Genomic DNA, 54,876 nt, shown 5'->3' on the forward strand with positions numbered 1-54,876 from the left:
GAGGTCGCGACCGAAATCCCCGCTGCGCCCTGCGACATACCAGCAGTTTCGGATAAAGCCCTCGGCTCCGGCCAGATCAGGACGCATGGGGGTTACTCCGAAAACACATCAAAGGCTTTCAGGGCCTTGGCGCTGTATCCGAAGGATGGGCCTCCACCCATATAGGTTGCCATGGCGAGCGCCTCGCACAACTCCTCGCGCGTGGCACCAAGGCGGACGAGCGATTTCACGTGAAACCCGATGCAGCTGTCGCATTTTGTGGCAACGGCAATGCCCAGCGCGACAAATTCCTTGGTCTTCTCGCTTAGCGCCCCATCGGCCTTGGCGGCCTTTCCCATGATGCCAAAACCGCGCACGGTTTCGGGCACTTCTTTCGAGAAGGTTCCGATATTGGCCTCGGTCTCGGCCATGAAGTCTTTCCAGTCCATTTTATTCTCCGTCTTAACCGCGTTCATCCGCACCCATGCGGCGTTCCAGCCAGCGCACACCGGCGCTGATGATCAGAACCAGGATCAGGTATTCGAAAATCAGCAAAGTGTAGATTTCCAGCGGGCGGTATTCCGTCACCACCAGCTCGTTCGCGCGGCGGGTCAGTTCCTGCATGCCGATGACGCTGGCAAAGGCGCTCATCTTGACGATGTAGATGAACTGATTTGCCAAGGGGGGCAGAATGCGTCGGATCGCTTGCGGCATGATCACGTAGCGCATGGTTTGCACGTAATTCAGCCCGATGGTCTGCGCCGCTTCGCGCTGACCGCGTGCGATGGATTGAATGCCCGCGCGGTAAATTTCAGCCGTGAAGGCGCTGTCGGAAATCGCCAGCGTGATGATTGCACCCCAGAACGGATCAATGGGGATGTTCATGCCCATCGACTGGAACACAATCGGCAGGCCGTAGAACACCCAAAACAGCATGGGCAGCAGCGGAATCGCGCGGATGAACTCGACATAGACCCTGTTCAGCAACCGCCAGCCGCGTTTTTCGGACAGACCGGGCAAGGCGACCAGCAAGCCGATCACAATCGACAGAACGGCGGCGATCAGAGAGATCTGGATTGTCGCCCCCATGCCCGAAATCAGGAATTTCACATTGGTCCAGCCCGTATCCGTCGTGGGGTCGATCACATACCAACCCCAGGTCTGGGACGAGGAACAGCCGGTCAGAGCCAAAAGCGGGATCAGAAGAAGAAGGTTTTTTTTCATCATGCCCACTCAGTGCTGTAAAATCTGGCTCAGGAACTTCCGACACCGATCCGAGGTGGGATTGGTGAAGAAATGTTCCGGCTTGCCCTGTTCCACGATCTCGCCCGCATCCATGAAAATCATGTTGTCGGCGACCTTGCGGGCAAAGCCCATCTCATGGGTGACAACAACCATGGTCATGCCTTCATTCGCCAGTTCGACCATCACATCGAGCACCTCGGCAATCATTTCCGGATCGAGGGCCGAGGTCGGCTCGTCAAACAGCAGAACCCTGGGCTCCATGCACAGGGATCGGGCAATCGCCACGCGCTGTTGCTGGCCGCCAGACAGTTGGATCGGGCGTTTATCGGCCTGATCTGGGATATGCACCCGCTCAAGGTAATGGCGCGCGCGGTCTTCGGCGTCTTTCCGGCTGAGGCCGCGCGCCTTGATCGGGCCCAGCGTCAGGTTTTCCAGAACGGTCAGATGCGGGAACAGGTTGAACTGCTGAAACACCATGCCGACCTCGGACCGGATCGTGGCCACGGATTTGGCATCGTCCTTCAGTTCGACCCCATCGATGCGGATGGTGCCTTTCTGGTGCTTCTCCAACTGATTGATACAGCGCACAACAGTGGATTTGCCCGACCCCGAAGGTCCGCAGATCACCACCTTTTCGCCGCTGTTGACCGTCAGATTGATGTCCTTGAGAACGTGAAACGTATCGAACCACTTGTTCACATCAACAAGCTCGATGGCGGCGTCTGGCATTGGCTGACCTGCCCTTATTTTATTCACAGTGGAATATTTTCTTGAGGTTATCTTCCCCTTCGCGCTTAAATCAAGGAACAATATGGCAGCAAGACCCAACCGCCACCAACGGGAGAAATAAATGAACACGATTTGGAAAGCTGCGGCAGCCGCAGCGCTTGGACTGGTATTGTCGGGCGCGGCACATGCACAATCGGCCCTGAACGAAGTGCTGGATTCGGGCGTTCTGAAAGTCGGCACAACCGGCGACTGGAACCCGATGTCCCTGCGCGATCCGGCGACGAACAGCTACAAGGGCTATGACATCGACATCATGAACGAACTGGCCACCGATCTGGGGGTCGAGGTCGAATATGTGCCGACCGACTGGAAAACCCTGGTCAATGGCGTGGTTGCGGGCAAGTACCACCTGACCGGCTCGGCTTCGATCTCGCCGCCGCGCATGAAGGTTGCCGGGTTTTCGGACAGCTATATCGCGGTCGAGTTGTTTCCCTACACCACCAAGGACAAGGCCGACAAATTCGACGGCTACGACTCGATCAACCAACCCGACGTGACGGTTGCCACCACTTTGGGCACCACCTTTGAAAAGCGCGTGCGTGAATGGTTCCCGAATGCGGAAATCAAGGTTGTCGAAGCGCCGGCCCGTGGCTTTCAGGAGGTTATCGCCGGACGTGCGGACGTGTTCATCACATCGAACATCGAAGGCTCGACCCTTGAAGACAAATTCCCGGTTGTCCGCGTGAAGAATGCGGGCCCCCGTTCGCCTTCGCCCATCGCCATGATCCTGCCGCAGGACGATCAGGTCTGGATCAACTACGTCAACAACTGGATCGAGGTGAAGAAGGCGCAGGGTTTCTTCGAAGCGAATCGAGAGAAATGGGGTCTCTGACCTGACCAGCGCCCGGCCTTACCGCCGGGCGTTTTCAATTTCCGCTGGGTACGGCCTTGGCCACAACGGTTATGAAACTGACCTTGTCCGTCTTCAGCTCAACCGGCCCATGCGCAGCGTTTGAATCAAAGCTTAAGGAGTCGCCGGGGCGCATATGATAGGCCTCATCCCCGCAGCCATAGACCATCTCACCATCGGTGACGTGGATGAACTCGATCCCCTGATGTTGATATGATGGTCGTGGCCCCAGAGGCGATTCCAGCGTTACGCTGAAGCTTTCGAAACTGACATGCTTGGCCTCGGCGCGGCCGATCAGCTTGTAGCTATGACCGTAACCGCTGCCCAGCCGCTGCACCGTCACACCCTCGCCCGCCGCAACAAAGGACACGTCGGACCGTTCGACCGTTGCGGCAAAGAAATTGATCAGGGGGACACCGATCCCGTTTGCCAGCGCATCCAGCGTTCCAAGCGAGGCCGAGACCTGTCCGCGCTCGATCTTCGAGATCATCGCGGTCGAGACCCCGGACTGACCCGACAACTCGGCCAGCGTCAGACCTGCGAGCATGCGATGGGTTTTGACGGCCAGCCCGATCACATGATCAAGCGGCGGCTTCTGGGTTTCAATGGTACGTGGCTGTTCCATGCGCTCAGCGTATCGGCGTGTTGCCAAAAGGAAAAGCGATAGTCAGGCTGTAATCATGAAACTGGATCATATGACATGGTATGAGGTCGAGGCCCGGATCAAGTCCGGGGCCGCAATCCTGCTGCCCGTGGGATCGACCGAGCAGCATGGGCCGATGGGCCGGATCGGAACCGACACGATCTGCGCCGAAGCGATAGCGCTGGCCGCAGCCAAGCGGTGCGACGCCATCGTGGCTCCGGCGCTGGCCTACACCCCGGCCCCGTTCAACACGGCCTTTCCCGGTACGGTCTCCCTGTCGGAGCCGATTTTTCAAACCATGGCGAGCGAGGTCATCTCGGGCCTGCTGGCGCAAGGGTTTACCGGTGTTTTTGTTGTGAATGGTCACGGCGCCAATCTGGCACCGTTGAACCGCATCGCTGACGCCCTGCCCGCAGGTCGGATTCAAATTGTCAGCTGGTGGGAGCCGCCCAGCGTCAACGCCCTGCGCCAGAACCTTTATGGCGCGTGGGAGGGGATGCACGCCACCCCGTCCGAGATCGCGATCACGCAAAGCCTGTTGGGGGCTTTGCCAACGGGATTGGCCGCCGATCCCCCCAAGAAACTCAGCTCTGATTATTTCCGCGCCCATAGCGGCGACCGTCACGGCCCACCCGAAGAACACCGGGCCGCGTTCCCGGATGGCCGCGTCGGATCCCATTCCGCGCTGGCCACGCCCGAGGACGGCGCGCGGCTGCTGGACACCGCCGCACAGGCGATCGCAGAACAGTTTGCAGCGTTTCAGGATCTGGCGCGACAGGTTCGTTAGACTGCGGATAAACTCGTCTCACCAGCGCGTGACAATCGATGTCAGGCGATTGCAACGGGTCGGTTCTCGGGCCACTTTCAGTCTCGGAAGGAGACCTGCCATGACCCGAACTGCCTACCTCGATTTTGTGAAGCCCGCCCTGTTGCTGACGTTCATAACTTTGGCCGCGATGCTGCGGGTCCTGCCCGCTCAGGCGGCAGGCACCGAGACACTGACCGTTGCGGGCGGGTGTTTCTGGTGCGTCGAATCCGATTTCGAATCCGTCCCCGGTGTCGTGGGCGCGGTGTCGGGATATACCGGTGGCAAATCGGCCAACCCAACCTATGATCAGGTCTCAAAAGGCGGTACAGGCCATTACGAAGCGGTTCAGATCACCTTCGATCCGGCCCGGGTTTCCCGTGAAACGCTATTGAACATGTTCTTCCGCTCGGTCGATCCCACCGATGCGGGCGGTCAGTTCTGCGACCGGGGTGACAGCTATCGCACAGCGATTTTCGTCTCTAACTCGGGCGAAAAGGCGCAAGCGGAAAAGGCCAAGGCACAGGCGCAGGCCGCATTGGGTCAGACGGTGGTGACGCCAATCTTGCAAGAATCTACCTTTTACCCGGCCGAGGCCTACCATCAGGATTATTACAAGGGCGAAAAACTGGTCTTCACCCGCTTTGGTCCGAAACGTCAGAAGAACGCCTATAAGGCCTATCGCAATGCCTGCGGTCGGGATGCGCGTGTGAAACAGCTTTGGGGCACAGACGCACCCTTTGCCGGGTCTTAATCGAAAGACGCGTCGCGCACTTCGCGCAGATCAGGAATGACATCCGCCGTACCGTGCCGCGTGACCATCAGGGCCGCGGCACGATTTGCTTGCAGGATCGCCTGTTCCATCGGCATCCCCCGGTCCATCCCGGCCAGAACATAACCGGTGAACGTATCCCCCGCACCGGTCGTATCGACCGCCTGAACCTTGTGGGCCGCAAAATCAACCGGTTCACAGCCCTGTTGCAGATACCGCGCGCCTTTTGCGCCAAGGGTGACGATGACATGGCGCACCGGCAGTTGCGCGGCATCCAGCCCGGTTTCCTGCCGCAATTGCTCGGCCTCAACCTCATTCAGGATCAGAAAATCCAGATAAGGCAGAACGTCCTGCACGGCTTGGGCCTGAAACGGGGCGGCCGCGTAGCAGACGGTCAGGCCCAGCTCGCGCCCCATCCGGGCGGCCTCGACCTGCGCATTGGTTTCGTTCTGCAGAACCAGAAGGTCCCCGGTATTGGCAGACGCCAGCGCCTGCCCGACCTGCGACACCTCCAGCGCGTGGTTGGATCCGGGGAAGAGGACAATCAGGTTCTCACCCTGCGCATCCACGGCCACGATGGCATGGCCGGTGGGCACATCGACTTCGGCAATAAACCTTGTATCGACGCCATATTCGGTCAGCCGATCCTTCGCCCAGCGCCCGTCGGCCCCGACCGCGCCAATATGGCTGACCCGTGACCCGGCCCGCGCTGCCGCGACCGACATATTGGCCCCCTTGCCGCCCAGAAAACGCTCCAGCCCGCTGGCCGCCAGCGTCTCCCCCGGCGCGGGCAGATGCGGCAGGGCATAGACCATATCCGCATTGATCGAGCCGAGGTTCCAGATCGTCATGGCTTATCCAATATCGCAAGAGGCCAGAATGGCCATGTTCAGAATGTCATTCGCCGTCGACACGGTCGAGCAGATCTGGATCGGCTTGTCGACACCGGACAGGATCGGGCCGATCACGGTGGCGCCGCCCATTTCCTGCATCAGCTTGGTCGAGATGCTGGCCGAATGGCGTGCAGGCACGATTAGGATATTTGCCGGGCCGGTCAGGCGCGAGAAGGGGTACGCCTCTTGCTGATCGAGGTTCAGCGCCACATCGACGGTCATCTCGCCTTCGTATTCGAAATCGACGCCGCGACGGTCCAGAACTTCGGGCGCGACATGCATTTTCTCGGCCCGTTCCGATACCGGATAGCCGAAGGTCGAGAAGCTGACGAAGGCCACACGCGGCTCCAGCCCCATATGACGCGCCACAGCGGCCGAGCGTTCTGCGATGTTGGCCAGATCGTTTTCGTCCGGCCATTCATGCACCAGCGTATCGCCGATCAGCACGATGCGGCCCTTATGCAGCAACGCAGTCACGCCCGCCGCGCCATGGGCGGCATCGGCGTCGAATACATGGTTGATCCGGTCCATCACATGGGCCGATTTGCGCGTGGCACCGGTGACCAACCCGTCCCCATGCCCATGTGCCAGCATCAGCGATGAGAACACGTGCCGGTCGCGGGCCGCAAGGCGGTGGATGTCTTTGCGATCGAACCCTTTGCGCTGCAAACGCTTGTAAAGGAAATCCTTATAGGTCTCGAGATGCGTGGTGTTCGCAGCGTTGACCACATCAAGCTCACGCACGGCGTCGCCCAGACCTGCCTCTTCCAGCTTGGTTTTCACCTCGTCGGGCCGACCGACAACCAACGCCTTGCCAAAGCCCGAGCGCTGATACATCACCGCCGCGCGCAGCACGCGGGGATCGTCGCCCTCGGCAAAGATCATTCGGCTTTGCGCCTGACGGGCGCGGGCGTTCAACCCGCGCAGAATGCTGGCCGTCGGGTCCATGCGGGATTTCAGGCTCAGCTCATAGGCGTCCATGTCGATGATCGGACGCCGCGCCGCGCCGGTATCCATCCCGGCCTTGGCGACCGCAGGCGGGATACGGTGGATCAGGCGCGGATCGAACGGCGTCGGGATGATGTAATCGCGGCCAAAGGTCAGCGATTTACCATAGGCCATGGCGACTTCATCCGGCACATCCTCGCGCGCCAGACGGGCCAGCGCATGGGCACAGGCGATCTTCATCTCGTCATTGATGGCGCGGGCATGGATGTCCAACGCGCCACGGAACAGGTAGGGGAAGCCCAGAACGTTGTTCACCTGGTTCGGGTAGTCGCTGCGCCCGGTGGCGACGATGGCATCGACGCGGACCTCGTGCGCTTCTTCCGGCGTAATCTCGGGATCCGGGTTGGCCATGGCGAAAATCACCGGGTTGTCGGCCATGCTGGCGACCATATCCTGCGTCACCGCACCTTTGACCGACACGCCCAGGAACACGTCCGCGCCCTTCATGGCCTCTTCCAGCGTGCGCAACTCGGTGGTGATCGCGTGGGCCGATTTCCACTGGTTCATGCCCTCGGTCCGGCCCTGATAAATCACGCCCTTGGTGTCACAGACGATGCAATTTTCATGCTTTGCACCCATCGCCTTGAGCAGTTCGATACAGGCAATCCCCGCAGCGCCTGCCCCGTTCAGAACGATCTTCACATCCTCGATCTTCTTGCCCGAGATATGCAGCGCGTTCAGCAGACCCGCCGCACAGATCACCGCCGTGCCATGCTGGTCGTCGTGGAAGACGGGGATGTCCATCTCTTCCTTCAGGCGCTGCTCGATGATGAAACATTCCGGCGCCTTGATGTCTTCCAGGTTGATACCACCAAAGGTCGGCCCCATCAGCTTGACCGCGCGGCAGAACTCATCCGGGTCCTCGGTGTCCAGTTCGATATCGATCGAGTTCACGTCAGCAAACCGTTTGAACAGGACGGATTTCCCCTCCATCACCGGTTTCGAGCCCAGCGCGCCAAGATTACCCAGGCCCAATACGGCGGTCCCGTTCGAGATCACGGCCACCAGATTGCCCTTGTTGGTATAGTCATACGCCGTCTCGGGCGCTTCGGCGATGGCTTCGCAGGGAACCGCCACGCCGGGGCTGTAGGCCAGCGACAGATCGCGCTGGGTGGTCATGGGGACGGTGGCTTGCACCTCCCACTTGCCGGGGGTGGGGTCCAGGTGAAAGGCCAGCGCCTCTTCTTTGGTGATCTTCGCTTTGGGCATTTTAAACGTCGGTTCCATGACTTCGGGGCTGATGCCTCATAGCGCAGGCGGGGCTGCGCCTCAACGGGAATACGTTTTCACCTTTCGTCGCGGGGGCCGCGTTTGTAAGGTCGCGCCCGGAATACGCCAGAAGGGGGCCGCTTTTGTCCACAGTCACGCCGATGATGGCGCAATATCTCGAGATCAAAGAGGCCCATGCCGATGCCCTGCTGTTTTATCGCATGGGCGATTTCTACGAGATGTTTTTCGAGGATGCGGTGAATGCCGCCGAGGCGTTGGATATCGCCCTGACCAAACGCGGCAAGCATAACGGCACCGACATTCCGATGTGCGGCGTGCCGGTTCATGCCGCCGAGGGCTATTTGCTGACCCTGATCCGCAAAGGGTTCCGCGTGGCCGTCTGCGAACAGATGGAAAGCCCGGCCGAGGCGAAGAAAAGAGGCTCTAAATCGGTGGTAAAGCGCGATGTCGTACGTCTGGTGACACCCGGCACTCTGACAGAGGACGCGCTGCTTGAGGCCCGCCGCCACAACTTTCTGGCCGCTTATGCCGAGGTCCGGGATGAGGCCGCTTTGGCCTGGGCCGACATTTCCACCGGTGCGTTTCACGTGATGCCTTTGACGTCCATACGCCTCAGCCCCGAACTGGCCCGGCTTGCCCCGTCCGAGTTGATCGTGGCAGACGGGTCGGAACAGCCTCTGCAGGAATCCGTCCGCGATCTGGGCATTTCACTCACTCCCATCGGGCGCGCCAGTTTCGACAGCACCGCGGCAGAAAAACGCATCTGCGGGTTGTTTCACGTGGGCGCTTTGGACGCCTTCGGCACCTTCGGGCGTGCCGAGATTTCGGCCATGGGCGCTTTGATCGACTATCTGGAGATCACGCAAAAGGGCAAACTGCCCCTGTTGCAAACGCCGCTCAAGGAATCCGAAGACCGCGTTGTGCAGATCGACGCGGCGACGCGGCGCAATCTGGAACTGACCCGATCTTTGTCCGGCGGACGCGCCGGATCGCTGCTGTCGGTGGTCGACCGCACAGTCACACCGGGCGGCGCGCGGCTGCTGGAACAGCGCCTCTCCAGCCCCTCGCGCAATCTCGACGTCATCCACGCCCGTCTGGACGCGGTGAGCTTCGCCACCGAAGACAGCCTGACCGCCTCGGACCTGCGCGAGGCGTTGCGCAAAACCCCCGATCTGGACCGCGCCCTGTCGCGGCTTTCGCTGGAACGCGGTGGCCCCCGCGATCTCGCCGCCATCCGCAACGGTCTGGCGCAGGCGGCGACCATCGCCGAACTCTGCGCCCCGCAAGATCTACCCGTCCTTCTGGCCACCGCCGTGCAGAACCTGACCGGTTTCGACGACCTGCTGACCCTGCTGGACGACGCCCTTGTCGCCGAACCGCCCCTGCTGGCCCGCGACGGTGGCTTCATCGCCCCCGGTTTCGACAGCGAGTTGGACGAGGCCCGCACCCTGCGCGACGAAGGCCGATCCGTCATTGCAGGGTTTCAGCAGAAATACGCGGAACATACCGGCATCACATCGCTGAAGATCAAACACAACAACGTGCTTGGCTATTTCATCGAAACCACGGCAACCCATGCCGAAAAGATGCTGAACCCGCCGTTCTCCGAGACCTATATCCACCGCCAGACCACCGCCAATCAGGTGCGGTTCACCACCGTTGAACTGTCCGAGATCGAAACCCGCATCCTGAATGCGGGTAATCTGGCGCTGGAGATTGAAAAAAGGCTCTATCAAAGGATTTCTGGTGAGATTCTGGCCAAAGCTGCGCATCTGAATCAAGCCGCCCGAGGGCTGGCCGAACTCGATCTGACCACCGCGCTGGCCGATCTGGCACGCGGCGAAAACTGGTGCTGCCCGCAGGTCGACACCTCGCGCGCCTTCGACGTTCAGGGCGGTCGCCACCCGGTTGTCGAACACGCCCTGCGCCAGCAAGGTGGCGATGCCTTCATCGCCAATGACTGCGACCTCAGCGCCGACAAGGGTGCCGCCATCTGGCTGCTGACCGGCCCCAACATGGCGGGTAAATCAACCTTCCTGCGCCAGAACGCCCTGATCGCCTTATTGGCGCAAATGGGCAGCTACGTCCCGGCAGAGAAGGCCCATATCGGCCTCGTCAGCCAGTTGTTCAGCCGTGTCGGCGCATCCGACGATCTGGCACGGGGCCGCTCGACCTTCATGGTGGAAATGGTAGAAACCGCCGCCATCCTGAACCAGGCCGACGACCGCGCGCTGGTGATCCTCGACGAGATTGGCCGCGGCACCGCCACTTATGACGGGTTGTCGATCGCCTGGGCCACATTGGAACATCTTCACGCGGCCAACCAATGCCGCGCGCTCTTTGCGACCCACTACCACGAACTCACCGCGCTGGCCGGTAAACTCGAAGGCGTCGACAACGCCACCGTGGCGGTCAAGGAGTGGGAAGGCGAGGTGATCTTCCTGCACGAGGTCCACAAAGGCGCCGCCGACCGGTCCTACGGCGTACAGGTCGCCCAGCTTGCAGGCCTGCCCGCATCGGTGGTGGACCGGGCGCGTATCGTACTGGACCAGCTGGAAAAAACCGAACGCGAAGGCGGCAAGCAAAAAGCCCTGATCGATGACCTGCCCCTGTTCTCCGCCGCGCCGCCCCCGCCGCCGCCAGCCCCCAAGGCTTCCCCTGTCACCGACATGCTGGCGGATATTCTGCCGGACGAGCTTACCCCTCGCGAGGCCCTCGACCTGATCTACAAACTGAAAGAGGCGGCCAAATCCTGACCGCCCCTTCTTCTGTTCAAAAATACCTCCGCCGGAGGCTTGGCCTCGCAGAGGCCAATCAGCTCGCAGGTGTCGACGACACCCCAACCTGCGCCGGACGCAGCAACCGGTCATGCAGCATGAACCCTTCAGCAGAAACCTGAATGATATCGCCCGCGCGGGTCCCCGGCACCGGAGCCTCAAACATCGCCTCATGCACATTCGGATCGAAACGGTCGCCAACTTCGGGCGTGATCACCTCGATCCCGTGCTTCTGGAACACATCCTTCAGCGCCCGCATGGTCAGCTCAACACCTTCCAGCAAACCGGCAGCCACTTCTTTCTGCTCATCTGTCGCCGCCTCAAGCGCGCGTTTCATGTTGTCGTAGACCGGCAGCATGTCACGCGCCAATTTCGATCCACCATATTGCTCGGCATCGCGGCGCGCCTTGTCGCCACGCTTGCGCGCATTCTCGGCATCCGCCAGCGCGCGCATGAACTTGTCCTTGTAATCGTCCCGCTCGGCACGCAGCGCGTCGATCTCCAGCGCCTCTTCGCTGATATCCATCAGCTCTTCGGCCAGCTCTTCCGCCTCGGCGGTTGCGATATCGTCCAGAAAATCTTCGTTCTTGGGCTCTGCCATCTCTTACCCTCTAGCTCCGGTCGGATATCAGCTTGCCGACCAGTTGCGCCGTATAATCCACGATCGGCACGATCCGTCCATAGTTCAGACGCGTGGGCCCGATGACCCCAACCGCACCGATAATCTTTCGATCAGCGTTCATATATGGAGACACCACCAAAGAGGAACCCGAAAGTGAGAAAAGTTTGTTCTCAGACCCGATAAAAATGCGCACACCGTCGCCTTCTTCGGTCAATTCCAGAAATTCCGCGATGTCCCGCTTGCGTTCCAGATCGTCAAACAGGGTGCGGATACGGTCCAGCTCCTCGGCCTCGCCCGAGTCACCCAGCAGATTCGCCCGCCCGCGCACGATCAGACGGGCCGAGTCGCCCCCGTCCCCATCCCAGGCGGCCATGCCGCTTTCGACCATCTCGCGCGCCAGCACGTCGATTTCCTGTTTGCGCGCGTCGATCTGGCTTTGCATCTGACGGCGCACTTCACTCAGCGTGCGCCCCTCGATCAGCGCGTTCAGGAAATTCGCCGCCTCGCGCATCGAACTGGGCGTCTGCCCCGGAGGCGGTGTGAACAGGCGGTTTTCCACATGCCCGTCCGAGAACACCAGGACCACCAGCGCGCGATCATGCGCCAGTGAGACAAACTCGATGTGTTTGATCTCGGTCTCATGTTTGGGGGTCAGAACCAGCGAGGCGCCATGTGTCACGTGTGACAAGACCGACCCCACTCGGTCCAGCATCCCGCCCACATCGCCCGCGTTAGAGCCTAATGTCTCATCCAGCTTCTGCCGGTCATCAGCCCCCAGATCGCCAACTTCAAGCAAGCCATCCACAAACATCCGCAGACCCTGCTGGGTCGGAATCCGCCCGGCGCTGACATGAGGACTGTCAAGCAGGCCGAGATATTCCAGATCCTGCATCACGTTGCGCACGGTTGCGGCGCTGACTTTTTCCGACAGGGTGCGGGTCAGCGTCCGACTGCCAACGGGCTCACCGCTGTCCAGATAGCTTTCGACGATCAGCCGAAACACCTCGCGCGACCGGTCGTTCATCTCGCTCAGAATTTTGCTTGCTTCGCTCATCCGCGTTCCTTTGCTGGATCGCCATTAAATCGCAGGCAAATGAAAGGTCAATCGGGGTTGCATCGTAACGCTGCGGGGCGTTATCCCCAACCCAGCAAACAAAGGATTTTCCATGCGACCCTCAGGACGTGATCTAAACGAAATGCGCGCGGTTTCAATCGAGACCGGCTTTACCAAACATGCCGAAGGTTCCTGCCTGATCAAGATGGGCGATACCCATGTACTGTGCACCGCCACCATCGAGGACCGCGTGCCGCCGTTCATCAAAGGCTCAGGCCTGGGTTGGGTCACTGCCGAATACGGTATGCTGCCCCGCGCGACCAACACAAGGATGCGACGTGAGGCGGCAAGCGGCAAGCAAGGCGGGCGCACCGTGGAAATCCAGCGCCTGATCGGCCGCGCCCTGCGTGCCGGTGTGGATCGGGTTGCCTTGGGTGAACGTCAGATCACAATAGACTGTGATGTGATCCAGGCCGATGGCGGCACCCGTTGCGCCTCGATCACCGGCGGTTGGGTGGCGCTGCGTCTGGCGGTGAACAAGCTGATGAAGGCGGGCGATGTGATTTCCGATCCGCTGGTGGACCCTGTTGCCGCCGTGTCCTGCGGGATTTACGCTGGTCAGCCGGTTCTGGATCTGGACTACCCCGAGGACAGCGAAGCGGGCGTCGATGGAAACTTCATCATGACCGGCTCGGGCAAACTGATCGAAGTGCAGATGAGCGCCGAAGGCTCGGTCTTCAGTCGCGCGCAGATGGATCAGCTGATGGATTTGGCCGAAAAAGGCGTCGGTGAACTGGCCGCCGCACAGAAAGCCGCCACCGCATGACCCGCAAGTTCGACGGCGACAGGCTTCTGGTCGCCACCCATAACACAGGCAAGCTTGAGGAGATGGCGCATCTGCTTGAGCCCTTTGGTGTGACCGTCGTGGGCGCAGGCGAGATGAACCTGCCGGAACCGGAAGAGACCGAGGATACCTTTGTCGGCAACGCCCGGATCAAAGCTCATGCCGCGGCAAAGGCCACCGGCCTGCCTGCCCTGTCGGACGATTCCGGGATCACCATCGACGCGCTGGACGGTGCGCCGGGCGTTTACACCGCCGATTGGGCCGAAACCGGCGAGGGCCGCGATTTCCTGATGGCGATGACCCGCGCCCATAACGAACTCGAGGCGAAAAACGCCCCTCATCCGCGCACCGCGCAATTCCGCTGCACGCTGGTTCTTGCCTGGCCCGACGGGCATGATGAGGTGTTCGAAGGCATCGCCCCCGGCCATCTGACCTGGCCAATCCGTGGCAAGGACGGGTTCGGCTATGATCCGATGTTTGTCCCCGAGGGCCATGACATTACCTTTGCCGAAATGGATCGCTGGGAAAAGAACAAGATCAGCCATCGCGGCCGCGCGGTGGAGATGTTCGTGAAAGGCTGCTTTGGCGGATGATTGGCGCAACGGGGGCTTTGGCCTGTATGTGCATTGGCCCTTTTGCGAGGCCAAATGCCCCTATTGCGACTTCAACAGTCACGTTTCCAGAAATATTGATCAAAAACAATGGCTTGTTGCGTATCTGGGCGAGTTGCACCGCAGCGCCGCCGAAACCCCGGATCGTGTCCTTGATACGATTTTCTTTGGCGGCGGCACGCCTTCCCTGATGGACCCCGAAACGGTCGCGGCGGTAATAGATACGGCCCGCGCCCTGTGGCGCCCGTCGAACGATATGGAAATCACGCTTGAGGCCAATCCCGGCTCGGTCGAGGCTGGCCGGTTCGCCGCTTATCGCGAAGCGGGTGTGAACCGCATCTCGATGGGCGTGCAGGCGCTGAATGACGACGACCTGCGCCGGTTGGGCCGCATCCATACCGTGGCCGAGGCCCGCGCCGCCTATGACATCGCGCGCAATTGCTTTGACCGGGTCAGTTTCGATCTAATCTATGCCCGCCAACACCAGACGCTGGACGCGTGGCGCGCGGAACTGTCTGATGCATTGTCGATGGCTGTCGACCACCTGTCGCTGTACCAACTGACCATCGAGGACGGCACCGCCTTTGGCGACCGTTACGCCGTCGGCAAACTGCGCGGCCTGCCCGAAGATGACAGCGCCGCCGATATGTACTTGGCCACGCAGGACATCTGCGACGCCCACGGCCTGCCTGCCTATGAGGTCTCCAACCATGCCCGCCCCGGTGCGGAATCCCGGCACAATCTGATCTATTGGCGCTATGGCGATTACGTGGGGATCGGTCCCGGTGCCCATGGGCGGGTCACGTTGAACGGCCAGAAACACGCAACCGAGACCTACCTGAACCCGGACCGCTGGCTGAAAGCGGCCACACAAGGCAACGGGGAAAAAGAGCGCACAACGTTATCCCCGACGGATCAAGCCAAAGAATACCTTATGATGGGTATGCGCGTAGCTGAAGGACTAGATATTGATCGATACAGTCGGTTATCTGGCCTACCCCTGCCCTCGGACGCACTGGATCACCTGACCGATATTGGCATGATCCGCCATCAGAACGGGCGGCTTAGTGCAACAGCAGATGGGCGCGCGGTTTTGAATGCCGTGATCCGAGAGCTTTTGGAGTAGCGAATGCAGTTTCTCTGGGCCGGGCTGGGACTTGTTTGCGTTGCGCTTGCAATGGTCGGCGTCGTTCTGCCGTTGCTGCCTACGGTGCCTTTTCTGCTGCTGGCTGCGTTTTTCTTCGCCCGATCCTCCTCCCGCCTACATAACTGGCTGATCACGCACAGGCTGTTCGGGCCAATGATCCTGGACTGGCAGCGATCCGGCGCTATCCGCCCCGCTGCAAAAAAGGCGGCCACCTTGTCGGTCGCCGCCGTATTCAGCCTCGCAGTCATGTTATCTGCGCCGCCCCATGTCTTGATCATTCAAGCCGTCGTTCTGGGCGGCGTCATGGTCTTTATCTGGACCCGCCCTAACGGCTGAGTTTCGCACACAGATCGTCCAGCTGATCCAGATTCTCATAGGTCAGAACAACCTGCCCGGTCTCGGTTCCCGGCTTGTGATTGATCGACACTTTCATCGCCAGAATAGCCGAAAGATCCTTCTCAAGCGCCCGCGTATCCGCATCCTTGCCTGCATTCAGGTTTCGCGACTTCGGCGCGGGGCGGTCAGTATCACCCTGCTGCTTCTTCACCAAAGCTTCGGTGGCGCGAACGGACAGACCTTCCTTAACAACCTGTTTGGCAAGTTCCGACGGATTTTCGGCCGTGATCAGCGCCCGCGCGTGCCCTGCGGACAGTTTGCCTTCGATCACCAATGTCTGCACATCCATCGGCAAGGACAAAAGACGCAGAAGGTTTGCAATATGGCTACGGCTTTTACCCAAAGCCTCGGCCAGTTTTTCCTGCGTGTGACCAAACCGGTCCATCAACTGCTTATATCCGGCGGCTTCTTCCACCGCGTTCAGATCGGCCCGCTGAATGTTTTCAATGATTGCAACTTCCAGAACCTCGGTATCGTCGAAATCCCGAACTATGACTGGAATATCATGCAGTTGCGCCATTTGCGCCGCGCGCCAACGACGCTCACCCGCGACGATTTCATAGGCGCCTTCACCAATGGACCGCACGATCAGGGGCTGGATGATGCCCTTTTCCTTGACCGAGGTCGCGAGCTCATCCAACTGCTCTGGCGAAAACGTCCGGCGCGGCTGATTTGGGTTGGCTTGCAGCTTTTCAATCGGAACCGTCAGGTCAGGTCGACGCGGCTGAGTCGGTGCCAGATCATCAGCTTCCTGAGTTACGTCCGCCATCAGGGCAGACAACCCGCGTCCCAGACCCCTTGGCTTTGCTTTCTTGGCGCTCACGTCGCCCTCCTCACTGCCGCCTAAGCGGCGACTTTATTGTTCTTGTGCATGACTTCGCGGGCCAGATGCCGATACGCCATCGCCCCAAGCGAACCTGAATCATATTGCAAAACAGGCAACGCATAAGACGGGGCCTCACTGACCCGGACATTCCGCGGTATCTTGGTTTTAAAAACCATCTCACCCAGATTGTCACGCGCATCTTTTTCGACCTGACGGGACAAGTTGTTGCGATTGTCATACATGGTCAACACAACACCTTCGATTCTCAGGTCCGGATTCGCGGTTTGCCGAACCTCTCTGATCGTCAGCATAAGCTGCGAAAGACCTTCCAGCGCGAAGAATTCGCTTTGCAATGGAACCAGCACCGAATGGGCGGCAACCATGGCGTTCACAGTCAACAAATTCAGGGATGGGGGACAGTCGATCAGAACAAAATCAAGCTCAAAACTGTCGATCGAGGTCTGACGCAGCGCATCATGCAACAGATAGCTGCGTTTTTCGTTGGAAATCAGTTCGATATCGGCAGAACTCAGGTCAACAGTGGCCGGAACGACAAACAGCCCATCAATCTCGGTCTCCTGCACAACCGCTTCCAAGGGCGCATCGTCAAGAATGAGGTCGTAGGTGGTCCAATCCCGATCTTCGACACCCAGCCCGGTTGAAGCATTACCCTGAGGATCCAAGTCAACCACCAAAACGCGGCATCCGGCCTCGGCCAACCCTGCTGCCAGATTGATCGCCGTGGTTGTCTTTCCAACTCCGCCCTTCTGATTGGCAACCGCAATTATCCGGGGCCCGGAAGGACGAGACAGATCAACCACGTGATACTCCTTTGATCTTAAGGATGACAGCCTGGGGTTCTGTTAAACTTGTAATCGGCTCGGCTTCGAATTTCCATTCTTCCTGTGCCTCGGCCAGTTCTTTTTTCCAGTTCGCGCCTTTCGGCAACAAGGCCGTGCCGGACTCGTTTAAATGCCTGTCACAAAATGACAAAAGCGTATTCAAGTCCGCCAGGGCCCGGGCTGATAAGATGTCAGCACCCAATGGATCAATCGCTTCGATCCTTTTGGAGATCACCTGGCAGGAAACCCCGCATTCCCGCGCAACATTCCGCAGAAAAGCAGATTTCCTTTGATCGCTTTCGGCAAACTGAAAATAAGCGTTCGGCGCCTCTTCCACAGCAATGATCGCACAGACCATCCCGGGAAAACCGCCACCGCTACCCAGATCAGCCCAGGTTTCAAAGCGTTCAGCGCACCGGAAAACCTGAACTGAATCCAAAATGTGCCGAATCCAGATGTCATTCAGGCTGTTTCGCGATACCAGGTTGATCCTTGGATTCCAGCGCTTCACCAGGTCAACATAGAGGCTCAGCCGCTCGAATGTTTCACGTGAAACATCGAGCGCATCGAGTTTTGAATGGTCCAGAGTCATGCTTTTCGCGCTTTTTCGTCCCGACGCAACTTGGCCAGCACCAGTGTCAAAGCCGCAGGCGTCACGCCTTCAACCCTGCTGGCTTGGGCGATGTTTGCTGGTTTGGCTTGCGAGAGCTTCTGTTTCATCTCTGATGACAACCCATCGAGCGAAAAGAAATCGAATTCGCGCGGAATAACATAGGATTCATCGCGCTTCATGGCTTCGACGTCGCGCTGCTGTCGTGCGATGTAATTCGCATACAGTGCATCCCGCGCAATCTGATGCCGAATGTCAGGTTCGACCGAGGTCAACTGAGGAATGAGCGGCAACATATCTTCAAAAGAGACGTCTGGAAACGCCAGAATCGCCATCCCATCCCGGCGATTTCCGTCCTGATTGACGTTGATTCCAGCCTCTCGGACCTGTTTTGGGGTGTATGTCTGCTGGGTCAGCAGTGACTTGGCGGCATCCAACTTGTCCATTTTGGCTTCAAAATGGGCACGGCGTTCCTGACCAACACATCCAGTCTGCACCCCAAGCGGGGTCAAGCGTTGGTCCGCATTGTCCGCCCGCAGAGACAGCCGAAACTCGGCGCGTGAGGTGAACATACGGTACGGCTCAGCCACTCCTCGGGTTGTCAGATCATCAATCATGACGCCGATATAGCTGTCAGCCCGCGTGAAATGCAGTGGATCTTTGCCCTGCACGTCCAATGCCGCGTTGAGGCCCGCGACCATCCCTTGGGCTGCCGCCTCCTCATATCCTGTGGTGCCATTGATTTGACCCGCAAGATATAGGCCGGGAACATCCGGCAAAGACAGTCTTGCCGTCAGCACACGCGGATCGACGTAATCATATTCAATCGCATATCCAGGCTGAAGGATCTTGGCCTGTTCCAACCCTTTGATCGACCGGACATAGTCCAGCTGCACATCTTGCGGCAGCGAGGTTGAGATCCCGTTCGGGTAGATTGTATGATCATTCACGCCTTCCGGTTCCAGGAAGATCTGATGCGAGTCCTTATCCGCGAACCGAACAATCTTATCTTCGATTGACGGGCAATACCGAGGCCCAACACCGTCGATATAACCGCCATACATCGCCGATTTACTTAGGTTTTTCTCAATAATCTCATGGGTCCGCACGTTTGTATGCGTGATCCCGCAAGAGATTTGGGGCGCGACAACCGAAGTTGACAAGAACGAAAACAGGGTCGGTTCATCATCCCCGTCCTGTCGCTCTAACCCGGTCCAGTCGATGGTTCGCCCGTCCAGCCGAGGTGGTGTACCTGTTTTCAGGCGTCCGGTCGGCAGCTTGTAGCTATCCAGCCGCTCTGCCAGTTTGACAGAGGGGCGATCGCCCATGCGGCCTCCGGGCTTGGACACGTCACCGATATGAATAACGCCGCGCAGGAAGGTGCCGGATGTAAGGATAACAGCGCGCGCTTTAACCTCTGAACCGTCGCCGAGTTTCACTCCGGCTACGCGCTCCCCATCCATCAGAAAATCGATCACTTCACCGACAATGATAGACAGATTGCTCTGGCGTTCCGTCTCTTTCTGCATCGCCGCGCGGTACAGAGCGCGGTCGGCTTGGGTTCTGGGCCCTTGCACTGCCGGGCCTTTGCGGCGGTTCAAAAGACGAAACTGGATACCCGCCTGATCCGCGACTCGACCCATAACGCCATCCAGCGCATCGATTTCGCGCACAAGATGGCCCTTTCCCAGCCCACCAATGGCCGGGTTGCAGGACATGACCCCGATGTCGGATGCGGACAACGTGACCAATGCTGTCGCCGCTCCCATACGGGCTGCGGCGTGAGCGGCTTCGGTTCCGGCATGGCCGGCGCCTATGACTACAACATCGAAGTCCGAATGTTTCACGTGAAACACTCCCTATTTTCCAAGACAGAAGCTTGAGAAGATTTCGTCCAACAAATCTTCGACCCCAATTCTGCCGACCAAAACCTCAAGCGCGCGGATCGCGGTACGCAGTTCTTCTGCTGCAATATCATACAGGTCCGGGCCTGATTCCAGAACCGACATGGTAACGGTCAACGCCTCTTTGGCGTTGATCAGCGCAATCCTGTGCCGTTCACGGGTAGCTTTACCATGGCTAGTGGTTCGTTCACTTAGAACATACGATATGTTGGAAATCAGCTTATCAATCCCTTGCCCGGTTTTACCCGAGACGCCGAGTGTCGCACCTTGCTGAAGATCCGCTTTCGGCCTGACCTGAATGTCATCGGACCGCATTTCGACGCCAAGCTCTGATGGATCGTCGGTGAGGAAAACACGCAAGTCAGCAGCTTCCGCGCGCTTTTTCGCCAGCGCAATACCCAGGTTTTCGACGTAATCTTCGGTGTCGCGCAACCCGGCCGTATCCAACAGAGTGACCGGCAGCCCGGCCAGATCCATGCGCACTTCGATCACATCCCGCGTTGTACCTGCATATTCCGACGTGATTGCAGCCTCGCGCCCGGCCAAAGCGTTCAACAGGGTGGACTTGCCTGCGTTGGGCAGGCCGACAATGGCAACTTCGAACCCGGTTCGTATGCGTTCTGCGATCCGAACGCCGTCTGCTTCGCGTTGCAACTCTGCGCTCACGCCTAAGATCAACTGCCGGACTTCCGGGGTCACATCGGTGGGAACCTCTTCATCGGCGAAATCAATCACGGCTTCCAACAGCGATGCAGCCCGGATCAGATCGCGCCGCCATTGTTCGGCCAGATTACCCAACTCTCCGGCCAGAATCGTCTGTGCCTGTTTGCGTTGCGCTTCGGTTTCGGCGTCGATCAGATCTGCCAGACCCTCGACCTGAGTCAGGTCCATCTTGCCGTTTTCAAGGGCGCGACGGGTGAATTCTCCGGGTTCGGCCAGACGCAACCCGTCAGTCTCAGACAGGCATCGCATCACAGCATTGACGGCGGCGGTACTGCCGTGGATTTGCAACTCGGCGACGTCTTCACCGGTAAAGCTGGCCGGGGCCCGAAAGGTCAGGATCAGCCCATCATCCAGACGCGCGCCATCTGCGTCCCGCAGGGTGCGCAGGTTCATACCCCGCGGCGGAAGAGGGCCACCGGCTATCTTTTCCGCAGCGGTACGGGCGACAGGACCAGAGAGGCGGATGACCGCCACCCCTGCTTTGCCTTGCGCGCTGGCCAAGGCGAATATCGTATCCATTCGAAGGCCTCGCGTGGGTTAAGACCTGTGTCAGGTGTTCATCGAATCGAAGAACTCGCCGTTTGTCTTGGTCTGTTTCAACTTGGACAACAGGAACTCGATGGCGTCGGTCGTGCCCATCGGGTTGAGGATACGACGCAGAACGAAGGTCTTGGCCAGATCGCCCTTGTCGACCAGCAGGTCCTCTTTCCTTGTACCGGACTTGAGGATGTCGATCGCCGGGAACACGCGTTTGTCGGCAATCTTGCGGTCCAGGACGATTTCCGAGTTACCGGTGCCTTTGAATTCTTCGAAGATCACCTCGTCCATCCGGCTGCCAGTGTCGATCAGCGCCGTGGCGATGATGGTCAGCGAGCCACCCTCTTCGATATTCCGTGCCGCGCCAAAGAACCGCTTGGGCCGTTGCAGGGCGTTTGCGTCCACACCGCCGGTCAGAACCTTACCCGAGGATGGCACCACGGTGTTGAACGCCCTACCAAGTCTTGTGATTGAGTCGAGAAGAATAACAACATCTCGTTTGTGTTCGACCAGACGTTTGGCCTTTTCGATCACCATTTCCGACACGGCCACGTGACGCGTTGCCGGTTCGTCGAAGGTCGAAGACACGACCTCACCCTTCACCGAGCGCTGCATGTCCGTCACCTCTTCGGGGCGTTCGTCAATCAGCAGGACGATCAGATAGCACTCCGGGTGGTTCTGTTCGATGGAATGGGCGATGTTCTGCAGGATCACTGTCTTACCGGTCCGCGGCGGGGCCACGATCAGCGACCGCTGACCCTTACCGATGGGCGAGACCAGATCGATCACGCGGGCCGATTTATCCTTGATGGTCGGGTCTTCGATCTCCATCTTCAGCCGCTCATCTGGGTAGAGCGGCGTCAGGTTGTCGAACAGGATTTTGTGCTTGGCCTTCTCAGGGTCTTCAAAGTTGATCTTTGTGACCTTGGTCAGCGCGAAATACCGCTCGCTATCATCCGGCGCTTTGATTTCGCCTTCAACGGTGTCGCCGGTGCGCAGCGAATGCAGACGGATCATGTCGGGCGAGACATAGATGTCATCGGGACCCGGCAGATAGTTCGCCTCGGGCGAGCGCAAGAAGCCGAAGCCGTCCTGCAGAACCTCAAGCACACCATCGCCGCCAACGGTCCAGCCCTCATCCGCGCGTTCGCGCAGGATCTGGAACATCATCTCGCCCTTGCGCATGGTCGAGGCGTTTTCGATTTCCAGCTCTTCGGCCATCGCCAGAAGGTCTTTGGGGCTTTTGGCCTTCAAGTCGGCCAGATTCAGGGATTCAGAGGACATGATGCATACCTTCACCGCTGCTATTGCGGCTCGAAGTGGAATTTCAGTGCGGAAAATACGCCGCCCGGACGGGCGTGTTGTCACCTTACATAGTTGTCTCCACCTGCGGAGTCAAACAGGCCGTCAGAACTTCAGAATGACCGCCAGAACGATAGCAACCATCAGAATGGTCGGAACCTCATTCATCATGCGATACTGCCGCCCTGTCAGCGTATTTCGCCCCTCAACGAAGTCCTTGCGCCGCGCCATCAGCCAGTGATGGAACCAGGTCATCCCGATCACGGCTGTCCCTTTCAGCCAGGGCCAGGTAAAATCCCATCCGACGATGCCCGGCGTGAACACCATGATCAGGCCACACACCCAGGCCACGATCATCGCGGGACGCATGATCACGCGCAGCAGCTTTTCTTCCATTTCAAAGAAGATCTCTTGCGCGCCATCGACAGCCTGCGCCTTTTCAACATGATAGACGAACAATCGGGGCAAATAGAACAGGCCAGCCATCCATGAGATCACGGCCATGATATGCAGTGCCTTCACCCATGGGTAGATCGTGAAAAGCAGATCAGTCATTCCGGCTCCGGTCGTTGCTCGGAACTCTCCCTAATAAAAAAATAAGAAAGAAGAAAGGAAGATGGTTTTGTAGGGTGCGTAATTTCCGTTGATTACTTTTTTACCCCTTGGTTTTCCCCAGGTGGACAGTTTTGACGAGACGCAGGCCGATTCTGTGAGTTTTAGAAATAGGTATTAAATAACAGACACTTATACCTTATCTGTCTAGCACCCTCTGGGGATAACTGCCTGAATATCTATGGGGGATTCAGTTATCCCTTGGTTCCGAGTTATCCTTGTCCCGGATGGACAGCGTTCGGGCGACTCGGGGAAGTTTCGAGCAGATTTCCCGGGCTTGCGTGTCAATCGGAAAACCATACAAAGCGTCCAAGAACGCTCAACGATTTGCACACGGGGTTGTCCACATGTCTGTCCCCATCATCCTGGCCTCGGGCTCAAGCATTCGCGCGCAGCTGCTGGAAAATGCAGGCGTGCCTTTCACTGTGCAGGTGGCGCGCGTGGATGAGGATACTATAAAGCGGGCGTTGCTGGCAGAAGAGGCCTCGCCCCGCGACATCGCAGATGCGCTGGCCGAGATGAAGGCGCGCAAGATCAGCGACAAGTCCCCCGGCGCGATGGTGCTGGGTTGCGATCAGGTGCTGGATTTCGAGGGGCAGTTGCTGTCGAAACCAAAAACGCCCGAGGACGCGTTTGCGCAGCTCAAGGCGATGCGTGGCAAGCGGCATATGCTGTTGTCGGCAGCTGTGATCTATCAGGATGGTGAGCCGATCTGGCGACATATAGGACAGGTCCGCCTGCGGATGCGGATGAGTTCCGATGCCTATCTGCGCAACTACATTGATCGCAATTGGGAAAGCATTCGCCACTCGGTCGGTGGCTACAAGTTGGAAGAAGAAGGTGTGCGCCTGTTTGCAACCATTGACGGCGACTATTTTAACGTTTTGGGTATGCCCTTGTTGGAACTGCTCAACTATCTGGCTGTCAAAGGGGTGATCGATCAATGACGGACTATCGGGTACCTCTGGCCGGGGTGATTGGGCATCCGATCGGGCATTCCCGGTCGCCCAAGCTGCATGGGCATTGGCTGAAGACTTATGGCTTGTCCGGGCACTACATTCCGATGGACGTGGCCCCTGCGGATCTTGAGACCGTATTGCGAACCCTGCCCAAGGCCGGGTTTGTGGGCGCGAACGTGACCGTGCCCCATAAAGAAGCCGCTTTGCGGATTGCCGATCATGTCTCTGACCGGGCAACGGTGATCGGGGCCGCGAATACGCTGGTGTTTCGCGAGGATGGCTCGATCCATGCCGACAACACCGATGGGTACGGGTTCATGGAGAACCTGCGCAGCGGCGCGCCGGACTGGAACGCTCAGGACGGGCCAGCCGTGGTGTTTGGGGCCGGGGGGGCGGCGCGCGCAGTTCTGCAGGCCTTGTCCATTGCTGGCGTGCCCGAGATTCTGCTGACCAACCGCACGCGCGCGCGGGCGGACCATCTGAAAGAAGAGTTCGGCCAGCGCATCACGGTGGTCGATTGGGTTCAGGCCGGAAATGTCGTGGAAAATGCTGAGCTTGTGGTCAATACAACCTCGCTGGGCATGCAGGGTCAGCCGGAATTGCGCGTGCCGCTGGACGGGTTGCAGCCCGGAGCGGTGGTGACCGATCTGGTTTACGCGCCGCTAAAGACCAACCTTCTGAAAACAGCAGAAGACGCCGGGTGCACCACGGTCGATGGCCTTGGCATGTTGCTGCATCAGGCGGTTCCTGGGTTCGAGCGTTGGTTCGGTGTCCGCCCCGAGGTTGACACCGATACTCGCGCGGCGGCATTGGCATGAGCTTTGCGCTTGGCCTGACTGGCTCGATTGGCATGGGGAAAAGCACCACTGCGCAGATGTTCGTCGATGAAGGCTGCGCGCTGTGGGATGCGGATGCGGCGGTGCATCGGCTTTATGCGCCGGGTGGTGCGGCGGTTGCCCCGATGGGTGCGGCCTATCCTGACGCCATCATCGACGGATCGGTCAGCCGGGACGCGTTGAAACAGATCATTTCACAGGACGGGTCTGCGCTGAAAGCCATTGAGGCCATTGTCCATCCTCTGGTCGCGGGGGACCGGGCGGCTTTTCGCGAAAGCGCGACGGCAGACATTCTGGTGTTCGACATCCCCCTGCTGTTTGAAACCGGCGGCAATGCGGCAATGGACGCGGTCGCCTGTGTTTCGATCCCGGCCGAAGAACAAAAGCGCCGCGTCATGGCGCGCGGCACGATGACCGAGGCGCAGTTTGAGCAGATCAGAGCCAAACAAATGCCAAATGACGAAAAATGCGCCCGGTCGGATTATGTGATCGTGACCGACACTCTGGACCACGCCCGCGCGCAGGTGCAGGATGTGGTCAGGCAGATACGGGCGGGGATGGCAGATGCGTGAGATTGTACTCGATACCGAAACCACAGGCTTTGATCCCGAAAGCGGCGACCGGATTGTCGAGATCGGCGCGGTCGAGCTGTGGAACCATGTGGCCACGGGTGAGACCTATCACGTCTATATCAACCCCGAACGGTCGATGCCCGAAGAGGCATTTGGTGTGCATGGAATTGGCCCCGATCTGCTGGACACCCCGCGCCCGCCCGAAAAGGGTGAGGTGACGCTGAAAGACAAGCCCGTTTTTGCCAAGATCGGGCAAGGCTTCCTGGATTTCATCAGGGATTCAAAACTGGTGATCCACAACGCATCCTTCGATATGAAATTCCTGAATGCGGAACTCAGATGGATGAATCTGCCGCAGATTCCCATGGATCAGGCGCTGGATACGTTGGCCATAGCGCGCAAACGGTTTCCGGGCTCACCCGCGTCATTGGACGCGCTGTGCCGCCGGTTCAACATCGACAATACCAATCGGGTGCTGCACGGGGCGTTGCTGGACTCGGAAATTCTGGCCGAGGTCTATCTGGAACTGATCGGCGGTCGGCAGCCCGATTTCGGCCTGTCCACCTCGGCTGCATCAGGTGCAGGTGGTGCGGATGACTGGCGTCCGACGCCGCGCGCAATGGCCCTGCCCCCTCGGATCACCGATGAGGAACGCACAGCGCATCAGGCTTTTGTCGAGAAACTGGGCGACAGCGCCCTGTGGACCCGCGCCTGAACCAGTCAGGCACGGGTCAAACCCTTAGGCGTCGGTCTTTTCGGCCTGCGCGGCCTGACGACGCATCAATTCGTTGCGGTAGAGAGCCACGAAATCGATATTGTCCAGGTTCACCGGCGGGAAGCCACCGTCGCGGGTGATGTCGCTGACGATGCGGCGCAGGAACGGGAACAGCATCCGGGGGCACTCGATCATCAGGAACGGATGGATCTGATCCTCTGGCACGCCTTCCACGTGGAACAGGCCGCAATAGTCCAGTTCGCACAGGAACAGAACATCGTCCATGCCCTTGGCTTTCGAGGTCAGCTTCAGCTTGACCGAAACCTCGTACTGATGCTCGGTCGGGCGCTTCTTCGCGTCCAGGTTAACCTGAACCTGAATCTCGGGCTGTACGTCACCCGACACGCCTTTTTGCGCCATGACGTTTTCAAAGGACATGTCACGGATGAACTGTCCCAGAACACGCATCTGAACCTGCGGGGCAGCTTGGGCCGCAGTGTTTTCTGCAGCGTTTTCTTCGGCCATGGATCTACTCCAAAAATGAAATTCGACACTGCTTAGCAACTTGAGGGCGGTACCTCAATGCTGGGGCGGGCCTTCGACCCATTTTGAGGGCTTCGAGGGCTCTTTCCGGGGGCGCACCTCGGTAAATTCTCCGTCAATCACGTCGCCCTGATCGAAGGGGTCGCGCCCGGCCTGAAACCCGGCACCCGTGCCCATCTGGAACTGGGTGACTTTGACTTTGGACTTCAGATACCGGAACACAGCCACCCGAACACCGGGAATAAGCAGGGCAAAACCAATGGCATCGGTGAAAAAGCCAGGTGTCAGCAGCAATGCGCCGGATAACAGGATCATGGCCCCATGGGCCAAAGGTTCGGTCGGGTCGTCCAGCTTGGCAAAGGATTGCTGCAACTGTCCCAGCGCCATGCGACCTTGTGTCCGCACCAAAACAGTGCCCAAAACCGCTGTCAGGGCCACAATTCCCAGCGTTGGCCACAGGCCGATCAGACCACCCACTTGAATAAACAGGGCGATTTCGATGATCGGAACCAACAAAAATGCCAAGAACAGATACATTTGCGTTATCCTTTCCATATGGCCGGGCTGTGGACTTGCCACCAACTGTCACCTACATAGTGGCAGGAGGCCGCGTACACAAAGTCTCGGTTCTGAAAAGAGGATGAAATGAACGAACCCATGATCCAGTTGCTGGTCCTGGCCGGAATTGCCATTTTCCTGATCCTGCGCTTGAAAAGCGTATTGGGTTCGCGTGAAGGTTTCGAGAAACCTCCTGTTCCGCATCAGCCCGATACGGGCGCATCCCGTCGTGATTTCGAGGTGATCGAAGGTGGCCCCGATCATGACATCACCGACCATGTGCCCGAAGACAGCGAACAAGCGCAAACCCTGGCCGCGATGAAGCGGGTCGAGCCCAGCTTTTCCGTCAGCGAGTTTGTTCAGGGCGCGCGCGGTGCTTATGAGATGATCGTGATGGGGTTCGAAAAGGGCAATCTGGACGAAATCCAGCCCTTCCTGGCGGAAGATGTGTTTGACACCTTCGTCTCGGTCGTGGCGGCCCGCGAAGATCAGGGCCTGACCATCGAGGCCGAGTTCATCGGTGTGCGCGAAACCACGCTTGCGGATGTGTCCTTCGACAAGAACACTAATGAGGCCGAGATCACCATGAAATTCATTGGTGAGCTGACCTCGGTCGTGCGCGATCGCGGGGGTGACATTATCGAGGGCAACCCGAACACTGTGAAACGCCAAAAGGACAGCTGGACTTTTGCCCGTGTGATGGGCAAGGACGATCCGAACTGGTTGCTTGTTGCCACGGACGCATGATTGCCACGCTCCGGTCGCTTTTACTGGTGGGCGTCATGACCACCGCCAGCGCCGCCGGAGCCGAGGCGACGCGATCTATCCTGTCGTTTGACGATCTGCAGGGCTGGGCCGAGGATGACCACGGCGCGGCCCTTTCCGTTTTTCTCAACACCTGCGGCGATCTGAAAGACCCCGATTGGCGCGCGTTATGTGGCGTGGCCCGGACCTATGAGCCGGATGCCGCGCGGGCGTTCTTTGAACTGTTCTTTCGCCCGGTTCTGGTCGAAGACGGTGAAGACGCGCTGTTCACCGGGTATTTCGAGCCCGAACTGGACGGATCGAAAACCCGCACCGACCGTTTTAAATATCCGATCTACAAGATGCCCCCCGAAGCACGGGCCGAGGGGCCGTGGCTGAGCCGCAGGGACATCCTGACCGGCGATGTGATGCAGGGGCGCGGGCTTGAGATCGCCTGGGTCGATGACCCGGTCGAGCTGTTCTTTCTGCAAATTCAGGGCTCGGGGCGGGTTCGGTTGCCGGATGGTGGGGCATTGCGTGTTGGATACGGCGGCGCGAATGGTCATCCCTACCGGTCGATTGGCGTGGAACTGGTCCGGCGCGGGATTTTGGGCTCGCATGAGGTCAGTGCCCAGATGATCCGCGCCTGGGTGCGCAAGAACCCCGAAGCCGGGGCAGAACTGCTGTTTCATAACCCATCTTATGTGTTCTTTCGCGAAGTCAGCCGCGTCGCGCCCGAACTGGGGCCGCTGGGGGCCATGAATCGATCCATCACCACCATGCGTAGTATCGCCGCCGATCCCGCCTATACGCCGCTGGGGGCCCCTGTCTGGGTGGAAAAAGACGGGAATGCCCCGCTGCGCCGATTGATGATTGCGCAAGACACCGGCGCGGCGATCAAAGGCGCGCAGCGGGCGGATATTTTCTTTGGGACCGGGGACGAGGCCGGTCAAGCAGCCGGGCGACTGAAAGACCCCGGCCGGATGGTTGTACTGCTGCCAATCCAGCGCGCCTACGCTCTGTTGCCGGATGAATTCTGATGACCCGGCGCAAACTGACCAGTGAAGAGATCGATCTGTGGCGCAAGGTCGCCAAGCAGGCTGAGCGGCTTCACCCCGAGATCCCTCAGACCGTGCAACCGACGACCTTGCCGAAACCAACGCCCAAGAAACTGCCAAAACCGCGGATCGAGGCGTTTGAGTTGGGGCAATCCCATCAGAGTAAACCTTCTGGGAACACGCTGAAGCCGTCGATCACGGAAACGCTGCGGTCTGCACCGGTGCAGATGGACACCAAGGCGTTCGGTCGCATGAAGCGCGGCAAGTTGAAGCCCGAGGGCAAGCTGGACCTGCATGGCATGCGGATCGATACGGCGCATCCAGCGCTTGTGCGCTTCGTGCTGACCGCGCAGGCACAGGGAAAGCGGCTGGTGCTGGTGATCACCGGCAAGGGCAAAGACCGCGATGAGCCCGGGCCGATCCCAACACCACGTGGCGTGCTGCGCAATCAGGTGCCGCATTGGCTGTCGATCCCTCCGCTGGCGCAGGCGGTGATGCAGGTGACGCCCGCCCATATCAGCCATGGCGGGGATGGGGCGTATTACGTCTATCTGCGGCGCTCACGTTAGAAATCGGCCTTGGCACGGTGAATGCCCAGCCAGATCAGCGCGCAGACCAGCAGGAAAAACCCGGCGACCCACAGAAATTGCGCGCTGAGTGAAACACCAAGGTCGATCAGCACGCCGGTCAGAACCGGGCCGATGGCGGATCCCAGAACCATCAGCGCTGTTGCCAATGCCTTGATCGCGCCGATATGCCGGGTGCCGTAGAACTCGGCCCAGAAGGCGCTGGGCAGGGTGTTATGTGCCCCTGCGGTGATGCCCAGAAAGATCAATCCGATCAGAGCATTGCCGATGGTGTCCGAATAGGCCAACACACCAAATCCGATGGCCATGGGGATCTGGTAAAACGGCATGATCCGCGCGGTGCCCCATTTGTCCAATGCCCAGCCTGCCGCAAACATGGACAGGATCGAAACCCCCGTGAATATCGGAAACAAGGCAACCAGCTGGATATGAGGCCAGTCCTTGACCTCGGCCAGATGTACCTGATGGAAGAAGAAGGCGGTGATGAAGGCGGACGGCCCCAGAATTGCCGGGGCCATGCACCAGAACAGCGGATGAAACAGCGCCTCACGTCGGGTCCAGTGACGCCCCTGCATGCCGGTTGCCGCGTATTCGTCCGCAAGGGCTTGGGGCGTTCGTTCCTGACGCAGCAAACGGATCAGAACCGGGATGCCCAGCAGGATCAGACCCGCCGCAATGACCCAAAGCCAGCGCCAGTCCAGAAACGCCATCGTAGCGACAAAGGTCAAAGGCAGCAGCGATTCGCCAATCGAATAACCCAATGAGGCGATGGACAGGGCTTTGCCCCGCGATGCGGTGAACCAACGCGCCATCGCCACCTGCGCCAGATGGACGCTCATCCCCTGCCCGAACAGGCGCAGGAAAAAGACAACCAGCGGCAACAGAACGATCCAGCTGTTCAGCGCCATCGCCAGCGCGGCCAAGGCCAGACCTGCCAGAACGACGGGGCCCAGCGCCCGCACGCGGAAGACGTCGGTCAGCCCCCCGGCCCAGACCATCACGCCTGCCGCCACCAGCGTACCCAGCGAATAAAGCCCGCCCCAGGCCCCGTGGCTTAGCCCGTAATCCGCCCGGATTTCCCCTGCGAAGATCGAAATGAAGAAAGTCTGCCCAAAGCTGGACAGGAAGGTCAGCAATAATCCTGTGCCAAGCCAGGATGCGTTGTCGAAAAGAAACTGACGCAGGCTGAACCGCGTCACGGGGTCGACACCTCTGCCTGTCCGGATTCGGTCAGAACAATCTCGGTCGCGCCTGTTGGATTGCGCTCGCTGGGCGGAACCAGAATATCGATGCCCGGCCGCTCATCCGGCCCGAACGTGTTGCTGACCCGTCGCAGCGAACTGAGAATGGCCAACAGCGCCGGCGAGGTCGCGGCCACAAAATGCGAAGATTGCGCATCGCTGTTAAAGGCGGTCGTGTCGATCACGTTGATCGGAAACTCCTGCAAGGTCTCAATCGAACTGATATTGCCCAGCCGTTCGCCCTCGGCCGTGCCGCGCAGCCGGGCCGAGACGTTCAGGATCTTGTCCTTCTGCGATACCATCACGATGAACGGGTCAGGCGGGGTCGCGATCCGGCTCATCTGCGAGCGGAACAGATCCACATCCAGATCGGGTGAGATCAGGACAACCCCATCGAGGTTGCGTTTCGACCAGCCGGGTTCCTGAAGCTCGGCCTGTCGCATCATCTCCATCGACAAGGCGCTGCCCATGGAATGCGCCAGCAGGATCACGCGTTTGACCCCCATGGACTTCAACTCTCGAATGGTCTGTTCCAATCCGTCTCGGGCAAACAACATGCTGTCCAGATCATATGCATAACCATAGCCGGTCGCCCGGCTGGGCCATGAATAGACCAGCGTCGTTCCGGGAATGCCGATGTCATGAGACAGCTGAGCCGCGCGAAAAATGGTCTCGGTCTGGGTCGAGTTATAGCCGTGGACAAAGATCGTCACATCATCCTGACCCCGCAGATGCTGCCGCAACCCTTGGGCGCCGTTCAGCTGCTCGACTTCCGCCAGCACAAATTCCTTTTGCGGGTTCGGGTTGGCGTAAGAGAATTTCAGGCTGCCGGGCGTATGCGAGGGCGGGATGGACACGGTAGTCTCAAGAAATTGCAGCGCCTCGCCGCGCCGAAAGCCAAAGGATCCGTCAGGTTCACGCGCGCGGGTCGTGCTGGCAAAGACGGTCTTGGGCGTGCCAACCGACAGCGCGGTTGGAACGATTTCCGAAATCGTCCTGTCGACGCAGGCCCCCAGAGACAGGGATAGAAACAATAGGATGAAATAGCGCAACACGACCTGCCCCCGGAACGTTTGGCGCTAAGCTATCGAATTCTGGCCCCACGTCCAGCAACATGGGGCCTGTGCGACGGCAAGTTTCGGCTGAATCTGTTACAGAACGTAACGGCTGAGGTCGGTGGACCTGGTCAACTCGCCCAGATTGTCTTCCACGAATTGCGCGTTCACAGTGATCTCGGCCCCGGCCTGATCCGGTGCGTTGAACGAAAGCTCTTCGAACACCCGCTCCATCACCGTGTAAAGCCGCCGCGCGCCGATGTTTTCGACGCTTTGGTTCACATCCGCCGCAATCCGCGCCAGCGCCGCGATCCCGTCTTCGGTAAAGCTGACCGTGACCTCTTCGGTGCCCATCAGGGCGGTGTATTGGCGGGTCAGCGCGTTGTCGGTTTCGGTCAGGATGCGAACGAAATCCTCTTCCGTCAGGGCGCGCAGTTCGACGCGGATCGGCAGACGGCCCTGCAATTCCGGCAACAGGTCGGACGGCTTGGCAATGTGGAACGCACCGGACGCGATGAACAGGATATGGTCGGTTTTCACCGGGCCATGTTTGGTGCTGACTGTGGTGCCTTCGATCAAAGGCAGCAGGTCGCGCTGCACCCCCTCGCGGCTGACATCGCCGCCGCGCGCGTCCGAGCGGGCACAGACCTTGTCGATTTCATCCAGAAACACGATGCCGTTCTGTTCGACCGAGTCCAGCGCAGTCTTGGTGACGGTTTCATCGTCCAGCAGCTTGTCTGCCTCTTCCCCGATCAGCGCGCCATAGCTTTCGGCCACGGTCATGCGCTTTCTGACGGTGCGCCCGCCAAAGGCCTTGCCGAAAATGTCACCCAGATTCATCATCCCCATCTGCCCGGCCGGCTGGCCGGGAATGTCCAGCATGGGCATCGGGTTCGAGGTATCGGACAGTTCCAGCTCGATCACCGTATCGTCCAGCTCGCCCGCTTTCAGCTTCTTGCGGAACATCTCACGCGTGCCTTCGCGTGCGTCTTCGCCTGCAATGGCGGTGATGACGCGATCCTCGGCGGCCTCATGGGCACGGGCCTTTACATCCTCGCGCATATATTCGCGGGTCTGGACAATGGCCGCATCGGCCAGATCGCGCACGATCTGTTCGACGTCGCGACCGACATAACCGACTTCGGTGAACTTGGTGGCCTCGACCTTGATGAAGGGCGCGCGGGCCAGCTTGGCCAGACGGCGGCTGATCTCGGTCTTGCCGACGCCGGTGGGGCCGATCATCAGGATGTTTTTTGGATAGACCTCATCCCGGATATCGTCGGCCAGTTGCTTGCGCCGCCAGCGGTTTCGCAGCGCCACGGCCACGGCGCGTTTGGCGTCTTTCTGCCCGATGATAAAGCGGTCCAGTTCCGAGACGATCTCGCGCGGGGTCAGGTCGGTCATATGCGTTCTATCCGTTTGTTTCGCAGCGGAACCTAATCATACCGGGCGAAAACACAAGCCGATCACGAAAACATCACGCCAACTCACAGAAAGCACACGGATTTTCGTGGTGATGTGAATCGCCATACCGGCATGGGCTGCGGCATAACCATGCGCGACGGGCAAGCCAGCCCGCGTCAATCTTATAGAGATACCTCATCATGATGACTCGTCGTTCGCTTTTTGTGAAAGCTGCAGCCACCGGCGCGGCCCTGACCCTGGCCGGCACCACCACTGCCCTGGCCGGCGGCGCCAAAAAGAAAGGCAATTTCGAAGGCCGCTCGAACCACATCACAAGCGGTTCGGTGAAACTGGTCAAGGATGGCGACCGTTACATCGTTGAGCTGGGCGACGACTTCTCGCTGGATGGTGGCCCCGACCCGCGCGTGGCCTTTGGTAAAGACGGCACCTACGCCCCCGACAGCAAACTGGGCGCGCTGCTGAACCTGACCGGCAAGCAATCCTACGCCGTACCGCCGACCATGGATGTGTCGGGCTACAACGAGGTTTACATCTGGTGCGAGGTTGCCGGTGTACCGCTGGGCGTTGCGTCGCTGAAGTAACCACTCTGGTCAGAGGTCGGGCCAACCGACCTCTGACACTCGGTTAGGTAACAGGACAACTGTCTGTTACACTCGCCCCAAGGTATTGGAACCGGGGGCGTTTTTATGACCAAGATTGCCAAGATCACCTTGCTGTTCGTGGTGTTTGTCGACCTGATCGGGCAAGGGCTGGTCTTTCCGATCATCAATTCCCTGATCATGGAACCCAAATCCGGCTTCCTGCCCGACAGCACCCCCGAAGGCCGGAGGCATTTTTACTATGGTCTCGTGATCGGGTGTTTCTTTCTGTCCTGGTTTCTTGGGGTCGTTTACGTCTCGAAAGTCTCGGATTCCATCGGGCGCAAGAATGCGTTGCTGGTCTGTCTGGGTGGCGCGTTGGTCGGTTATGCCCTGACCATCGCGGCGCTGTATATGAACAGCCTGCTGATGCTGATCATCGGGCGCTCGATCACCGGGTTCACGGCGGGCAACCAACCCATCGCGCAGGCGGCGATGATTGATGGCAGCACCGATGCCGCCGACCGCGACCGCAACATGGGCTATATCGTGACCGGTGTCAGCTTTGGCCTTGTCGGCGGCCCGATTATCGGCGCCGTCCTGTCCGATTCCGCCCTGCTGGGCAGTTATGCCACCCTGAAAACCCCATTCTACGGGGCCTTCGTTCTGGTGCTGGTCGCCATCTTCCTCGTGACGACATTCTTCAAGGACACCCGCACCGACCGCGAACCCTTTGTCTTCCGCCCGCGCGACATCACCGACAGTCTGATTGCCGTGCGCGGTCATCCGATGGTTCTGAAAATCCTGCCGGTCTATTCATTCTTCATGATCGCCAACGTGACCTTCTATGTCTTTGTCGACAATTTCCTGACCAGCCGCTTTGGCTATGGCGTGATCGGGGGCAGCATGGCCATGGTGGTGATCGGCGTCGCGCTGGCGTTCTCCAGCACCTTCCTCGTCAAACCCGCGCAAGAGAGGTTCAGCAAGCATTCGATCATCTACACATCACTGATCGCCATGGTGATCTGCGGGCTGGCATTTGCCTTCAGCCCCAGCGGTGTGCTCAGCTATGTGCCGGTTTTCCTGTTCTATTTCCTGTTTGGCGTCGCCTATCCGACCCTGCTGGGCCTGTTCTCATCCAGCGTCAGCGAGGCGGATCAGGGCTGGGTCATGGGCGTGACCACCGCCGTTTTCTGTCTGGCGGGTGGCATCATGTCCCTGATCGGCGGCGGGTTGATGAGCATCGATATCCGTGTGCCCTATTACATCGTGGTCATTGCCGCGATTTTCGGGCTGATCGGAATGCACCGCCGCTGGAAAGGGAAAGAGATCAAGGCGCTGTTAGCCTGAAATGGTCTCAACCGTCAGATTGCCGTTAGTATAGACGCAAATATCTGCGGCAATCGCCATCGCCTCACGCGCCACCTGCTCGGCCTCTTTGTCGCTGTCCATCATCGCGCGGGCTGCGGCCAAGGCGAAGTTCCCGCCCGATCCAATCGCGGCCACGTTATGCTCGGGCTCCAGCACGTCCCCTGCCCCGGTGATCACCAGCAGATCCTTGCCATCGGTGACGATCAGCATCGCCTCAAGCTTTTGCAGGTATTTGTCGGTGCGCCAGTCCTTGGCCAGCTCGACCGAGGCGCGGGCCAGTTGGCCGGGCGTGGCCTCAAGCTTGGCCTCCAGCCGCTCCAGCAGCGTGAACGCATCGGCGGTCGAACCGGCAAATCCGGCGACAACCTCGAACCCGCCCGGTGTCAGGCGGCGCACCTTGCGCGCGGTGCCTTTGATCACGGTCTGGCCCAGGCTGACCTGCCCGTCCCCGGCAATGACAACCTGCCCGCCTTTTTTGACGCCAATGATCGTTGTGCCATGCCAACCGGGAAAATCGCTGTCTGCCATGAAAGCCTCCGTTCTTGTCGGCGTTATATATGGGCCGGGCGCAGGACCGGCGCAACCCGTTGTGAGATTGCCCAAAAGATATGCAGAAAACGCAAATCGGGACTGCCAAACCAGCAATTGTGGGACTCGGACGATGATCCTACATGAGCCTCACAACCGACAACGGGTCGGCTGTTTCACATCAAAGGACTGCGCACATGGCAACCACTGCAAATATTCATGCGCCGCTCGGAGCAGCTACCATCCTGCACGTAGTGGACGCGTTCACCAACGCTTTCGAAACCGTTGTCGAATGGAACGAAAGCCGTAAGACCCGCAAGCTTCTGTCGGAACTGAGCGACACACAGCTGGAAGACATCGGTCTGGTTCGCGCGGATATCGCGAAGCTCTGATCCATCGACCGGATCGTCAAATCGGAACAGCCGCCCGGATCCCCGAGCGGCTTTTTCTTTGTCATTTCAAAGCGTATTTACCGACCTGAGACGGCACAAATGCCTCGATTGCAGCCGTTGCCACGATGTGTCGGGTGCCAGCCGCCTGATCCACCACGTCCTGCCCGCCCAGCACCGCATGTACTACGGCCTGTCCGCGCGGAAGGTCGGCCGCCACCTGGGCACAATCGACCTGATCGGGGTTTTGCACGCCGATTGTCACCTGCACCCGCATCTCGCCGTGATCAACGCCGAGATTCGAGAACAGCGTGATCGAGGAGTGATGCAGCGCGTCCTGCACCGCACGCCGCGCGGCCTTGGTATAGTCCTGACCATAGAGGTCATTGCCCATCCCCATTTCCAGAATGATGCGCTGTTCGCTCATTGCACCGCCTCCATATCGAACGAAACCGCAAGCGCGGCATTGGCAATGACCGTGTGACCGGTGCCGCCGGGCTTGTCGATGTCCAGACCGCCCTTGGTGACGGTGACACTGGGCGAGCCATAGGGAAATACCTCGACCAGCTTGCTGGTATCCACCTGATCGGGCTGTTGCACGCCGATCTCGACATCGATGATCATCGCCTCTTTCGGAAAGCCGAACAGCTCGGCCATGTTGATTGAGTTATGCCACAACGCATCCTTGATCGCGCGCAGCGCTGCTTCGGTATAATCCATCCGGCGCAGCGATGTGCCCATGCCGAATTCCACCAATACCCGTGTTTTGGCCATCTGCCCCCTCCGGTTTCTCAATAAAAAAGGCGCCCGGTTGCAGGCGCCTTTGATCTTTCATCAATCCAAAACGGATCAGATGGATTCTTCGATCCAGCTTTGCAGCGCTGCCTTCGGTGCCGCGCCCGCGCGGTTCGAAACGACCTGACCGTCCTTGAAGATGAACAGCGCCGGGATGCCACGGACGCCCATTGCGGCGGCGGCGTTGGGGTTGCTGTCCACGTCCACTTTGGCGATTTTCACCTTGTCGCCATATTCGGCAGCCAGTTCTTCCAGCGCGGGGCCGATCTGCTTGCAGGGGCCGCACCATTCGGCCCAAAAGTCCACAACTACGGGAACGGCCGAGTTCTTGACTTCGGCATCAAAGGTATCGTCGGTAACGGCTACGGTCGACATATTCTGTCTCCTGAATGGGGTAAACTCGGGAACAGAACGTAGGTGCCGGTTCGGGTAAGGTCAAGATATCTGGGTGCGGGCCAGTGCATCCGTCACAAGATCGTGTGGCAGCCACATCAGATCCGCTGTGCGGGTCCAAAGGATCGCCGTGCGAATGGTCTTGTCGGGATAGATCTGCGCCAGCGCCTGCGCATAGGCCCCCATCTGGCGCAGCAGGCCTTCGGGACAGGACTCGGCACTATCCGGAACGGTGGCATTTGATTTGAAATCAACCACATGCACCTCTGTTTCCGTCACGATCAGCCGGTCAATAACACCGTGCATCCGCTGCCCGTTCAGGTCGGCGGTCACGGGCACCTCGGCCAGCGTATCCGGGGCGAACACGGGACTGAGGGGGGCCGCCGTCATTACGGCCACGGCTTCGTTCAGCAACTCGGTTCGATCCGCGTCGTGCATATCGGGCAGAAGCCGGGCGCAAAGCTGTGCCCAGGTGTCCCGTGCGGTACCGGGCAGGTGCTCCAGCAACAGATGCAGCCGAGTGCCGCGCAGCTTCGCGGCCTCTTCATCCTGACCGGCATCACCGGGCAGCGCCTTTGCCCCGCCCAGTTCCGACGGGCTGATGGTTTCCTCGATCTGCGGTGCAACTGGGGCGGCTTGCGCGCAGAACGCGGGCAGATCATACGCCGTTTCCGGCGCGGCACGGTGTTCAACGCATGGCAGGGCATCCCAATCCCCATGGGCCAATCGCCGGGTGCGCGAACCTTCAAGCTGGGTCGCCCCTGCCCGCTCCATCGCGGTCTCGACCATCTGGTACCAGCTGGTCCCATCCTTGCCGACATCCCCCGCGGCCGCCACGATCAACCACTTTTCAGCCCGTGTTAGAGCCACATAGAGCAGGCGTAGCCGTTCATTTTCCTCACGGCTTCGGGCCTCATCCCGTGCCTGAGAGATCAGCTTGGGCGATACATCCGCAGGCACTTTCCACAACGGTGTTCCATCCGCGACCATGATCTCGGCATCGCGGGGGGCCTGCCGTTTTCCGGTATCCGGCAGGATCACGATGGGCGCTTCCAACCCTTTTGAGCCATGCACCGTCATCACCCGGATCATGTCGCCGACACCGCTCATCTGCCGTTTGATTTCCAGATCATCGGTTTGCATCCAGACCAGAAACCCGGTCAGGCTGGGAATATCCGTGCGCTCATAAGCCAACGCCTGCGACAGCAGCGCATTGATTCCATCCTCGGCCTCGGCCCCCAAACGTCCCAACAGTTTTCGCCGCCCATCATGGCGGGTCAGAATGCGCTCGATCAGGTCATAAGGGCGCAGGAAATCGATCTGCCCGCGCAGGTCGTTGAGCATGGACAGCGTTTCGGGAAATTCCTCGGCCCGGTTGCGCAGCGCGACCCACAGGAATTTCTCTTGCCGCCGATGGGCCAGATCGAACAGTGCCTGCTCGCTCCACCCGAACAGTGGTGATTTAAGGACGGTGGCCAGCGACAGGCTGTCCTCGGGCGTGGCAAGGAAACTTAGCAGCGCGGCCAGGTCCTTGACCGCCAACTCAGCGCCAACTTTCAGGCGGTCGGCCCCGGCAATGGGCAGGCCCTGGGCCTTGCAGGCGCGAATGATCTCGGCAAACAGGTCCGAGCGGCGCTGGACCAGGATCAGAAAGTCTCCGGGCCGAACTTTGCGACGGACAAATGTGCCGGGCGTTTTGCCATCTTCGGGGACCGTCTCACCCTGCTCGATCATGCGCTTGATCGACCCTGCCACCTGCTCGGCCAGAATTACGATGTGGTGGCGCGAACCGGGTCGGTCGACGGGATCGGTCCAGTCACCATCCTCGTCATCTTCGACCTTTTCGACCACCGGCCACAGATCGACGCGCCCCGGCAGATCCGCCTTGAACGCGCGGTGCTGGCTGTCCTTGTGAAACCCCGCATCGGTGCGGTTTTCGAACAGAATATCGACCAGAGACAGGATCGCGCTGGAGGATCGGAACGAGTATTCCAGCGTCGAATCCCACAGTTTAGAGCCAGATTCTGTCAGCTTTCGCCCAAACTCAGCTTGCATCCGATCAAAGGCTTGCGGGTCCGCGCCCTGAAACGAGTAGATCGACTGTTTCTTGTCCCCGACCACAAAAATCGTGCGTTCGACTCCGGATCGGGCCCCCTCTCCGCTGGTGAATTCCTGCGCCAGCTTCTCGACCACATCCCACTGATCCGGGCTGGTATCCTGCGCCTCATCCACCAGAATGTGGTCGATACCGCCATCGAGTCGGTACAGCACCCATTCGGCCACTGCCGGGTCGTTCAAAACTTGCCGCGCGCGCAGGATCAGGTCGTCGAAATCCAGCCAGCCGCATAGTTGCTTGCGCCGCTCGTATTCCGGCAGGAAGGCGGCGGCAAAGCGGTGCAGAACGGCCGTTTTTTGCGCAGCAACCAGTGCGAGGCGCTGTTCGCGCGCAGCCTCGACCCGTAACATCAACGCTTCGAGTTGCGGCATCCGGTCAGCCAGCGCGCCTTCGCGCAGGGCCTTGGTCGGGAAGCCGTTAACCTTGGCGGTAAAGGGTTCTTTTGCGCTTTTGCCGGTCAGAAACACAGCCTCAAGCATGGGCAGATGTGCCAACCGCGCCTCGGTGAATCCGGCCAGTTTTGCCGCCGCCTTGGCGTTGTTGCCGCCACTTTCGATCAGCGCGGGCAGCATGGATTGAATCAACTCGACCTCGCCACCCAGAAACACCCGGGCCAGCAACTGGTCTTCGTCGAACCCTTCGGACAGCCCAAAACGCTGCAACAGGTCGGTGTGTTGTAACGGCTGTGCGAACAGGTTGCGCCGTTGCGCAACCGCTGCTGTCACCTTGTCAAAATCTGTATCGGTGACGAACCGTACAACATCCTCGATCAACCCGGCTTGGGGGCCTTCGGCGAAATCCTCAATGATTTCTTCGCGCAACAAGGCGGCGGCCCGGTCTTCCATCTCGGCGAATTGCGGGCTGACCCCGGCTTCCAACGGGAAACGGCGCAGCAGCGAGGCGCAGAACGAGTGAATGGTCTGGATTTTCAGCCCGCCCGGCGTTTCAATCGCGCGCGCAAAAAGCGTGCGTGCCTGCGCCAGCCGGTTGGGATCGATGATACCTTTGACCCCCAAATCGGTCAGTTGTTGCAACAGCGATGCGTCGCCCAGCATCGCCCATTCGCCCAGCCGTTTGAACAACCGGTTCTGCATCTCGCTGGCGGCGGCTTTGGTATAGGTCAGACACAGGATGTGTTGGGGCTGCACCCCGTCCAATAACAACCGCGCCACGCGGTCGGTCAACACCCGCGTTTTGCCCGACCCCGCATTGGCCGCCAGCCAGGTCGAAGCATCGGGGCGCGCGGCCTGCACCTGCCGCTCGGTCGCGTCGTTGCGAGGGGTCATGTCAAGTCCTCGGGGCGGGTTTCGGCGGTGCGATCCCATTCGCCGAACCGGGCCAGATGGTCATAGTCGCCAATGTCGGTGTCCTTGTGCAGCATCCGGCGAGAGGAAAAGCCCTGATCAGGCTCTAAATAGGCCGAAACAAGCTCTTTCAACTCAGCCAACACCTTGTCTGCGGGTTCCTTGTTCAGCGGTGCGGCGACCTCTTTGTAACTGCCGCCCATGCCGATAAAGATCGCCTCGGCCACGCTGACGGGGTCGATCCCTTCGATGGCACCCTGCTCGGCCATGGCGGACTCGATCAACAGCTGTTTGTCGAACTTGGCCTGCTGGCTTTCGCTCGGCGGCGCGCCGGTTTTGTAATCGATAATCCGCAGCGCGCCCCGGCTGTTGCGGTCGATCCGATCGGCGCGCCCGACAATGGTGAAATCCAACGGCGCAAGCACCAGCTTCATCGCGGCCTCAAAGGCCACCGGCCCGCCATCGCCCCGGCGCGCGGTTTCGGCGGACAGGAAAGCGTCGGCAATCCGTTCCAGCCGCGCCAGCCATAATTTGCGCGCGGTCGGCCAGGCGACATGGGTTTCCAGCAGATCATGTGCGCGTTTCAGGAAATTCTCGCGGGTCAGCAAGGCGGTATCCAACACGCTGTCCTTGACAAAATGTTCGAGGATTTCGTGGATCACGATCCCGCGCAACAAGGCATCTGGGGCCTGCACCAACGGGTCCAGCGGTTTCAGGCGCAGCACATGCTTGGCGTAGATCGAGTACGGATCGCGGATCAGCCGCTTGATTTCGGTCACCGACAGACGCCGGGGCCGCGCCGCGACCGGAGGGCGTGGGGACGGGCGGTGCGCCGCATCGATCCGGGGGGCCTGTTCCAGCGCTTTCGCCCAACTCAGGTACGTTTGACCGCGCGCGCGCATGTCTTTCAGAGCCTCTCGGCCTCCCTGATCGGGCAAACCCTGCAGCAGGTTGGTCAGGCGGTTCAGCCACCGCGACGGCACAGTTTCCGCATCGTCCGAGCGGGTGGCGCGGGTCAGGCAGACCTCGGTCGCGCCGATGGCCTGCTGGAAATCATGCGCCGAAAGGCCGATCCGGCGTTCTGGCAGCAACAGCCCCGCCTTGTCGCGCATCTGACGGTTCAGCCAGGGGTCAGGCGCAGGGGCCTCGGGCCAGCTACCTTCATTCAGGCCGCCCAGAATCAGCAGATCGGCCCCCTGCACGCGGGCCTCAAGCGTTCCCCAGATCATGATGTTGGGATGCGGGGCGTCGCGGTCGCGGACCTCTTCCCCGGCCAAAAGCGCACCAAGTAAGTCGGCGAAATCATGGGCGGTCATGGGCCCGCCATGGTGCGCCTCATCCTGCAGGGCGGTCAAAACGGCCAGCGCCTTTTGCCCCGCGTTTTTGTCCCAGAGCGTGCCTTGTTCGCCTGCACTGCCGGCTGAAATGGCTTCGGCCAGAGGCCGCAAGCGGTCAACCCATTCGGTCAGCGGGCGCTCACCGGTGACTTGCTGATCACAGAAATGCGCTCCGACCCAGTTCAGCCAATCCGCAGGCGCGTCGGTGCGAATGGCCGAGGCCGTCAGGCTGACATGATCGGGAAACGGGGCGCCATAGCGGCGCAGATCCAGTTCCAGATCGCGGGTGTGCAGCAGATGCGCGCCACGCTCAGCTCCGTCATGGCAAAGCGGGTGTTTCAGCAGGGTCAGCAAAGCCTCACCATCCAGCCGACGGGCAAACAACCCCGCGACATGGCGCAGAAACCGGCCCGGAGGCGACAGTTGCAAGGGCAGGCCTGCGCTGTCATCGGGCAGGATGTTCCAACGGTCCAGCGCCGCACTGACCTGTCGGGTCAGCATCCGATCCGGCGTGATCAGGGCGGCGGTCTGGCCGGTTTCAGCCGCTTGCCGCAGTCGCAGGGCGATGGCCAGCGCTTCGGACCGGGGCGAGTCCGCCTCGATCAGTGTCAGGTCCTTGGTCGCAAGGTCCAGATCCGCCAGTTGCGGGCCTTCGGACATCCAGGCGTCGGTGATCGGGGCAGGGCGCAAAGCCAGCGAAACCAACCGGTTACGCGCGGGTGACGGTGGTTGCTTGTCCGTCCAGGGCTGAATCTGATCGGGGGTCAGTTCCAGCGCGTGCATCAGCTTGCGGAAGCGGTATTGCGGATGATCCTCTGAGGTCAGCGCCTCATCCAGACGATCCCAAACGGCATCCGGCTGGTCAAAATCATAACCCGGCAGGATCAACGCGCCCTGCGGCAAGCGCGCAACGGCCTGCATCAGCATCAGCGTTGTACCGCGCGATCCGGTCGATCCGGCCAGGATTACGGGATGCTGAGGCGGCGCGCCCTGCCAGCGGGCAATCAGGTTCTCGACCACACGACGTTGGCGGGCCTGCGCATCCATCGCCTGATCGCCTGCATCGACAAAATGATCGGCGATGCCGATAAACGCCTGTGCCCGCGCCCAATGGCCAGACATGTCGCTGACATCCAATTGCCGGATCGCGTCGGGTGAGACACCTTCGCCCTGCATCTCATCAATCAGCGCCGCCAGACTGTCGGACAGATCAAACAGTGAGGCGCGCGCGGCCAGATCGGGCTGTTGTTCTAACAGTTTCGAGATCAGCTGCGTTAGTTCCAACCGCCGCCGCAGGGGCGGAATGGCGGGCGGGATTTGCGCCAGATCGACGCTTTCCCCCAGATCGGTGACCAGAGACAGCCGGGGCAGCAGGCAGGGCGGGCCCTGATCGAACAGGTCCCGCACGCGGCGCGCCATGCGGCGGGTATTGACCACCAGTTGCACCCGCGCCAGCGCCTCGGGCGGGCCATCGCTGCGTTGGTGCAGCCCGTCGACCAGCGCCTTGGGAAAGTCGGTGCCGGGCGGAACGGCGAATACGCGGGGCAGGGCGCTGGGTTTAAACATCGGCCAGCAACCCTTCGGCCAGGGCAATCCCCTCGGGTCGTCCGACATCGCACCATCGACCGGGGTATTCGGTTGCAAACAGCCGATTTTGGTCCTGCATCCGGTTCCAAAGCAGGTTGAGAGAGAACGCCTGTTCCGAAAATTCTGCCAAGCGATCCGTTTTGATGATCTGCGCGCCACCATAAACCAGGCCCGGCCCGCGCGTGATCCGGCCTTCGGCATCTGCAGTGAAATCGCCGGTGCCGCTGTGACCCACCGTGTGGGCAATGGGGATGCACATCAGCAGGGCATCCATCCTTTGCGGATCCCACACGTTTTGCAGCAAGGTCAATGGGTTCGGCCCGGCCCAGACCGCGTCGGTGTTCAAGGTGAAGACCGGGTTTGACGCCAGCAGGGGCAAGGCGGCACGCAACCCGCCACCGGTTTCCAGAATCTCGGGCTCTTCCCGCGATAGCAGCACCCCCTTGGGCGTAAGATGCGCCGCAAGCTGATCGGCATGGTAGTGCAGGTTTACGACCACGCGTTCGGGATTTAAACCTTCCACATGGTCCAAAGCGTGATCGATCAGAGGTTTCCCTGCCACTTCGATCAAGGGTTTGGGCCGGTCTTTGGTCAACGCGCCCATGCGGGTTCCAAACCCGGCGGCAAACATCATGACCGCGGTCGGAGCGTTGGTCATACCGCCCTCAGCCTCGCCAGATTTTCAGGGGTCGGCTCGGGCAGCGCCTCCCGCACTACATCTGCCACGGAAAGCAGGGCAGGATGTTCCAGATCGCGCATCAGGTGCGACCATGTCGCAGGGATCAGGTCAATGTAATGTCGTTTTCCATAATCCGTGGCCAATCGCGCAAACCCGCCCAGAATACGCAGGTTCCGTTGTGCGCCCAGAACGCTGTAAGCGGTTCGGAAATCGTGATCATTCATGCCCGAGGCCGCAACATAGCGGTTGATCATCTGCATCTCGGTCCCCACCGAAACCGACCGGCGGACATCCTGCAGCAAGGACACCAGATCATAGGCCGGGTGCCCCAGCATCGCGAGTTGGAAGTCCAGCAAGCCGACCCGCTGCACCCCGTTACGATCCGGCATCCAGATCAGGTTTTCGGCGTGATAATCGCGCAGAACCACCACCTTTGTGCCTGAGGTTTCACGGTGCAGAATATCGGAAAACCGGCTTTCGAACCGGGCCAGCGCGTCGGTGTCGTGGTGCCCCAGAATGCCCTGGGCATATTTCGTGAAGGACAGCGATGACAGCTCGGTCATCAGCGCCGGGTCGTAGGACGGTAAAGACAGCGAGGGCGCATTGTGCAGGTGAAGCAGCACATCGGTCGCGGCCTCATACAGCGCGCGTTCCTTGCCGGGGTCTTTGTCCAGAACGCGGGCGAACAGGTCATCGCCAAGATCCTCCAGCAGCAGAATGCCAAATTCGGCGTCTTCGGCGTAGATCTCGGGGGCGTTCAACCCGACCGAGCGCAGGTATTCTGCAACCCGCACAAACGCGTTGACGTCTTCGCCCTTTTCGGGCGGCGCATCCATCAGAACGGCGGTGCGGCCGGTCGCGTGATCGGTCAGACGCTCATAGCTGCGGTTCGACGCGTCCCCGGCCAGAGGCGCGCGGCGGGCCCCGGCCCATGGGGTCTGCGCGATCAGCGCCTCGGTCAGTATGGCCCGGTTGGTCATGTGGTCGTCTCCAGTTTTTGCGACCATTTCGGGTCGGACCATTTAAGCGTCAGGTGGCGTTTTTCTTCCGCGTTAGGGTCTGTTTTGAACACAAGATTTAACGCGGATTGCGGTGTCAGAGGGCCCAGTTTATCGGGCCATTCAACCAAGCAGATCGCGGTTTCAAACGCGTCAATCAGGCCCAGTTCTTCGACCTCTTCGACCATGCTCAGCCGGTAGAGATCGCAATGCCAGACCTCACCGGCCTGCGTGTCATAGGCCTGAACCAGAGTGAATGTGGGTGAGGGCACATCCTCGGGCACCTGCATCAGCGACTGGATCAGGCTGCGTGCGAAATGCGTCTTACCGCTGCCGATGGGCCCTTCAAGCAGCAAAATATCCCCGGGGCCGAGGGTGTTGCCCAATCGGGTGGCAAAATCGGCGGTGTCGTCCGGGGATGTCAGGGTAAGGGAAACAGGCGGCGTCGTCATGGCGCCACAATGGCCTCGCGCCCGCGCGGCTGCAACCCGGTTCAGGCGCTGATTTGCTGGATTGGAGTTCGGTCCAGCACGGCGGCGTCACAGGCAAAGCGCACAATGGTCGCGCCGTTCTGCATTGGGGTTACCGTGCAATCCAGTTTGGTGCCGTCGCGCATCCCAATCTCAGCCGACCATTCGGCCCGGTTGTCGCGCATTTCAACGAAATCCCGGATCTCGCCCAGAATGGGCGTGGCGACACAACGCTCCTGCCATTTGCGGGTCACATCCATGACCGAGTCGCTGTGGAATCCTGCATCATCGGCATCGCCCCAAAGCTTTTGATAGGCGTAGTTGGTCAGCGCCAGCGTGCCGTCATCCGCAAAGACGGCAATGGCATCTGCCAGCTTGTCCAGAATCGATTGCATCAGGTCCATTTCCGCGCGGAATCGGCGGGTCAGGGTAATCTCGGCTGTAATATCTTCGAACAGAAAGGCGACGGCCCCATCGGGGTGTGGACGGCCACTGACGGAATAGACCGAGCCGGACGGCAGCGACCAGGTTTCCTGATAATTCCCATCCTCTGCCGCCTCGAGCAGATCGTTCATCTGCTTGCGCCACGACCGGTAATTCTTGGGTTCCGGCATCATGTGCTGATCCCGCAGCCGGTCAAAGAAACTGGACAGGCTGGGACGGCAACTGAGGAAATCCGGGGGCAGGGTGGTCAGGTCGATCAGGGCCGGGTTGAACAGGGCCAGCTGACGGTTGCGGTCAAAGATGGCCAGACCGATGGAGAGCTGTGCAAAGGTCTTGGTCATAGTCTGCACGAATTTGCGCTGGGCGGTTTCCGCCTCGACAATCGCGTTGACGTCCATGGCATAGCACAGGCAGCCCTCGTCATGTTCGATCTGGGTCAGGTCGAACCAAAACTGACTGTCGCTGCCGACAACATCAATCGGGATGCGGGTTTTCCCGGCAGGTCTTGGGTCACCCTTTTGGGTCGGAAACAGTGGCGCAGTCAGATCCACGTCCTGACCGCGCGCCTTGCGGGCCAGCGCGATATAAGCGGCGTTGCACCACGTAACCCGGTTTTTGTGGCCCCAAAGCCAGACCGGATAGGGGGCCTGATCCATCGCCAGACGGATCGGATCGTTCGGATCGCGCAGTTGGCTTTCGGATGATTTCGCAGGTTCGTGCAACTGCACCCGTACAATTCCGTCGATCCATTCGCACAGAACCTCTCGTTCAACCGTGCAATCGATGGCAGAGACCACCAGATTTCCCTGATCGCGCACGATATCCGGCGTTTCCGGAAAGTTGGGGAAGTCCCGCTGCAACAAGCGGCGCAGCCCGTCCCAATCTCCCACCTGCTCGAACCCTGCCAGCGCGATATCGGAATGGCTGATCAGCCGGTCCCCGTCGAACAGAAACACCGCGTCAAACAGCGAGGCGTTCGAAAACATCCCATAGCTGTCATCCCGGCGCGCGCGGCGCGGAAGCAGCCATTGAATGGCCAGACAGCACGATACAAGGCTGATTGTGGCCAGGATGATCCAGTCAGCCATAGAAAACCCCATGCCGGAACAAATGCTGGGATCAGACTATGGCTCTGATTGGTTAACGGTCTGTTAATTCAGACCTGGATGTGCTGGTTGCTGCCCGAGGGCACCGGCGTGTCGCCCTTTTGCGCGTCAATCAGCTTGCGCGGCCAGGACACTCGCACAATCGCACCCTTGTGGGCTGGGTTGTCGGACAGGTGCTGATAGGGGTCCGATCCGTTGGCAAATTCCAGTTCGGCCCCGCTGCGTTCCAGCAGGGTCTTGGCGATGAACAGGCCCAGCCCCATCCCTTCGTATTCCGGGCGGGCGCGCTGATCGGTCTCGGCCCGGCGACGGCGCATGAACGGATCCCCGATCCGCCCAATCAGGTGCGAGGGGTAGCCGCGACCGTCATCCATGATGCTGACGGTGATCTGATCCGTGGTCCAATGCGCCTCGACCCAGACATTGGCGCGCGAGAAATCCACCGCGTTCTGGATCAGGTTACGCAGGCCGTGAATGATCTCGGGTTTGCGCAGGATCGAGGGCTGTTGCACGTCCCCATCCTGTGCCGGGCCTTCGGCGAAGTGAACCATCTTGCCGCGCTCGATATGCGGTTCCGCGGCCTCATGCACCACGGTCGAGATCGGGGCCTGCCGCAGATGCAGGTCATCCTTCCCGGCCCGGCCCATATCGCGCAGGATATCGCGGCAGCGGTCGGCCTGTTCGCGGATCAACGCGGCGTCTTCTTTCAGATCGGGTCGGTCATCCAGCTCTTCGATCAACTCGGAACTGGTCAGTTTGATCGTGGCCAGTGGCGTGCCCAATTCGTGTGCGGCAGCGGCAACCACACCGCCCAGATCGGTCAGTTTCTGCTCACGCGCCAGCGCCATATGGGTGGCCGACAGCGCCTCGGACATGGATTGCACCTCGGAACTGACGCGGTGCGAATAAGCGCCGATGAACACGATGGCGATCAGGATCGCGGCCCAGTTGCCGAACAGAAGAATATCCGGAATGCGCAGAATCAGCCCGATATCGGTGCGCAGGGGCAGGTGAAATTCGGCCAGCAGGGTGGCCAGAATGATGGCAACGCCACCAACGATCAAAGTGGACCGCGTGCTCATGACATTGGCCGAGATCGTGACGGGCCCCAGCAACAGCAGGGCAAACGGATTGTTCAGACCGCCGGTCAGGTACAGCAGAAACGCCAGTTGCATCAGGTCGAACAGCACCATCAGGAAGTTTTCGAATTCGGTCAGGCGCTTGTTCTGCGGGAACAGGAAAATCGCGGTCAGATTGCCCATGACCGAAACACCGATGGCCAGATAGCACAGCCCAACCTCAAGCTGCACGTGATAGGTTTGCTGGGCCACGGTGATCGCGGTGATCTGCCCCACGATGGCCACCCAGCGCAACAGGATCAGCGTGCGCAGCCGGATCCAGCTGCTGCGCTCCTGGCCGCGCCAAAACGTCTGGTTGGAATCTGCCATCGGTCGATTATGTCCTGTTGCATCGGCTGTTCATCTTGATAGGTGTCCCGGCCGAAACGATCAACAACCCCTTGCGCACGGATAATCGCCATGACCCGCCTGTATGCTGTTCTCGCAACCGTTGTTCTGGCTATTGGCCTTGGGGCCATGTGGCTTTTGACGCAAGGGTCGGGTTCGGACGACAAGTTCGCGCAATGCCGATCCAGCCAGATCGCCGGGGGTACAGCGGCCATTGGCGGGCCGTTCGAGCTGATCAACGGCAAGGGCGAGACGGTGACTGACGCAGATGTGATCACCGAACCGACGCTGGTTTATTTCGGCTATACCTTCTGCCCCGATGTCTGCCCGTTCGATATGTCCCGCAACGCCGAGGCGGTCGATATTCTGGCCGGGCGCGGGTATTCCACGACGCCCCTGTTCATCTCGATCGATCCGGATCGGGACACGCCCGAGGTGGTCGGCGACTATGCCTTCAACCTGGGTGGCAAAACCATCGCGCTGACGGGATCGCCCGAACAGGTCAAGGCCGCCAGTCAGGCCTACAAGACCTATTACAAGGCCCATGACAAAAGCGATGAATACTATCTGGTCGATCATTCGACATTCACCTATCTGGTGACGCCCGAGGATGGGTTTCTGGAGTTCTTCAAGCGCGACGACACCGCCCAGCAGATGGCCGACAAGGTTGGCTGTTTCCTCGATCAAGGCGCGTCCTGACAAGGTTGTTTGACCTTTGTTCCCGCGCTGCTATTACTCTTGTTCAAGCCAACGGCATGACATAGCGGAAAGACCTAAGAATGGCAGACAGTTCTCAGCTTGATATCGGCCCTGACAAATCCCTGCTTCTGGTGGATGATGACGAGCCGTTTCTGAGACGTCTGGCCAAGGCCATGGAAAAGCGCGGGTTCGAGGTTGAAACTGCCGGTTCCGTCGCCGCAGGTCGCGCGATCTCTACCGCCCGTCCGCCCGCCTATGCAGTTGTCGATCTGCGGCTCGAGGATGGCAATGGTCTGGATGTGGTCGAGGTTCTGCGTGAAAAACGCCCCGACAGCCGGGTTGTTGTACTGACCGGCTATGGTGCGATTGCAACCGCCGTGGCGGCTGTGAAGATCGGCGCGACGGATTACCTGTCAAAGCCCGCCGACGCCACCGACATCACCAACGCGCTGCTGGCCAAGGGTGATGAACTGCCCCCGCCGCCGGAAAACCCCATGAGCGCCGACCGCGTGCGGTGGGAGCATATCCAGCGGGTCTATGAGCTGTGCGACCGGAATGTCTCGGAAACCGCACGGCGGCTGAACATGCACCGCCGGACGTTGCAGCGGATTTTGGCGAAGCGTAGCCCTCGGTAAAAAGCAGAGCTTTGACTGGTCTGTTCAAAGGGTAGTCTTTAAGACTACTCGCCAGACTTCGGATAGATGAACCCGTTCACCGGGTACAAACTGCCATACTGACCCGGAAGGCTTTCGACCCGAACCAGCGTCCAGTCGTTGTTTTTGGACACATCCCTCACGCCCATCTTCAACGACACCTTGTTGCGGTGCCAGTTGGCGTGGTTCACGATGACTTCCCGCTCGGTCACAACATCGGACACAACTGCCACGTGGCCCAGCGGCATCCCGCGGGTTGCCCGAAACGACATGACCGAACCGACAACCGGTTCATTGCCCCGCGCGAAACCACTGCGCGCCTTGCCCCACCAGTCCTTGGCGTTGCCGCGAATTTCGATACCGCTGAGGTCGCGCGCATAGGGCACGCACCACACCCTCTGCCCCCGAGACTGCTTTTGCGAGACCTCGCGCAGCGCCATTGACTGACGTTCCGGATCGAGCTGTTCATCGCTTGGACCATGGGCGCAGGCAGAGACCAGACTCAAAAGTCCCACCGCAATTGCGGTTCGGGCTGCGCCGGACAAGCGCGGCCAAGTCGTGTCTGTTTTGCGTATGCCGGTGCTCAAGAATCTTCACTGTCCATTCGAAGACACGTGAGTTTTAGGGGGATCAGATGTGTTGTGAAAAGAGGTCTGTCAGCTCGTGGCAAGATTTCGCCGGTTCTTTGTTACACAAATAGGACAATAGCCGGGCCAGAAGGGGAAAATAACGAAGTGTTTGACTACCTGATATGGGCACAGCTTGTTCGAGACGGCGCGACGTCTGAGAATGCATGCAGGACATAGTAGTGGAATTTGGCGGCGTGTAGTCGTAGGTGATTATTGTCTCTTGAGCGCGCTTTTTGATCAACTAGTGTTTTATCTCGCTCTCGAGTTTTGCAATAAAATCCTTGCGAGCTATTGGGTTGGAGAACCAGAAAAGCCCCTTTGTTTTGAGCGCGCTGAGTACAAACTCTGTTCTTATTGCCGCCTCACCGCTTCGTAGAGAAAACACGCCCGTCGTCATAAGTCCATCACTACAAGAAACTTGGTGCTCAGAACTCGCGCCGAAGGCCTTTCCGGTTTCGCTTTCGAAGAAGTATCGAAAATCCCTGAACTCTTGAGGTGAAAGAAAATGGCGGATTTTAGTTTCTTCATATCCCCAAGCCAGAGGAGAAATAACAATTCTGTCTGCCGCCTCTGCCTTACACTCCTTGTAACTAAGTCTTCTTAGTTTTTGCCAGACACCGGTTTGGTAAAAGGATTTGATCTCGGTTAATTGCTGTGCATCGAATGTCTTAAGATATGATTTCGCAAAATCGTCAAGCTGCTCGTCGATGGCAACATCTGTGATTTCATTAGGAACAAGGATTTCGAGGCGCTCGGCATCTCTTACTCTTATGTTGTGGTTTCTCAACAGACTATCGAGGTACCTAACATAATACTTTGAAGCATTGGTTCTCATCGTGCGAACTTCTTCTTCTAGAAACCGTTGGCTAGCGATATATTTCGCATCGTCTTCTGGAGATGCAGATGCCGTAAGTGCAAGGCAGCACAATAAAATCACTGTGAAACACAGCCTATTCATCTCGAAACTTCCTACTATCTCTCAAGCAACGCGCTATGCCGTGCCACATACGCTTCTCTTACCTCAACCGGCGGTCTCAGCGTGATCGTCAGCCCCTCCATCACCGCCCGATCCGGACGACCGAAGAACTTCGTCGCCTCAGCCTCGGAAAACCCTGCGATCTGGGTGGCCTCCATCCAGGCGCTGATCTTGTCGGCTTTCTTGATCTGCCGTTTCACCGTCTTCGGCACTTCGGCAGGCAGGCCGAACCGGATGTGGATGGCTGCTGCCAACCGGTCATCCAGCGCGCCGTAGTCCGGGCCGACGGCGGATTTGACGGGTGAGATCATGTCGCCGATCACATATTCCGGCGCGTCGTGTAACAGGGCTGCAAGTCGCCATTTCGCGGGCGCTTTGGGGGCGATACGGCCAAAAATCTCTTCGACCAGCAAGGAATGTTCGGCCACGGAATAGGCGAAATCACCGTTTGTCTGCCCGTTCCAACGCGCCACAAAGGCCAGACCATGCGCGATATCTTCGATCTCGATATCCACCGGGGTCGGGTCCAGCAGGTCCAGCCTGCGGCCTGACAGCATCCTCTGCCATGCTCGGGGTTGTGTTGCCATTCTGCCATGCCTTGTGAAGTGGGACACATTAAAATCGTATTTTTCTGCTATGATGTACCTGTCAGGATCACTTGCTGCCAACGTTTTCTTGAGCGTTCGTGCTTTGAAACATCACCACTCGATCCCGACATAAAAACCGAGGGGGGCACACGCTTCTCCCGGTGTGCGCCTCTCACAAATGCAACGCGAAGTGAAAGGAGCAAGTTATGTTCAAGCGTTTATTTGCAATTGCCCTGACTTTTGGCATGGCCGCCACGGCCCCGCCCGCCTTTGCTCGCACCTGTGCAGAGCGCGAGCATGTGATTGACAGATTGCAGAAGAGTTACTCGGAAGAGCTGGCTTTTGGCGGTTTGCAGAAAACACGCGGCGCGCAGTCGGTCATGGAGGTTTGGACCTCAAAAGAAACGGGCAGTTATACCGTTTTGGTGACCCAGGCGAACGGCATTTCCTGTATTGTCGCCGTTGGCACCGATTTTTTCGAAGCAATCCCGAAAGTCAAAGTTGACGGCACGCCAAGCTGATAAAAGTGGCGTAACACTCCGTTTTCGGACATCCACATTGCCACCTGCCCCAAGGGATGTTAGGGGCAGCCAAGTGTGATTGACCGGAAAAATGGAGCGCCAGATGGCCGGGGACTATATCGTTAAAGACATTTCGCTGGCCGGGTTTGGCCGCAAGGAACTGGATATCGCCGAAACCGAAATGCCGGGGCTGATGTCCTTGCGTGCGGAATATGGCGACAGCAAGCCATTGTCGGGCGCGCGCATCGTCGGTTCGCTGCACATGACCATCCAGACAGCCGTTCTGATCGAAACGCTGACAGCACTTGGCGCGGATGTGCGCTGGGCGTCGTGCAACATCTTCTCGACCCAGGACCATGCGGCGGCAGCGATTGCCGAGGCGGGCATTCCGGTCTTTGCCATCAAAGGCCAGACGCTGGAAGAGCATTGGGATTATCTGGACAAATCCTTCCTGTTCGAGGACGGCCCCAACATGATCCTGGACGATGGCGGCGACGCGACGCTGTATATCCTGCTGGGCGCCCGCGCCGAAGCGGGTGAGGACATCATCCCCGTTCCGGGTTCGGAAGAGGAAGAGGTGATCAAGAAGCAGATCGCCAAGCGTATGGCAGCAAGCCCCGGCTGGTTTACCAAGATGCGTGACCAGATTCAGGGTGTATCCGAGGAAACCACCACTGGTGTGAACCGTCTGTACCAGCTGGTGAAAGACGGCCACCTGCCTTTCCCGGCGATCAACGTGAATGACAGCGTCACCAAGTCGAAGTTCGACAACAAATATGGCTGTAAGGAATCGCTGGTTGACGGCATCCGCCGCGCCACCGACACCATGATGGCCGGTAAGGTTGCTGTTGTGTGCGGCTATGGCGACGTGGGCAAAGGCTCGGCGGCTTCGCTGCGTGGCGCAGGTGCCCGTGTGAAAGTCACCGAAGTTGATCCGATCTGCGCGCTGCAAGCCGCGATGGACGGGTTCGAAGTGACCCTGCTGGAAGACGAAGTCGAAAGCGCGGATATCTTCATCACCACCACCGGCAACAAGGACGTGATCCGCATCGAGCATATGCGCGCGATGAAGGACATGGCCATCGTCGGCAATATCGGCCATTTCGACAATGAAATTCAGGTGGCCAGCCTGAAGAACCACAAATGGACCAACATCAAGGAACAGGTGGACATGATCGAGATGCCCTCGGGCAACCGTATCATCCTGCTGTCCGAAGGTCGCCTGCTGAACCTCGGCAACGCCACCGGGCACCCGTCTTTCGTGATGTCGGCGTCCTTCACCAACCAGGTCCTGGCGCAGATCGAGCTGTTCACCAAAGGCGACCAGTACGAAAACAAGGTCTACATCCTGCCCAAGCATCTGGATGAGAAAGTCGCGCGCCTGCATCTGGACCGCATCGGTGTGAAGCTGACCAAGATGGACAATGAACAAGCGGCCTATATCGGTGTTGCGCCGGAAGGCCCCTATAAGCCCGAGCATTACCGCTACTGATCGCGGATCGGGTATGAGCAAACGCACAGGACGCCGCCGGATTTCGTATCTGGCGGCGTCTTTCTTTTCGATCATCGTATTTCTATTTCTTGTTGGTTCGGGCGGGTATCTGTTGCTGTCCCATCCGCAATCGCCTGTTCCATCGCATTGGAATCCGATGCGGGATCTGGCCGTGAAAGCCCGGGTCACACCAGTTACCAGATACCAATTGAGCCGGGCGCTGGCGGATGAGGCGCAGTGCCGGGCGGCCCTGTCCGACGCGGGCGCGGCGTTTGAACCGATGGAGGATCTGGTCGTTGATCAGAATTGCGGCATTGCCGGTCGGGGCGCGTTGTCGCAACTGACCTCAGCCAAGGTCGCGCTTGTTGAGACACGCTGCACCACCGCCCTGCGTCTGGCGATGTGGGAACATCACGTGGTCCAGCCAGCCGCGCAGGAGATTCT

General features: G+C 59.5%; 57 protein-coding genes and 1 pseudogene (2 of these 58 cut by a window edge). 23 read left to right on the forward strand and 35 right to left on the reverse strand.

Going from position 1 to position 54,876, the window contains the following annotated elements; translation table 11 throughout:
- The 4 genes in view from ACR0KX_RS11845 to ACR0KX_RS11860 are tightly spaced (at most 13 nt apart) and all read right to left on the reverse strand, a layout consistent with a single transcriptional unit that may run on beyond the window.
- Positions 1–87: the 5' portion of an aromatic ring-hydroxylating oxygenase subunit alpha gene (locus tag ACR0KX_RS11845; RefSeq protein ID WP_170623505.1), read on the reverse strand. 966 nt of this gene lie to the left of the window's left edge; only the first 87 of its 1,053 coding nucleotides appear in the window; its start codon is at positions 85–87; its stop codon lies off the left edge, out of view.
- A gap of 5 nt (positions 88–92) precedes the next feature.
- Positions 93–428, reverse strand: a complete 336-nt coding sequence (locus ACR0KX_RS11850; protein ID WP_170453370.1) for a carboxymuconolactone decarboxylase family protein — start codon at positions 426–428, stop codon at positions 93–95.
- A gap of 13 nt (positions 429–441) precedes the next feature.
- The gene (locus tag ACR0KX_RS11855) at positions 442–1,203 is read right to left on the reverse strand and encodes an amino acid ABC transporter permease (protein ID WP_480708451.1); all 762 of its coding nucleotides are present in this window, start codon (positions 1,201–1,203) and stop codon (positions 442–444) included.
- A gap of 9 nt (positions 1,204–1,212) precedes the next feature.
- Positions 1,213–1,953 (reverse strand): amino acid ABC transporter ATP-binding protein, encoded by a 741-nt coding sequence (locus ACR0KX_RS11860; RefSeq protein ID WP_170453368.1) that lies wholly within the window; start codon positions 1,951–1,953, stop codon positions 1,213–1,215.
- A gap of 121 nt (positions 1,954–2,074) precedes the next feature.
- Between ACR0KX_RS11860 and ACR0KX_RS11865 the strand changes: the two genes are divergently transcribed.
- A complete protein-coding gene (locus ACR0KX_RS11865; RefSeq protein WP_170453367.1) occupies positions 2,075–2,845 on the forward strand; it encodes a transporter substrate-binding domain-containing protein in 771 nt (256 codons plus the stop codon).
- A 34-nt stretch (positions 2,846–2,879) separates the two neighbouring features.
- On the opposite strand, the gene ACR0KX_RS11870 is transcribed toward ACR0KX_RS11865, so the two are convergent.
- Positions 2,880–3,488: an XRE family transcriptional regulator gene (locus ACR0KX_RS11870; protein WP_170453366.1), complete on the reverse strand. Its 609-nt coding sequence runs from the start codon at positions 3,486–3,488 to the stop codon at positions 2,880–2,882.
- Between the two features lie 55 nt (positions 3,489–3,543).
- Here ACR0KX_RS11870 and ACR0KX_RS11875 point away from each other — a divergent pair, with 55 nt between their 5' ends.
- Positions 3,544–4,293, forward strand: a complete 750-nt coding sequence (locus ACR0KX_RS11875) for a creatininase family protein (RefSeq protein WP_170623509.1) — start codon at positions 3,544–3,546, stop codon at positions 4,291–4,293.
- Between the two features lie 100 nt (positions 4,294–4,393).
- Positions 4,394–5,065, forward strand: a complete 672-nt coding sequence (msrA, locus tag ACR0KX_RS11880) for a peptide-methionine (S)-S-oxide reductase MsrA (RefSeq protein WP_170623512.1) — start codon at positions 4,394–4,396, stop codon at positions 5,063–5,065.
- Here the strand turns inward: msrA and ACR0KX_RS11885 are convergent.
- On the reverse strand, positions 5,062–5,934 hold the full coding sequence (locus ACR0KX_RS11885) for a ribokinase (RefSeq protein WP_170453363.1): 873 nt from the start codon (positions 5,932–5,934) through the stop codon (positions 5,062–5,064). The genes msrA and ACR0KX_RS11885 overlap by 4 nt on opposite strands.
- Before the next feature lie 3 nt (positions 5,935–5,937).
- A complete protein-coding gene (locus ACR0KX_RS11890) occupies positions 5,938–8,193 on the reverse strand; it encodes an NADP-dependent malic enzyme (protein ID WP_170520907.1) in 2,256 nt (751 codons plus the stop codon).
- Between the two features lie 161 nt (positions 8,194–8,354).
- Between ACR0KX_RS11890 and mutS the strand changes: the two genes are divergently transcribed.
- The gene (gene mutS, locus ACR0KX_RS11895; RefSeq protein ID WP_170453689.1) at positions 8,355–10,970 is read left to right on the forward strand and encodes a DNA mismatch repair protein MutS; all 2,616 of its coding nucleotides are present in this window, start codon (positions 8,355–8,357) and stop codon (positions 10,968–10,970) included.
- A gap of 58 nt (positions 10,971–11,028) precedes the next feature.
- Here the strand turns inward: mutS and ACR0KX_RS11900 are convergent, their stop codons facing one another.
- Positions 11,029–11,592, reverse strand: a complete 564-nt coding sequence (locus ACR0KX_RS11900) for a nucleotide exchange factor GrpE (protein WP_170453361.1) — start codon at positions 11,590–11,592, stop codon at positions 11,029–11,031.
- Positions 11,593–11,602: 10 nt separating this feature from the next.
- Complete coding sequence (hrcA, locus tag ACR0KX_RS11905) at positions 11,603–12,667, reverse strand: heat-inducible transcriptional repressor HrcA (RefSeq protein ID WP_170453360.1); 1,065 nt, start codon at positions 12,665–12,667, stop codon at positions 11,603–11,605.
- Positions 12,668–12,779: 112 nt separating this feature from the next.
- Here hrcA and rph point away from each other — a divergent pair, with 112 nt between their 5' ends.
- Genes rph through ACR0KX_RS11925 form a run of 4 tightly spaced genes read left to right on the forward strand, consistent with a single transcriptional unit; the run spans position 12,780 to position 15,605 of the window.
- The gene (gene rph / locus ACR0KX_RS11910) at positions 12,780–13,493 is read left to right on the forward strand and encodes a ribonuclease PH (RefSeq protein WP_170453359.1); all 714 of its coding nucleotides are present in this window, start codon (positions 12,780–12,782) and stop codon (positions 13,491–13,493) included.
- A complete protein-coding gene (rdgB, locus tag ACR0KX_RS11915; protein WP_170453358.1) occupies positions 13,490–14,104 on the forward strand; it encodes an RdgB/HAM1 family non-canonical purine NTP pyrophosphatase in 615 nt (204 codons plus the stop codon). The genes rph and rdgB overlap by 4 nt, the downstream gene beginning before the upstream one ends.
- Positions 14,094–15,248 carry a radical SAM family heme chaperone HemW gene (hemW, locus tag ACR0KX_RS11920; protein WP_170623514.1) on the forward strand — a complete coding sequence of 385 codons (1,155 nt, stop codon included), beginning with the start codon at positions 14,094–14,096 and terminating at the stop codon, positions 15,246–15,248. Before rdgB ends, hemW begins: the two co-directional genes overlap by 11 nt.
- Before the next feature lie 3 nt (positions 15,249–15,251).
- Complete coding sequence (locus tag ACR0KX_RS11925) at positions 15,252–15,605, forward strand: YbaN family protein (RefSeq protein WP_170453356.1); 354 nt, start codon at positions 15,252–15,254, stop codon at positions 15,603–15,605.
- Here the strand turns inward: ACR0KX_RS11925 and ACR0KX_RS11930 are convergent.
- The 7 genes from ACR0KX_RS11930 to ACR0KX_RS11960 all read right to left on the reverse strand — a co-directional run bounded on the left by ACR0KX_RS11930 (position 15,595) and on the right by ACR0KX_RS11960 (position 22,964).
- On the reverse strand, positions 15,595–16,488 hold the full coding sequence (locus tag ACR0KX_RS11930; protein ID WP_170623516.1) for a ParB/RepB/Spo0J family partition protein: 894 nt from the start codon (positions 16,486–16,488) through the stop codon (positions 15,595–15,597). The two genes, ACR0KX_RS11925 and ACR0KX_RS11930, sit on opposite strands and share 11 nt — an antisense overlap.
- A 20-nt stretch (positions 16,489–16,508) precedes the next feature.
- A complete protein-coding gene (locus tag ACR0KX_RS11935) occupies positions 16,509–17,312 on the reverse strand; it encodes an AAA family ATPase (RefSeq protein ID WP_170453354.1) in 804 nt (267 codons plus the stop codon).
- Positions 17,305–17,925: a 16S rRNA (guanine(527)-N(7))-methyltransferase RsmG gene (gene rsmG / locus ACR0KX_RS11940; RefSeq protein WP_170623518.1), complete on the reverse strand. Its 621-nt coding sequence runs from the start codon at positions 17,923–17,925 to the stop codon at positions 17,305–17,307. Before rsmG ends, ACR0KX_RS11935 begins: the two co-directional genes overlap by 8 nt.
- Positions 17,922–19,790, reverse strand: coding sequence for a tRNA uridine-5-carboxymethylaminomethyl(34) synthesis enzyme MnmG (mnmG, locus tag ACR0KX_RS11945; RefSeq protein ID WP_170623520.1), 1,869 nt, complete (start codon positions 19,788–19,790; stop codon positions 17,922–17,924). Before mnmG ends, rsmG begins: the two co-directional genes overlap by 4 nt.
- 12 nt (positions 19,791–19,802) lie before the next feature.
- A complete protein-coding gene (mnmE, locus tag ACR0KX_RS11950; protein WP_480708452.1) occupies positions 19,803–21,089 on the reverse strand; it encodes a tRNA uridine-5-carboxymethylaminomethyl(34) synthesis GTPase MnmE in 1,287 nt (428 codons plus the stop codon).
- A 30-nt stretch (positions 21,090–21,119) separates the two neighbouring features.
- Positions 21,120–22,391, reverse strand: coding sequence for a transcription termination factor Rho (gene rho / locus ACR0KX_RS11955; RefSeq protein WP_170453350.1), 1,272 nt, complete (start codon positions 22,389–22,391; stop codon positions 21,120–21,122).
- A 123-nt stretch (positions 22,392–22,514) separates the two neighbouring features.
- Complete coding sequence (locus tag ACR0KX_RS11960; protein ID WP_170453349.1) at positions 22,515–22,964, reverse strand: CopD family protein; 450 nt, start codon at positions 22,962–22,964, stop codon at positions 22,515–22,517.
- Between the two features lie 404 nt (positions 22,965–23,368).
- On the opposite strand from ACR0KX_RS11960, the gene ACR0KX_RS11965 reads away from it, so the two are divergent.
- From ACR0KX_RS11965 to dnaQ, 4 genes are read left to right on the forward strand one after another with little or no spacing between them, the layout of a single operon-like run.
- A complete protein-coding gene (locus tag ACR0KX_RS11965; protein WP_170453348.1) occupies positions 23,369–23,968 on the forward strand; it encodes a nucleoside triphosphate pyrophosphatase in 600 nt (199 codons plus the stop codon).
- Positions 23,965–24,798: a shikimate dehydrogenase gene (locus tag ACR0KX_RS11970; RefSeq protein WP_170623523.1), complete on the forward strand. Its 834-nt coding sequence runs from the start codon at positions 23,965–23,967 to the stop codon at positions 24,796–24,798. The genes ACR0KX_RS11965 and ACR0KX_RS11970 overlap by 4 nt, the downstream gene beginning before the upstream one ends.
- Positions 24,795–25,388: a dephospho-CoA kinase gene (gene coaE, locus ACR0KX_RS11975; protein ID WP_170453346.1), complete on the forward strand. Its 594-nt coding sequence runs from the start codon at positions 24,795–24,797 to the stop codon at positions 25,386–25,388. Before ACR0KX_RS11970 ends, coaE begins: the two co-directional genes overlap by 4 nt.
- Complete coding sequence (gene dnaQ, locus ACR0KX_RS11980; RefSeq protein WP_170453345.1) at positions 25,381–26,103, forward strand: DNA polymerase III subunit epsilon; 723 nt, start codon at positions 25,381–25,383, stop codon at positions 26,101–26,103. The genes coaE and dnaQ overlap by 8 nt, the downstream gene beginning before the upstream one ends.
- A gap of 24 nt (positions 26,104–26,127) precedes the next feature.
- Here the strand turns inward: dnaQ and secB are convergent, their stop codons facing one another.
- Both secB and ACR0KX_RS11990 read right to left on the reverse strand, forming a co-directional pair.
- Entirely contained in the window at positions 26,128–26,628 is a 501-nt protein-coding gene (secB, locus tag ACR0KX_RS11985) for a protein-export chaperone SecB (RefSeq protein WP_170453344.1), read from the reverse strand.
- A gap of 54 nt (positions 26,629–26,682) precedes the next feature.
- A complete protein-coding gene (locus ACR0KX_RS11990; protein ID WP_480708453.1) occupies positions 26,683–27,183 on the reverse strand; it encodes an FxsA family protein in 501 nt (166 codons plus the stop codon).
- Positions 27,184–27,291: 108 nt separating this feature from the next.
- Between ACR0KX_RS11990 and ACR0KX_RS11995 the strand changes: the two genes are divergently transcribed.
- Genes ACR0KX_RS11995 through ACR0KX_RS12005 form a run of 3 tightly spaced genes read left to right on the forward strand, consistent with a single transcriptional unit; the run spans position 27,292 to position 29,575 of the window.
- The gene (locus ACR0KX_RS11995) at positions 27,292–27,951 is read left to right on the forward strand and encodes a Tim44/TimA family putative adaptor protein (RefSeq protein WP_170623528.1); all 660 of its coding nucleotides are present in this window, start codon (positions 27,292–27,294) and stop codon (positions 27,949–27,951) included.
- Positions 27,948–28,988, forward strand: coding sequence for a murein transglycosylase A (gene mltA, locus ACR0KX_RS12000; RefSeq protein WP_170623530.1), 1,041 nt, complete (start codon positions 27,948–27,950; stop codon positions 28,986–28,988). Before ACR0KX_RS11995 ends, mltA begins: the two co-directional genes overlap by 4 nt.
- The gene (locus ACR0KX_RS12005) at positions 28,988–29,575 is read left to right on the forward strand and encodes a Smr/MutS family protein (protein ID WP_170623532.1); all 588 of its coding nucleotides are present in this window, start codon (positions 28,988–28,990) and stop codon (positions 29,573–29,575) included. Before mltA ends, ACR0KX_RS12005 begins: the two co-directional genes overlap by 1 nt.
- Here ACR0KX_RS12005 and ACR0KX_RS12010 read toward each other — a convergent pair.
- The 3 genes from ACR0KX_RS12010 to hslU all read right to left on the reverse strand — a co-directional run bounded on the left by ACR0KX_RS12010 (position 29,572) and on the right by hslU (position 33,293).
- Positions 29,572–30,792 carry an MFS transporter gene (locus ACR0KX_RS12010; RefSeq protein ID WP_170623535.1) on the reverse strand — a complete coding sequence of 407 codons (1,221 nt, stop codon included), beginning with the start codon at positions 30,790–30,792 and terminating at the stop codon, positions 29,572–29,574. The genes ACR0KX_RS12005 and ACR0KX_RS12010 overlap by 4 nt on opposite strands.
- The gene (locus tag ACR0KX_RS12015) at positions 30,789–31,889 is read right to left on the reverse strand and encodes an alpha/beta fold hydrolase (protein WP_170520864.1); all 1,101 of its coding nucleotides are present in this window, start codon (positions 31,887–31,889) and stop codon (positions 30,789–30,791) included. Before ACR0KX_RS12015 ends, ACR0KX_RS12010 begins: the two co-directional genes overlap by 4 nt.
- Positions 31,890–31,985: 96 nt before the next feature.
- A complete protein-coding gene (gene hslU, locus ACR0KX_RS12020) occupies positions 31,986–33,293 on the reverse strand; it encodes an ATP-dependent protease ATPase subunit HslU (RefSeq protein ID WP_480583233.1) in 1,308 nt (435 codons plus the stop codon).
- A gap of 203 nt (positions 33,294–33,496) precedes the next feature.
- Here hslU and ACR0KX_RS12025 point away from each other — a divergent pair, with 203 nt between their 5' ends.
- Positions 33,497–33,895 carry a DM13 domain-containing protein gene (locus ACR0KX_RS12025; protein ID WP_480708454.1) on the forward strand — a complete coding sequence of 133 codons (399 nt, stop codon included), beginning with the start codon at positions 33,497–33,499 and terminating at the stop codon, positions 33,893–33,895.
- A gap of 105 nt (positions 33,896–34,000) precedes the next feature.
- Positions 34,001–35,242 carry an MFS transporter gene (locus ACR0KX_RS12030; protein WP_170453335.1) on the forward strand — a complete coding sequence of 414 codons (1,242 nt, stop codon included), beginning with the start codon at positions 34,001–34,003 and terminating at the stop codon, positions 35,240–35,242.
- Here the strand turns inward: ACR0KX_RS12030 and hslV are convergent.
- Complete coding sequence (hslV, locus tag ACR0KX_RS12035) at positions 35,234–35,791, reverse strand: ATP-dependent protease subunit HslV (RefSeq protein WP_170453334.1); 558 nt, start codon at positions 35,789–35,791, stop codon at positions 35,234–35,236. The genes ACR0KX_RS12030 and hslV overlap by 9 nt on opposite strands.
- A gap of 197 nt (positions 35,792–35,988) precedes the next feature.
- On the opposite strand from hslV, the gene ACR0KX_RS12040 reads away from it, so the two are divergent.
- Positions 35,989–36,183, forward strand: a complete 195-nt coding sequence (locus ACR0KX_RS12040) for a DUF1127 domain-containing protein (protein ID WP_170453333.1) — start codon at positions 35,989–35,991, stop codon at positions 36,181–36,183.
- Between the two features lie 61 nt (positions 36,184–36,244).
- On the opposite strand, the gene ACR0KX_RS12045 is transcribed toward ACR0KX_RS12040, so the two are convergent.
- The 10 genes and pseudogenes from ACR0KX_RS12045 to regB all read right to left on the reverse strand — a co-directional run bounded on the left by ACR0KX_RS12045 (position 36,245) and on the right by regB (position 48,857).
- The gene (locus ACR0KX_RS12045) at positions 36,245–36,607 is read right to left on the reverse strand and encodes a Lin0512 family protein (RefSeq protein ID WP_170453332.1); all 363 of its coding nucleotides are present in this window, start codon (positions 36,605–36,607) and stop codon (positions 36,245–36,247) included.
- Positions 36,604–36,954, reverse strand: coding sequence for a Lin0512 family protein (locus ACR0KX_RS12050; protein WP_170623541.1), 351 nt, complete (start codon positions 36,952–36,954; stop codon positions 36,604–36,606). Before ACR0KX_RS12050 ends, ACR0KX_RS12045 begins: the two co-directional genes overlap by 4 nt.
- 75 nt (positions 36,955–37,029) lie before the next feature.
- A pseudogene (trxA, locus tag ACR0KX_RS12055) lies at positions 37,030–37,368 on the reverse strand (thioredoxin); the annotation flags it as partial.
- Between the two features lie 42 nt (positions 37,369–37,410).
- On the reverse strand, positions 37,411–40,770 hold the full coding sequence (gene addA, locus ACR0KX_RS12060) for a double-strand break repair helicase AddA (protein WP_480708455.1): 3,360 nt from the start codon (positions 40,768–40,770) through the stop codon (positions 37,411–37,413).
- Positions 40,767–43,691: a double-strand break repair protein AddB gene (gene addB / locus ACR0KX_RS12065; RefSeq protein ID WP_170623545.1), complete on the reverse strand. Its 2,925-nt coding sequence runs from the start codon at positions 43,689–43,691 to the stop codon at positions 40,767–40,769. The genes addA and addB overlap by 4 nt, the downstream gene beginning before the upstream one ends.
- Entirely contained in the window at positions 43,684–44,370 is a 687-nt protein-coding gene (locus tag ACR0KX_RS12070) for a nucleotidyltransferase family protein (RefSeq protein WP_170623547.1), read from the reverse strand. Before ACR0KX_RS12070 ends, addB begins: the two co-directional genes overlap by 8 nt.
- Entirely contained in the window at positions 44,367–45,371 is a 1,005-nt protein-coding gene (locus tag ACR0KX_RS12075; RefSeq protein WP_170623549.1) for a phosphotransferase, read from the reverse strand. Before ACR0KX_RS12075 ends, ACR0KX_RS12070 begins: the two co-directional genes overlap by 4 nt.
- The gene (gene tsaE, locus ACR0KX_RS12080; RefSeq protein ID WP_170520844.1) at positions 45,368–45,841 is read right to left on the reverse strand and encodes a tRNA (adenosine(37)-N6)-threonylcarbamoyltransferase complex ATPase subunit type 1 TsaE; all 474 of its coding nucleotides are present in this window, start codon (positions 45,839–45,841) and stop codon (positions 45,368–45,370) included. The genes ACR0KX_RS12075 and tsaE overlap by 4 nt, the downstream gene beginning before the upstream one ends.
- Positions 45,842–45,882: 41 nt before the next feature.
- Entirely contained in the window at positions 45,883–47,391 is a 1,509-nt protein-coding gene (locus ACR0KX_RS12085) for a PAS-domain containing protein (protein WP_170623553.1), read from the reverse strand.
- Between the two features lie 68 nt (positions 47,392–47,459).
- A complete protein-coding gene (regB, locus tag ACR0KX_RS12090; protein WP_170453323.1) occupies positions 47,460–48,857 on the reverse strand; it encodes a sensor histidine kinase RegB in 1,398 nt (465 codons plus the stop codon).
- A gap of 90 nt (positions 48,858–48,947) precedes the next feature.
- Here regB and ACR0KX_RS12095 point away from each other — a divergent pair, with 90 nt between their 5' ends.
- Both ACR0KX_RS12095 and ACR0KX_RS12100 read left to right on the forward strand, forming a co-directional pair.
- Positions 48,948–49,574: an SCO family protein gene (locus ACR0KX_RS12095; protein ID WP_170453322.1), complete on the forward strand. Its 627-nt coding sequence runs from the start codon at positions 48,948–48,950 to the stop codon at positions 49,572–49,574.
- 80 nt (positions 49,575–49,654) lie between these two features.
- Entirely contained in the window at positions 49,655–50,209 is a 555-nt protein-coding gene (locus ACR0KX_RS12100; RefSeq protein ID WP_050604676.1) for an ActR/PrrA/RegA family redox response regulator transcription factor, read from the forward strand.
- 44 nt (positions 50,210–50,253) lie between these two features.
- Here ACR0KX_RS12100 and ACR0KX_RS12105 read toward each other — a convergent pair whose 3' ends face one another.
- The 3 genes from ACR0KX_RS12105 to ACR0KX_RS12115 all read right to left on the reverse strand — a co-directional run bounded on the left by ACR0KX_RS12105 (position 50,254) and on the right by ACR0KX_RS12115 (position 52,419).
- Positions 50,254–50,742 carry a CHAP domain-containing protein gene (locus ACR0KX_RS12105; RefSeq protein WP_480708456.1) on the reverse strand — a complete coding sequence of 163 codons (489 nt, stop codon included), beginning with the start codon at positions 50,740–50,742 and terminating at the stop codon, positions 50,254–50,256.
- 355 nt (positions 50,743–51,097) lie between these two features.
- Positions 51,098–51,814 carry a hypothetical protein gene (locus ACR0KX_RS12110; protein ID WP_170520837.1) on the reverse strand — a complete coding sequence of 239 codons (717 nt, stop codon included), beginning with the start codon at positions 51,812–51,814 and terminating at the stop codon, positions 51,098–51,100.
- Positions 51,815–51,828: 14 nt separating this feature from the next.
- Complete coding sequence (locus tag ACR0KX_RS12115) at positions 51,829–52,419, reverse strand: HD domain-containing protein (RefSeq protein ID WP_170520835.1); 591 nt, start codon at positions 52,417–52,419, stop codon at positions 51,829–51,831.
- A 206-nt stretch (positions 52,420–52,625) separates the two neighbouring features.
- Here ACR0KX_RS12115 and ACR0KX_RS12120 point away from each other — a divergent pair, with 206 nt between their 5' ends.
- From ACR0KX_RS12120 to ACR0KX_RS12130, 3 genes are all read left to right on the forward strand, one after another.
- Complete coding sequence (locus ACR0KX_RS12120) at positions 52,626–52,940, forward strand: hypothetical protein (protein WP_170453319.1); 315 nt, start codon at positions 52,626–52,628, stop codon at positions 52,938–52,940.
- Between the two features lie 103 nt (positions 52,941–53,043).
- Positions 53,044–54,432 carry an adenosylhomocysteinase gene (gene ahcY, locus ACR0KX_RS12125; protein WP_480583191.1) on the forward strand — a complete coding sequence of 463 codons (1,389 nt, stop codon included), beginning with the start codon at positions 53,044–53,046 and terminating at the stop codon, positions 54,430–54,432.
- Positions 54,433–54,445: 13 nt separating this feature from the next.
- Positions 54,446–54,876, forward strand: the 5' portion of a protein-coding gene (locus tag ACR0KX_RS12130; protein WP_170623559.1) for an extensin family protein. It continues 316 nt past the right edge of the window; the window shows 431 of its 747 coding nt (coding positions 1–431); it begins with the start codon at positions 54,446–54,448; its stop codon lies off the right edge, out of view.

The sequence above is a fragment of the Ruegeria sp. BG5 genome (genome assembly GCF_056538425.1).

Coding starts and splice junctions, on each gene's coding strand:
- ACR0KX_RS11850 (WP_170453370.1), bottom strand. CDS start 428: ATGGACTGGAAAGACTTCATGGCCGAGACCGAGGCCAATATCGGAACC.
- ACR0KX_RS11855 (WP_480708451.1), bottom strand. CDS start 1,203: ATGAAAAAAAACCTTCTTCTTCTGATCCCGCTTTTGGCTCTGACCGGC.
- ACR0KX_RS11860 (WP_170453368.1), bottom strand. CDS start 1,953: ATGCCAGACGCCGCCATCGAGCTTGTTGATGTGAACAAGTGGTTCGAT.
- ACR0KX_RS11865 (WP_170453367.1), top strand. CDS start 2,075: ATGAACACGATTTGGAAAGCTGCGGCAGCCGCAGCGCTTGGACTGGTA.
- ACR0KX_RS11870 (WP_170453366.1), bottom strand. CDS start 3,488: ATGGAACAGCCACGTACCATTGAAACCCAGAAGCCGCCGCTTGATCAT.
- ACR0KX_RS11875 (WP_170623509.1), top strand. CDS start 3,544: ATGAAACTGGATCATATGACATGGTATGAGGTCGAGGCCCGGATCAAG.
- msrA (WP_170623512.1), top strand. CDS start 4,394: ATGACCCGAACTGCCTACCTCGATTTTGTGAAGCCCGCCCTGTTGCTG.
- ACR0KX_RS11885 (WP_170453363.1), bottom strand. CDS start 5,934: ATGACGATCTGGAACCTCGGCTCGATCAATGCGGATATGGTCTATGCC.
- ACR0KX_RS11890 (WP_170520907.1), bottom strand. CDS start 8,193: ATGCCCAAAGCGAAGATCACCAAAGAAGAGGCGCTGGCCTTTCACCTG.
- mutS (WP_170453689.1), top strand. CDS start 8,355: ATGATGGCGCAATATCTCGAGATCAAAGAGGCCCATGCCGATGCCCTG.
- ACR0KX_RS11900 (WP_170453361.1), bottom strand. CDS start 11,592: ATGGCAGAGCCCAAGAACGAAGATTTTCTGGACGATATCGCAACCGCC.
- hrcA (WP_170453360.1), bottom strand. CDS start 12,667: ATGAGCGAAGCAAGCAAAATTCTGAGCGAGATGAACGACCGGTCGCGC.
- rph (WP_170453359.1), top strand. CDS start 12,780: ATGCGACCCTCAGGACGTGATCTAAACGAAATGCGCGCGGTTTCAATC.
- rdgB (WP_170453358.1), top strand. CDS start 13,490: ATGACCCGCAAGTTCGACGGCGACAGGCTTCTGGTCGCCACCCATAAC.
- ACR0KX_RS11925 (WP_170453356.1), top strand. CDS start 15,252: ATGCAGTTTCTCTGGGCCGGGCTGGGACTTGTTTGCGTTGCGCTTGCA.
- rsmG (WP_170623518.1), bottom strand. CDS start 17,925: ATGACTCTGGACCATTCAAAACTCGATGCGCTCGATGTTTCACGTGAA.
- mnmE (WP_480708452.1), bottom strand. CDS start 21,089: ATGGATACGATATTCGCCTTGGCCAGCGCGCAAGGCAAAGCAGGGGTG.
- rho (WP_170453350.1), bottom strand. CDS start 22,391: ATGTCCTCTGAATCCCTGAATCTGGCCGACTTGAAGGCCAAAAGCCCC.
- ACR0KX_RS11960 (WP_170453349.1), bottom strand. CDS start 22,964: ATGACTGATCTGCTTTTCACGATCTACCCATGGGTGAAGGCACTGCAT.
- ACR0KX_RS11965 (WP_170453348.1), top strand. CDS start 23,369: ATGTCTGTCCCCATCATCCTGGCCTCGGGCTCAAGCATTCGCGCGCAG.
- ACR0KX_RS11970 (WP_170623523.1), top strand. CDS start 23,965: ATGACGGACTATCGGGTACCTCTGGCCGGGGTGATTGGGCATCCGATC.
- coaE (WP_170453346.1), top strand. CDS start 24,795: ATGAGCTTTGCGCTTGGCCTGACTGGCTCGATTGGCATGGGGAAAAGC.
- dnaQ (WP_170453345.1), top strand. CDS start 25,381: ATGCGTGAGATTGTACTCGATACCGAAACCACAGGCTTTGATCCCGAA.
- secB (WP_170453344.1), bottom strand. CDS start 26,628: ATGGCCGAAGAAAACGCTGCAGAAAACACTGCGGCCCAAGCTGCCCCG.
- ACR0KX_RS11990 (WP_480708453.1), bottom strand. CDS start 27,183: ATGTATCTGTTCTTGGCATTTTTGTTGGTTCCGATCATCGAAATCGCC.
- ACR0KX_RS11995 (WP_170623528.1), top strand. CDS start 27,292: ATGAACGAACCCATGATCCAGTTGCTGGTCCTGGCCGGAATTGCCATT.
- mltA (WP_170623530.1), top strand. CDS start 27,948: ATGATTGCCACGCTCCGGTCGCTTTTACTGGTGGGCGTCATGACCACC.
- ACR0KX_RS12005 (WP_170623532.1), top strand. CDS start 28,988: ATGACCCGGCGCAAACTGACCAGTGAAGAGATCGATCTGTGGCGCAAG.
- hslU (WP_480583233.1), bottom strand. CDS start 33,293: ATGACCGACCTGACCCCGCGCGAGATCGTCTCGGAACTGGACCGCTTT.
- ACR0KX_RS12025 (WP_480708454.1), top strand. CDS start 33,497: ATGACTCGTCGTTCGCTTTTTGTGAAAGCTGCAGCCACCGGCGCGGCC.
- ACR0KX_RS12030 (WP_170453335.1), top strand. CDS start 34,001: ATGACCAAGATTGCCAAGATCACCTTGCTGTTCGTGGTGTTTGTCGAC.
- hslV (WP_170453334.1), bottom strand. CDS start 35,791: ATGGCAGACAGCGATTTTCCCGGTTGGCATGGCACAACGATCATTGGC.
- ACR0KX_RS12040 (WP_170453333.1), top strand. CDS start 35,989: ATGGCAACCACTGCAAATATTCATGCGCCGCTCGGAGCAGCTACCATC.
- ACR0KX_RS12045 (WP_170453332.1), bottom strand. CDS start 36,607: ATGAGCGAACAGCGCATCATTCTGGAAATGGGGATGGGCAATGACCTC.
- ACR0KX_RS12050 (WP_170623541.1), bottom strand. CDS start 36,954: ATGGCCAAAACACGGGTATTGGTGGAATTCGGCATGGGCACATCGCTG.
- addA (WP_480708455.1), bottom strand. CDS start 40,770: ATGACCCCTCGCAACGACGCGACCGAGCGGCAGGTGCAGGCCGCGCGC.
- addB (WP_170623545.1), bottom strand. CDS start 43,691: ATGTTTAAACCCAGCGCCCTGCCCCGCGTATTCGCCGTTCCGCCCGGC.
- ACR0KX_RS12070 (WP_170623547.1), bottom strand. CDS start 44,370: ATGACCAACGCTCCGACCGCGGTCATGATGTTTGCCGCCGGGTTTGGA.
- ACR0KX_RS12075 (WP_170623549.1), bottom strand. CDS start 45,371: ATGACCAACCGGGCCATACTGACCGAGGCGCTGATCGCGCAGACCCCA.
- tsaE (WP_170520844.1), bottom strand. CDS start 45,841: ATGACGACGCCGCCTGTTTCCCTTACCCTGACATCCCCGGACGACACC.
- ACR0KX_RS12085 (WP_170623553.1), bottom strand. CDS start 47,391: ATGGCTGACTGGATCATCCTGGCCACAATCAGCCTTGTATCGTGCTGT.
- regB (WP_170453323.1), bottom strand. CDS start 48,857: ATGGCAGATTCCAACCAGACGTTTTGGCGCGGCCAGGAGCGCAGCAGC.
- ACR0KX_RS12095 (WP_170453322.1), top strand. CDS start 48,948: ATGACCCGCCTGTATGCTGTTCTCGCAACCGTTGTTCTGGCTATTGGC.
- ACR0KX_RS12100 (WP_050604676.1), top strand. CDS start 49,655: ATGGCAGACAGTTCTCAGCTTGATATCGGCCCTGACAAATCCCTGCTT.
- ACR0KX_RS12110 (WP_170520837.1), bottom strand. CDS start 51,814: ATGAATAGGCTGTGTTTCACAGTGATTTTATTGTGCTGCCTTGCACTT.
- ACR0KX_RS12115 (WP_170520835.1), bottom strand. CDS start 52,419: ATGGCAACACAACCCCGAGCATGGCAGAGGATGCTGTCAGGCCGCAGG.
- ACR0KX_RS12120 (WP_170453319.1), top strand. CDS start 52,626: ATGTTCAAGCGTTTATTTGCAATTGCCCTGACTTTTGGCATGGCCGCC.
- ahcY (WP_480583191.1), top strand. CDS start 53,044: ATGGCCGGGGACTATATCGTTAAAGACATTTCGCTGGCCGGGTTTGGC.